The sequence below is a fragment of the Dehalococcoidia bacterium genome, assembly GCA_035310145.1.
Taxonomy (GTDB): Bacteria; Chloroflexota; Dehalococcoidia; order CAUJGQ01; family CAUJGQ01; genus CALFMN01.
In genome coordinates, this window is record DATGEL010000066.1 from 1 (window position 1) to 54,897 (window position 54,897).

At 68.9% G+C, this 54,897-nt stretch carries 56 protein-coding genes and 1 tRNA gene (1 of these 57 only partly in view); 28 read left to right on the forward strand and 29 right to left on the reverse strand.

Features of this window, described 5'->3' with window-relative positions; all coding sequences use genetic code 11:
* Nucleotides 1-119 (forward strand): IS5/IS1182 family transposase (locus VKV26_12815; protein ID HLZ70776.1); only part of this gene is annotated, 119 nt, incomplete at its 5' end.
* Between the two features lie 167 nt (nucleotides 120-286).
* Here VKV26_12815 and VKV26_12820 read toward each other — a convergent pair.
* Both VKV26_12820 and VKV26_12825 read right to left on the reverse strand, forming a co-directional pair.
* Nucleotides 287-1,156, reverse strand: coding sequence for an alpha/beta hydrolase (locus VKV26_12820; GenBank protein ID HLZ70777.1), 870 nt, complete (start codon nucleotides 1,154-1,156; stop codon nucleotides 287-289).
* Nucleotides 1,157-1,286: 130 nt separating this feature from the next.
* A complete protein-coding gene (locus VKV26_12825; GenBank protein HLZ70778.1) occupies nucleotides 1,287-2,120 on the reverse strand; it encodes an enoyl-CoA hydratase/isomerase family protein in 834 nt (277 codons plus the stop codon).
* Nucleotides 2,121-2,311: 191 nt separating this feature from the next.
* On the opposite strand from VKV26_12825, the gene VKV26_12830 reads away from it, so the two are divergent.
* The 6 genes from VKV26_12830 (at nucleotide 2,312) to VKV26_12855 (ending at nucleotide 9,875) form a co-directional block, all read left to right on the forward strand.
* Nucleotides 2,312-3,454 carry a cobalamin-independent methionine synthase II family protein gene (locus tag VKV26_12830; GenBank protein ID HLZ70779.1) on the forward strand — a complete coding sequence of 381 codons (1,143 nt, stop codon included), beginning with the start codon at nucleotides 2,312-2,314 and terminating at the stop codon, nucleotides 3,452-3,454.
* Between the two features lie 148 nt (nucleotides 3,455-3,602).
* Complete coding sequence (locus VKV26_12835; protein HLZ70780.1) at nucleotides 3,603-4,919, forward strand: MFS transporter; 1,317 nt, start codon at nucleotides 3,603-3,605, stop codon at nucleotides 4,917-4,919.
* A gap of 130 nt (nucleotides 4,920-5,049) precedes the next feature.
* Nucleotides 5,050-5,871 carry a ThuA domain-containing protein gene (locus VKV26_12840; protein ID HLZ70781.1) on the forward strand — a complete coding sequence of 274 codons (822 nt, stop codon included), beginning with the start codon at nucleotides 5,050-5,052 and terminating at the stop codon, nucleotides 5,869-5,871.
* 510 nt (nucleotides 5,872-6,381) lie between these two features.
* A complete protein-coding gene (locus VKV26_12845) occupies nucleotides 6,382-7,296 on the forward strand; it encodes a hypothetical protein (GenBank protein HLZ70782.1) in 915 nt (304 codons plus the stop codon).
* 129 nt (nucleotides 7,297-7,425) lie between these two features.
* The gene (locus VKV26_12850) at nucleotides 7,426-8,541 is read left to right on the forward strand and encodes a glycosyltransferase (GenBank protein ID HLZ70783.1); all 1,116 of its coding nucleotides are present in this window, start codon (nucleotides 7,426-7,428) and stop codon (nucleotides 8,539-8,541) included.
* Nucleotides 8,535-9,875, forward strand: a complete 1,341-nt coding sequence (locus tag VKV26_12855) for a hypothetical protein (protein ID HLZ70784.1) — start codon at nucleotides 8,535-8,537, stop codon at nucleotides 9,873-9,875. Before VKV26_12850 ends, VKV26_12855 begins: the two co-directional genes overlap by 7 nt.
* 69 nt (nucleotides 9,876-9,944) lie before the next feature.
* Here the strand turns inward: VKV26_12855 and VKV26_12860 are convergent, their stop codons facing one another.
* The 3 genes from VKV26_12860 to trxA all read right to left on the reverse strand — a co-directional run bounded on the left by VKV26_12860 (nucleotide 9,945) and on the right by trxA (nucleotide 12,296).
* A complete protein-coding gene (locus tag VKV26_12860; protein HLZ70785.1) occupies nucleotides 9,945-10,985 on the reverse strand; it encodes a glycosyltransferase family 1 protein in 1,041 nt (346 codons plus the stop codon).
* A gap of 456 nt (nucleotides 10,986-11,441) precedes the next feature.
* Nucleotides 11,442-11,538: transfer RNA gene (locus tag VKV26_12865), tRNA-Sec, on the reverse strand.
* 416 nt (nucleotides 11,539-11,954) lie between these two features.
* Entirely contained in the window at nucleotides 11,955-12,296 is a 342-nt protein-coding gene (trxA, locus tag VKV26_12870) for a thioredoxin (GenBank protein ID HLZ70786.1), read from the reverse strand.
* A gap of 127 nt (nucleotides 12,297-12,423) precedes the next feature.
* Here trxA and VKV26_12875 point away from each other — a divergent pair, with 127 nt between their 5' ends.
* Nucleotides 12,424-12,732, forward strand: coding sequence for a metal-sensitive transcriptional regulator (locus VKV26_12875; GenBank protein HLZ70787.1), 309 nt, complete (start codon nucleotides 12,424-12,426; stop codon nucleotides 12,730-12,732).
* Here the strand turns inward: VKV26_12875 and plsX are convergent.
* The 3 genes from plsX to VKV26_12890 form a co-directional block, all read right to left on the reverse strand.
* On the reverse strand, nucleotides 12,690-13,709 hold the full coding sequence (gene plsX / locus VKV26_12880) for a phosphate acyltransferase PlsX (GenBank protein ID HLZ70788.1): 1,020 nt from the start codon (nucleotides 13,707-13,709) through the stop codon (nucleotides 12,690-12,692). The genes VKV26_12875 and plsX overlap by 43 nt on opposite strands.
* A 94-nt stretch (nucleotides 13,710-13,803) precedes the next feature.
* Complete coding sequence (locus tag VKV26_12885) at nucleotides 13,804-14,616, reverse strand: class I SAM-dependent methyltransferase (GenBank protein HLZ70789.1); 813 nt, start codon at nucleotides 14,614-14,616, stop codon at nucleotides 13,804-13,806.
* The gene (locus tag VKV26_12890) at nucleotides 14,616-15,878 is read right to left on the reverse strand and encodes a prolyl oligopeptidase family serine peptidase (GenBank protein ID HLZ70790.1); all 1,263 of its coding nucleotides are present in this window, start codon (nucleotides 15,876-15,878) and stop codon (nucleotides 14,616-14,618) included. Before VKV26_12890 ends, VKV26_12885 begins: the two co-directional genes overlap by 1 nt.
* 257 nt (nucleotides 15,879-16,135) lie before the next feature.
* Between VKV26_12890 and VKV26_12895 the strand changes: the two genes are divergently transcribed.
* The 5 genes from VKV26_12895 (at nucleotide 16,136) to glpX (ending at nucleotide 21,078) form a co-directional block, all read left to right on the forward strand.
* Nucleotides 16,136-16,648, forward strand: a complete 513-nt coding sequence (locus VKV26_12895; protein HLZ70791.1) for an adenine phosphoribosyltransferase — start codon at nucleotides 16,136-16,138, stop codon at nucleotides 16,646-16,648.
* Nucleotides 16,649-16,953: 305 nt separating this feature from the next.
* On the forward strand, nucleotides 16,954-18,231 hold the full coding sequence (locus VKV26_12900; protein ID HLZ70792.1) for a DUF2723 domain-containing protein: 1,278 nt from the start codon (nucleotides 16,954-16,956) through the stop codon (nucleotides 18,229-18,231).
* 146 nt (nucleotides 18,232-18,377) lie between these two features.
* Nucleotides 18,378-18,623 carry a hypothetical protein gene (locus VKV26_12905; protein HLZ70793.1) on the forward strand — a complete coding sequence of 82 codons (246 nt, stop codon included), beginning with the start codon at nucleotides 18,378-18,380 and terminating at the stop codon, nucleotides 18,621-18,623.
* 245 nt (nucleotides 18,624-18,868) lie between these two features.
* Nucleotides 18,869-20,068, forward strand: coding sequence for an aminotransferase class I/II-fold pyridoxal phosphate-dependent enzyme (locus VKV26_12910; GenBank protein ID HLZ70794.1), 1,200 nt, complete (start codon nucleotides 18,869-18,871; stop codon nucleotides 20,066-20,068).
* Entirely contained in the window at nucleotides 20,065-21,078 is a 1,014-nt protein-coding gene (gene glpX, locus VKV26_12915; protein HLZ70795.1) for a class II fructose-bisphosphatase, read from the forward strand. Before VKV26_12910 ends, glpX begins: the two co-directional genes overlap by 4 nt.
* A 137-nt stretch (nucleotides 21,079-21,215) precedes the next feature.
* On the opposite strand, the gene VKV26_12920 is transcribed toward glpX, so the two are convergent.
* The 3 genes from VKV26_12920 to VKV26_12930 all read right to left on the reverse strand — a co-directional run bounded on the left by VKV26_12920 (nucleotide 21,216) and on the right by VKV26_12930 (nucleotide 24,380).
* The gene (locus VKV26_12920) at nucleotides 21,216-22,151 is read right to left on the reverse strand and encodes a fructose-bisphosphate aldolase (protein ID HLZ70796.1); all 936 of its coding nucleotides are present in this window, start codon (nucleotides 22,149-22,151) and stop codon (nucleotides 21,216-21,218) included.
* 109 nt (nucleotides 22,152-22,260) lie between these two features.
* Nucleotides 22,261-22,833: a hypothetical protein gene (locus tag VKV26_12925; protein ID HLZ70797.1), complete on the reverse strand. Its 573-nt coding sequence runs from the start codon at nucleotides 22,831-22,833 to the stop codon at nucleotides 22,261-22,263.
* A 281-nt stretch (nucleotides 22,834-23,114) separates the two neighbouring features.
* A complete protein-coding gene (locus tag VKV26_12930; protein ID HLZ70798.1) occupies nucleotides 23,115-24,380 on the reverse strand; it encodes a PLP-dependent aminotransferase family protein in 1,266 nt (421 codons plus the stop codon).
* Between the two features lie 223 nt (nucleotides 24,381-24,603).
* On the opposite strand from VKV26_12930, the gene VKV26_12935 reads away from it, so the two are divergent.
* Nucleotides 24,604-25,407, forward strand: coding sequence for an aldolase/citrate lyase family protein (locus VKV26_12935; protein ID HLZ70799.1), 804 nt, complete (start codon nucleotides 24,604-24,606; stop codon nucleotides 25,405-25,407).
* A gap of 97 nt (nucleotides 25,408-25,504) precedes the next feature.
* Here VKV26_12935 and VKV26_12940 read toward each other — a convergent pair whose 3' ends face one another.
* Together VKV26_12940 and VKV26_12945 are read right to left on the reverse strand one after the other, a co-directional pair.
* On the reverse strand, nucleotides 25,505-26,587 hold the full coding sequence (locus VKV26_12940) for a DEAD/DEAH box helicase (GenBank protein HLZ70800.1): 1,083 nt from the start codon (nucleotides 26,585-26,587) through the stop codon (nucleotides 25,505-25,507).
* A 325-nt stretch (nucleotides 26,588-26,912) separates the two neighbouring features.
* Nucleotides 26,913-27,530 (reverse strand): TetR/AcrR family transcriptional regulator, encoded by a 618-nt coding sequence (locus VKV26_12945; protein HLZ70801.1) that lies wholly within the window; start codon nucleotides 27,528-27,530, stop codon nucleotides 26,913-26,915.
* Between the two features lie 176 nt (nucleotides 27,531-27,706).
* Here VKV26_12945 and VKV26_12950 point away from each other — a divergent pair, with 176 nt between their 5' ends.
* The 3 genes from VKV26_12950 to VKV26_12960 all read left to right on the forward strand — a co-directional run bounded on the left by VKV26_12950 (nucleotide 27,707) and on the right by VKV26_12960 (nucleotide 31,769).
* A complete protein-coding gene (locus VKV26_12950; protein ID HLZ70802.1) occupies nucleotides 27,707-28,780 on the forward strand; it encodes a hypothetical protein in 1,074 nt (357 codons plus the stop codon).
* A gap of 125 nt (nucleotides 28,781-28,905) precedes the next feature.
* On the forward strand, nucleotides 28,906-30,036 hold the full coding sequence (locus VKV26_12955; protein HLZ70803.1) for a hypothetical protein: 1,131 nt from the start codon (nucleotides 28,906-28,908) through the stop codon (nucleotides 30,034-30,036).
* Nucleotides 30,037-30,209: 173 nt separating this feature from the next.
* On the forward strand, nucleotides 30,210-31,769 hold the full coding sequence (locus VKV26_12960) for an FAD-dependent oxidoreductase (GenBank protein HLZ70804.1): 1,560 nt from the start codon (nucleotides 30,210-30,212) through the stop codon (nucleotides 31,767-31,769).
* Between the two features lie 17 nt (nucleotides 31,770-31,786).
* Here the strand turns inward: VKV26_12960 and VKV26_12965 are convergent, their stop codons facing one another.
* Entirely contained in the window at nucleotides 31,787-32,044 is a 258-nt protein-coding gene (locus tag VKV26_12965; protein HLZ70805.1) for an Lrp/AsnC ligand binding domain-containing protein, read from the reverse strand.
* A 184-nt stretch (nucleotides 32,045-32,228) separates the two neighbouring features.
* Here VKV26_12965 and VKV26_12970 point away from each other — a divergent pair, with 184 nt between their 5' ends.
* From VKV26_12970 to VKV26_12985, 4 genes are all read left to right on the forward strand, one after another.
* Nucleotides 32,229-32,450, forward strand: coding sequence for a hypothetical protein (locus tag VKV26_12970; protein HLZ70806.1), 222 nt, complete (start codon nucleotides 32,229-32,231; stop codon nucleotides 32,448-32,450).
* Between the two features lie 45 nt (nucleotides 32,451-32,495).
* Nucleotides 32,496-34,127, forward strand: a complete 1,632-nt coding sequence (gene groL, locus VKV26_12975; GenBank protein HLZ70807.1) for a chaperonin GroEL — start codon at nucleotides 32,496-32,498, stop codon at nucleotides 34,125-34,127.
* A 155-nt stretch (nucleotides 34,128-34,282) separates the two neighbouring features.
* A complete protein-coding gene (locus VKV26_12980) occupies nucleotides 34,283-34,615 on the forward strand; it encodes a rhodanese-like domain-containing protein (GenBank protein HLZ70808.1) in 333 nt (110 codons plus the stop codon).
* A gap of 196 nt (nucleotides 34,616-34,811) precedes the next feature.
* Nucleotides 34,812-35,486, forward strand: a complete 675-nt coding sequence (locus tag VKV26_12985; protein HLZ70809.1) for an HAD family hydrolase — start codon at nucleotides 34,812-34,814, stop codon at nucleotides 35,484-35,486.
* Here VKV26_12985 and VKV26_12990 read toward each other — a convergent pair.
* The 10 genes from VKV26_12990 to VKV26_13035 all read right to left on the reverse strand — a co-directional run bounded on the left by VKV26_12990 (nucleotide 35,483) and on the right by VKV26_13035 (nucleotide 44,410).
* Nucleotides 35,483-35,725: a hypothetical protein gene (locus VKV26_12990; GenBank protein HLZ70810.1), complete on the reverse strand. Its 243-nt coding sequence runs from the start codon at nucleotides 35,723-35,725 to the stop codon at nucleotides 35,483-35,485. The two genes, VKV26_12985 and VKV26_12990, sit on opposite strands and share 4 nt — an antisense overlap.
* 179 nt (nucleotides 35,726-35,904) lie before the next feature.
* Nucleotides 35,905-36,231 carry a DUF2007 domain-containing protein gene (locus VKV26_12995; GenBank protein HLZ70811.1) on the reverse strand — a complete coding sequence of 109 codons (327 nt, stop codon included), beginning with the start codon at nucleotides 36,229-36,231 and terminating at the stop codon, nucleotides 35,905-35,907.
* Nucleotides 36,228-36,893: an LON peptidase substrate-binding domain-containing protein gene (locus VKV26_13000; protein HLZ70812.1), complete on the reverse strand. Its 666-nt coding sequence runs from the start codon at nucleotides 36,891-36,893 to the stop codon at nucleotides 36,228-36,230. The genes VKV26_12995 and VKV26_13000 overlap by 4 nt, the downstream gene beginning before the upstream one ends.
* Before the next feature lie 49 nt (nucleotides 36,894-36,942).
* Complete coding sequence (locus tag VKV26_13005) at nucleotides 36,943-38,391, reverse strand: 4-hydroxyphenylacetate 3-hydroxylase N-terminal domain-containing protein (GenBank protein HLZ70813.1); 1,449 nt, start codon at nucleotides 38,389-38,391, stop codon at nucleotides 36,943-36,945.
* A 141-nt stretch (nucleotides 38,392-38,532) separates the two neighbouring features.
* The gene (gene mnmE / locus VKV26_13010; protein HLZ70814.1) at nucleotides 38,533-39,879 is read right to left on the reverse strand and encodes a tRNA uridine-5-carboxymethylaminomethyl(34) synthesis GTPase MnmE; all 1,347 of its coding nucleotides are present in this window, start codon (nucleotides 39,877-39,879) and stop codon (nucleotides 38,533-38,535) included.
* Nucleotides 39,880-40,196: 317 nt separating this feature from the next.
* A complete protein-coding gene (locus VKV26_13015) occupies nucleotides 40,197-40,868 on the reverse strand; it encodes a DUF2182 domain-containing protein (GenBank protein ID HLZ70815.1) in 672 nt (223 codons plus the stop codon).
* A gap of 122 nt (nucleotides 40,869-40,990) precedes the next feature.
* Nucleotides 40,991-41,716 carry a DUF899 family protein gene (locus VKV26_13020; protein HLZ70816.1) on the reverse strand — a complete coding sequence of 242 codons (726 nt, stop codon included), beginning with the start codon at nucleotides 41,714-41,716 and terminating at the stop codon, nucleotides 40,991-40,993.
* 199 nt (nucleotides 41,717-41,915) lie between these two features.
* The gene (locus tag VKV26_13025) at nucleotides 41,916-42,335 is read right to left on the reverse strand and encodes an SRPBCC domain-containing protein (protein HLZ70817.1); all 420 of its coding nucleotides are present in this window, start codon (nucleotides 42,333-42,335) and stop codon (nucleotides 41,916-41,918) included.
* The gene (locus tag VKV26_13030; GenBank protein ID HLZ70818.1) at nucleotides 42,332-42,643 is read right to left on the reverse strand and encodes a metalloregulator ArsR/SmtB family transcription factor; all 312 of its coding nucleotides are present in this window, start codon (nucleotides 42,641-42,643) and stop codon (nucleotides 42,332-42,334) included. Before VKV26_13030 ends, VKV26_13025 begins: the two co-directional genes overlap by 4 nt.
* Nucleotides 42,644-42,859: 216 nt before the next feature.
* Nucleotides 42,860-44,410 carry a phosphoenolpyruvate carboxykinase gene (locus VKV26_13035; GenBank protein HLZ70819.1) on the reverse strand — a complete coding sequence of 517 codons (1,551 nt, stop codon included), beginning with the start codon at nucleotides 44,408-44,410 and terminating at the stop codon, nucleotides 42,860-42,862.
* A 142-nt stretch (nucleotides 44,411-44,552) separates the two neighbouring features.
* Between VKV26_13035 and VKV26_13040 the strand changes: the two genes are divergently transcribed.
* Entirely contained in the window at nucleotides 44,553-44,957 is a 405-nt protein-coding gene (locus tag VKV26_13040; protein HLZ70820.1) for a hypothetical protein, read from the forward strand.
* Nucleotides 44,958-44,966: 9 nt separating this feature from the next.
* Here VKV26_13040 and VKV26_13045 read toward each other — a convergent pair whose 3' ends face one another.
* Nucleotides 44,967-45,869, reverse strand: coding sequence for an LLM class flavin-dependent oxidoreductase (locus VKV26_13045; protein HLZ70821.1), 903 nt, complete (start codon nucleotides 45,867-45,869; stop codon nucleotides 44,967-44,969).
* Between the two features lie 140 nt (nucleotides 45,870-46,009).
* Here VKV26_13045 and VKV26_13050 point away from each other — a divergent pair, with 140 nt between their 5' ends.
* The 3 genes from VKV26_13050 to pdxA are packed head-to-tail and all read left to right on the forward strand — an operon-like array spanning nucleotide 46,010 to nucleotide 49,079.
* Nucleotides 46,010-46,744, forward strand: a complete 735-nt coding sequence (locus VKV26_13050) for an SCO1664 family protein (protein ID HLZ70822.1) — start codon at nucleotides 46,010-46,012, stop codon at nucleotides 46,742-46,744.
* 5 nt (nucleotides 46,745-46,749) lie between these two features.
* Entirely contained in the window at nucleotides 46,750-48,057 is a 1,308-nt protein-coding gene (locus VKV26_13055; GenBank protein HLZ70823.1) for a four-carbon acid sugar kinase family protein, read from the forward strand.
* Between the two features lie 2 nt (nucleotides 48,058-48,059).
* Nucleotides 48,060-49,079, forward strand: coding sequence for a 4-hydroxythreonine-4-phosphate dehydrogenase PdxA (gene pdxA, locus VKV26_13060; protein ID HLZ70824.1), 1,020 nt, complete (start codon nucleotides 48,060-48,062; stop codon nucleotides 49,077-49,079).
* A 21-nt stretch (nucleotides 49,080-49,100) separates the two neighbouring features.
* Here the strand turns inward: pdxA and VKV26_13065 are convergent, their stop codons facing one another.
* The 4 genes from VKV26_13065 to VKV26_13080 form a co-directional block, all read right to left on the reverse strand.
* Complete coding sequence (locus VKV26_13065) at nucleotides 49,101-50,120, reverse strand: inositol monophosphatase family protein (protein ID HLZ70825.1); 1,020 nt, start codon at nucleotides 50,118-50,120, stop codon at nucleotides 49,101-49,103.
* A gap of 8 nt (nucleotides 50,121-50,128) precedes the next feature.
* A complete protein-coding gene (locus VKV26_13070) occupies nucleotides 50,129-50,398 on the reverse strand; it encodes a hypothetical protein (protein HLZ70826.1) in 270 nt (89 codons plus the stop codon).
* Nucleotides 50,395-51,288 (reverse strand): hypothetical protein, encoded by an 894-nt coding sequence (locus VKV26_13075; protein HLZ70827.1) that lies wholly within the window; start codon nucleotides 51,286-51,288, stop codon nucleotides 50,395-50,397. Before VKV26_13075 ends, VKV26_13070 begins: the two co-directional genes overlap by 4 nt.
* Before the next feature lie 141 nt (nucleotides 51,289-51,429).
* Nucleotides 51,430-52,014, reverse strand: coding sequence for a metallophosphoesterase family protein (locus VKV26_13080; GenBank protein ID HLZ70828.1), 585 nt, complete (start codon nucleotides 52,012-52,014; stop codon nucleotides 51,430-51,432).
* A gap of 186 nt (nucleotides 52,015-52,200) precedes the next feature.
* Between VKV26_13080 and VKV26_13085 the strand changes: the two genes are divergently transcribed.
* The 3 genes from VKV26_13085 to VKV26_13095 form a co-directional block, all read left to right on the forward strand.
* Complete coding sequence (locus tag VKV26_13085; GenBank protein HLZ70829.1) at nucleotides 52,201-53,400, forward strand: thiolase domain-containing protein; 1,200 nt, start codon at nucleotides 52,201-52,203, stop codon at nucleotides 53,398-53,400.
* Nucleotides 53,401-53,479: 79 nt separating this feature from the next.
* Nucleotides 53,480-53,893, forward strand: coding sequence for a Zn-ribbon domain-containing OB-fold protein (locus tag VKV26_13090; protein HLZ70830.1), 414 nt, complete (start codon nucleotides 53,480-53,482; stop codon nucleotides 53,891-53,893).
* Between the two features lie 400 nt (nucleotides 53,894-54,293).
* Nucleotides 54,294-54,897, forward strand: the 5' portion of a protein-coding gene (locus VKV26_13095) for a LysR substrate-binding domain-containing protein (protein ID HLZ70831.1). It continues 311 nt past the right edge of the window; 604 of the gene's 915 nt are visible here — the first part of the coding sequence; the start codon lies at nucleotides 54,294-54,296; the stop codon falls past the right edge of the window.

Genomic DNA, 54,897 nt, shown 5'->3' on the forward strand with positions numbered 1-54,897 from the left:
AGTGCTGCCACAACCGGCTGAAGCAGTTCCGCGCCCTGGCCACCCGCTACGACAAGCGAGGCTGGAACTACCGCGCCATGGTGGTGATTGCCGCATTACTGCTGTGGCTCCCCAAGTGATTCACCAGACACGCCCTAGGCGCGTGGCCCCATTCCCGTGCCCCGCGGACGCCGGCAAGAAGCGATCAGGTACGGAGCGATCCGCGGGGCTTTCGGCTGAGCATCTGTCGCGCGGTTCGTTTCCGGTTGCACAACGGGTTGGCGCCAGGCGCCCCCACGGCGCCTGGCTACGCTGACGCGAGGATGAGGCCGAGCCGCCGGGCGATGAACCCCTTCATGCGGTCGACCATGGCGGCAACGTCCGCGGCGGGCCAGCCGGCGATGCCGTGCGGCATCCCTTCGAACAGGGCCAGCTCGGCCTCACCGCCGGCGGCGTTGTAGCGTGAAGCGACCTCTTCGATCATGCCGTACGGCACACCCGTATCCGCCGTGCCCTGGATCAGCAGCGCAGGCGGCAAGGAGGCTCGCTCGCCCCGCTGGAGGATCTCCAGCGGATTCGCTTCATGCATCGCGTCGACGCTGAGGAAGTAGCGGTCGTGGTTCGCCACCAGATCGCCGTTGCCGCGCTCCTGGGCCATGCGGTAGCGACCGTACGGGTCGAGCACCCCCCAGCAGGAGATGAAGTAGGCGAGCGTCGCGTCCGCGTCGGCGCCGTCGATTGGCAACGCCGCATAGCGTGCGTCTCCCGGCCGCATGGCGCTGAGCATGATCAGGTGGCCGCCGCTGGAGATGCCCAGTCCACCGACGCTCGCGGCCTCGGCATTGAATCCGGCCGCGTGCAGCTTCAGCCAGCGGGTCGCGTAGTTGATATCCGCGAGCGACGAGGGATAGGGATCGGCGCCGCCCATGCGGAAGTCGATCGAGGCGACGAACACGCCGCTCGCCGCGAGGCCCTCGGCCAGGGCGGGGTTAGCCGTGCGGTCGCCGCTGTTCCAGGCGCCGCCGTGGATCTCCAGCAGCGCCGGCAGCGGACCGGTGGCCTGCGGGCGGTAGAGCCGTGCCAGCCAGGCGCGGTCGCCGTCACGGCGGTACTCCACATCCTCCACCATGAACTGGACCTGCGCCGCCGGGTTGTACCTGACCGACGTCCGAGTCATGGCCCCACCTCCTGGGACTCTATCCGCCGAGCCACCGAGTCCCGCTGCCGCCGGCGCCTCGCCGCTCGCGCGGAACGGCATCATCCTCAGTCCGAACGAGCGCGCTGTCAACAGAGCGCGGCCGGTCCTTTCACGGGCGGGTCGCATGTTCGACTTGCACGGCGGCCAGCTTCGGCGTGCGCTCGCGGTCCGCCGGGTCGTCCCAGCCCTTGAAGCGCGGCGGGCGCTTCTCGGCGAAGGCGCGGCGAGACTCCATGAGGTCGTCTTTGGCGCCGTGATCGCGCAGGCGGCCGGCCAGGCGCTCCAGATCGTCGGGAACGCGCGGCCGCAGCGCCCGCATCATCGCCAGCGTGTTGACGCGGGACGCGGGCGGCAACGTCAGCAGGTGCGCGGCCATCTCGCGCGCGGCGGGCAGCAGCTCCTCGGCATCGGTCAAGCGGTTCAGCCAGCCCAGCTCATAGAGTCGATCGGCGCTGAAGCGGTAGGCGAAGGCCATCTCCGTGGCGACGGCGTGCGAGAGGCCGCCGATCATGCCGTGCTGATAGCCGCCGAGCAGCCAGCGCTTCGCCTCCGACATCTCGAACACCGCACCACGCACGGCCAGGCGCAGGTCGGCCCGCTCGGCCTGCAAGAAGCCGCCGCCCATAGCGAAGCCGTTGATCGCCGCGATCACGGGCTTGTCCAGCGTGCCCACCTCGTACGGATTATCCGCATCGCTGCGCGCCCCAGGTCCGCCGGCCGGGGCGCTGCCGCGCGCCACGGACTCCTTCATGTCTTCGCCGGCGCAGAAGGCGCGGCCCGTGCCGGTAAAGATCGCGACTTCGACGCCACGGCTGTCGCGAAAGCTTCGCCATGCCTCGGTCAGAGCCCCGCGCAGCTCGGTCCCGAGCGCGTTCAGGCGCTCCGGCCGGTTCATGCGGATCACCATAATACCGTCGCTCTGTTCCGTCTCGACGATCGCCATCGTGCCCTCCCGCCGGCTGTGCATCGCTATGCCGGCCCACGCCTCGCCATGCACCGCCAGCATAGCCTGCCATCGCGCGCCGATCAGTGCCGCGCGGCGCGATCTGCAACGCCCGTCGAAAGGGTATGCTTGCCTGCGAGGTCGCGAGCGGCGCGGTGCAGTGCCCGGCTTGCAGCAGGAGGCGGCGATCGATGAAGCGCAGCAGCCAGCACATCCTGACCACGCACACCGGCAGCCTGCCGCGGCCGCCCGACCTGGTGCAGCTCATCCGCGAGTCCGAGTCCGGCACCCTCGCCGACCGCGGCGCCTTCGAGGGCCGTGTGCGCGAGGCGGTGAACGAAGCGGTGCGCCGCCAGGCCGACGCCGGCATCGACGTCGTCAACGACGGCGAGATGGGCAAGCCCGGCTACGCGACCTACATCAAGGACCGCGCCACCGGTTTCGGCGGGCCGCACCGCGTTACCACCGTCCAGGCCGAAGCCCGCGACTTCCCCGAGTTCACCGAGCGGCGCGTGGTCGGCGGCGGGGCGGCGATCCTGCGGCCTTCGTGCAACGGGCCGATCGCCTGGAAGGACTTCGCCGCGGTGCAGCGCGACATCGACAACCTCAAGGCGGCGACGGCCGGAGCGTCGGTCGAAGAGGTCTTCATGAGCTCTGCTTCGCCGGGCGTGATCGCGATCTTCCTGGGCAACGAGTATTACCCGAGCCAGGAAGCGTACCTTGCCGCGCTGGCGAGCGTGATGCGCGACGAATACAACGCGATCCACCAGGCGGGCTTCCTCCTCCAGCTCGACTGCCCGGACCTGGCGATGAGCCGCCATCTGCGTTTCGGCGACCTGAACATCGCGGAGTTCTGCACGATCGTGGCCCAGCACGTTGCGGTCCTGAACGAGGCGACGAAGGATATTCCCCCCGATCGCATGCGCCTGCACCTGTGCTGGGGCAACTACGAAGGGCCGCACCACCTGGACGTACCCCTCGCCGAGATCATCGACATCGTGCTGACGGCGCGCCCGGCCGCAATCTCCTTCGAAGGCGCCAACCCGCGCCACGAGCACGAGTGGAAGGTGTGGAAGGACACGAAGTTGCCGCCCGGCAAGCTGATCATTCCCGGGGTGATCGACTCGACGACCAACTTCATCGAGCACCCCGAGCTGGTGGCCGAGCGCATCTACCGCTACGCCGAGCTGGTGGGCCGGGAGAACGTGATCGCCGGCAGCGACTGCGGTTTCGGCACGTTCGCCACCTCCAGCACGGTCGATCCGCGCATCACCTGGGCGAAGCTGCGGTCGCTTGCTGAGGGCGCCCGCATCGCCAGCGACGCGCTCTGGTAGAAGGCTCGGGTTGTTATGCGTCTCGTGGCGCGGCGGCGCCGGGAGCTCGGGGGCTGGTGAGCAGATCATCACTCGCTCGATCGGCAACGCGTGCCCGCTGGCCAGCGCCGGCGCGGCCGGACGATGCCGCCGTGCCGGCGCATCGCCGATGACCGTTCCGGAAGAGTCCCGTGTGCCGCTGGAGGCCGGAGATCCGTCGCGCGTGATAGTTGGCGCGGTGGCGGCGCCGGCCGCCGGACGGCGGCTGGCGCTGGCCGGGAGCGCGTCGCTGCTGGGCGTCGCCGGCGTGGCGCTGGTGGCCTTCAGCATGCGCACGGCGGTTTCCGGCGTGCCGCCGATCCTCAATCGCCTGGGCCTGAGCGGCGCCGGACAGTCGCTGCTGACCACGATCCCGGTGCTCTGCTTCGGCGCCGGCGCCCTCGCTGGCCCGCGTCTGCGCGGACGCTTCGGCGAGGAGCGCGCGATCTTCGGTCTGCTGCTGGCGCTGCTGGCAGGCATTGTGCTGCGGGCGATCTGGCCCGATCCGGCGCTCTTCCCTGGCACGGTGCTCGCCGGCCTTGCCGTGGCGCTGTTGAATGTGCTGCTGCCGAGCCTGGTCAAGCGGCGCTTTCCGCAGCGAGCGGGAGCGCTGATGGCGGCCTATCCCACGGTGATGACGCTGGGTTCGGCGCTGGCGGCCGCCGCCACCGTACCCGTGGTGGACGCGACGCCCCTGCGCCTGCATGGGGCGCTGGGAATCTGGGCCTTGCCGGTGCTGCTTGCGCTCGCCGGCTGGTTGCCGCAACTGCGCGTCCACGGCCGCGAACGGGGCAGCCACGCGCCGCGGAGCAGCTCGCCCCTCTGGCGCGTGCCGCTCGCCTGGCAGCTCACCTTCACGATGGGACTCGGCTCGCTGGTCTTCTACGGCGAGCTCTCCTGGCTGCCCGCCATCTACCGCGATCGCGGCCTGAGCGACGCCCAGGCCGGCCTGCTGCTCTCCGTACTCAGCCTGGTGGGCATCGTCGGCAACGTCGCCGCGCCGCTGCTGGCGGTGCGCCTCGCGACGCAGCGTCGAGTCGTGGCAGCGATCGTCGCTGTCTCGGCGATCGGCGTGCTCGGCGTTCTCTGGGCGCCCACCGCCAGCGCCTTCTTCTGGGTCGCCTTGCTGGGCGTGGGGCAGGGCGGATCGCTCAGTCTTTCGCTGCTGCTGATCGTGCTGCGCGCCGCGGACAGCGATGTCTCGGCGCGGCTCTCCAGCATGGCGCAGGCGGGCGGCTACCTGATCGCGGCTCTGGGGCCCCTGGTGATGGGACTGCTGCACACGGCGACCGGAAGCTGGACGCTGTCGCTGCTGACCTTGCTCGGCTTTACGCTGGCGATCGGCCCGGCCGGCTTCGCCGCCGCGCGCAACCTCGTGATCGAGCGCGACGGCCGCGTGCACGAGGGTCCGGCGTACGCCGCGGCGACCTCGCGGCGCGGCAACTGAGCTTCGCGAGCCGCCCACTGGCCGCAGGGCTGCTTGGAGTGCTACTTTGCACCCGCGGGCGCTGCCCGCGCGTCGGCCGGCACACCGCTGCCGGCGCGCGTTGCCGGCGTGCGTGGGAGGAGAATCTGAAATGTCGGCTGCAACTCCGGGCCGCGCGCACCTGATCGCCGGCGGCTTTCCCCCCGGCAAGGATGCCGGCCACGACCACGACTACGCCCGGCTGCGCTTGCTCGAACTGCTGGCCGAGCAAGCGATCCCTGCTTCGGCCGCCAGCGACTTCGTCGACGTCGAGCGGTGGCTGCCGATCAGCCGCCTGCTGATTACCTACGTCGCCGGACCATATCCGAACGCCGAGCAGTCGCTGGCAATCAGGCGCTGGTTGGAGTCCGGCGGGCGCTGGCTGGGGTTGCACGGCACGGCCGGCGGCAAGGCCGTGCGGGTGGAGGGCTCACGTCAGCGGCGCATGCTCAAGCTCGAACATCACGCGGTGTTGGGCGGCTACTTCCTCACCCACCCGCCGATCCGCCGCTTTCGCGTGGACGTCGGCGACGCCCCCGACCAACTGACGAAGGGACTGCCCGAATCCTTCGAGGTGGCCGACGAACCGTACTTCATCGAGGTGCAGGATCCCAGCTCGACGCGGGTGCTGCTGAGCGCCGAGTACGGTCCGGAGGCGGTTTCGCCGGCGATCGGCACGATCTACGACGAGGACACCTCGTTGCAGGCCGACGGCAAGACGCGTGTGCTCGGCTACACGCGGCCGATCGGCGACGGCGGCGTGACCTACATCGCGCTGGGCCATTGCCACAACCCGACGAACAACGTGCAGGGCTCGGTGGATCGCAGCGTGGATCCGAACAACGTCACGCCCCTCACCTTCCGCGACCCGTGGGAGCATGCGGCCTATCAAACGCTGCTGCGCAACGCCATCGCGTGGGGCATCGGCGCCTAATCGCGTGGACGCTCCGGCAGTGCGCGAGACCGCCGGCGGCTTACGCCGCCAGCAGCCCGGCGCGCCCTGTGAGCTATGTAACAGCCGTTGCATGGGTCCGCTGACAGCGCCGCGGCGCCGGTTTCGTCACACTGCAGGTGCGGGAGCCGTCGTGGCGGCGCCCGGCCCGGCAGACGGGCGAAGGCGCAGCAGGCTCGCGTCGAAAGAGCCTACTGCCGGCACGGTCTGTTTCGTCACGGGAGGAGACATCCGTGCGGCGGCGCGTTGCACTCGCCACGATCTCGAGCGCGCATACCATTCGCCATCTTCGCGACGTTGATGCCAGTGAGGGCGGCGCCGTAGTCACCGGCCCGACCCGAAGAGATCAGCGGCCTCGGCCGCTCGCCGGGGAGGGACGGGCGCGCTGATCGACACTGGAAGAAGCTGCCGGAGCGCGGTGTATCCGAGGATCTCAAGGCCGTCTGCCACCTGTGCAACGAGAGTGTTCTGTACCCCATAGGATCGACAAGCATGGACGCGTACGCCGATGCCCTGCTCGCGGCCTCTGCCGTGGCCGGAACCCGCCAGTCTGCGCAGGCTGGCCCGGAGAGCCAGGCGTTGCTGCCGCGCCTGGTGCAGTTTCAATGCCCGCGCTGCCTCTACCTGACGCCGGAAGAGTCGCTGATTGACTGCCGGCGCCGCTGCCCGCACTGCAAGCAGCCCGGCGAGCGCCGCCTCTTTCCGCCGCCGGCGTTGCTGGCGCTGTGCGATCTGCTTCGCGCCGTCTACGCCTCAGCGGCGCGGCAGGGCGATCATGGCCGCGGCTTCGCGCGCGCCTTCCGCCGGCGCTTCCGGTGCTCGCTGAGCGATGCCGAGTTGTTGACACTGGCCGGCCGCGTCCAGGCGTCTGCCGCCGGCGGCGAGGGTGCGCCGTCGCAGGCCGAACTGCTCGACGAGGTTCGGCACTGCCTCGGACTGGCAGACGAAGGCGAGGTGCGGGCGGCGTATGGACAGCTCCTGTTGTTCAGCGACACCTCGCCAACCGGCATTCTCGTCGTGCTGCTCGCCGACGCGGTGCTGCAAGGGATGGTGCGCGAGGTGCTGAGCGCCCGGCTGCTCGGGGGCGGCATGAGCCGGGAGCAGGCCACGCTCCGGCTGTCCGCGGTGAGCGACCTTTCTTCCCTGGAGCACGCGTTCGCGACGATCACGCGGCGCCCCCTGCGGCAGGAGCTGTCGCGCGTGGCGGAAACCTCGTTTGCGCAGGACTGGTGGGCGCTGCACGCGCGGGTGACGGCGGCGACAGCCGGGACGGGCACGCCGATCCGCGCCGCGGAGGCGGAGACTGCCTTCAGGCTGGTGAGCGAGAGTGCCGTGGTGATCTCCGCGCTCGCAAACGCCGTCGTCGTCGGAAAGAAGCCGTTCCACCGCCGCCGGCCGCGCGCTTGAACGTGCGTCGTCTCGGGCGCGCCGCCGGCGGTGGTGTAGGCTTGGTCTGTCCGCGGGATCGTGACAGACCCGGCGCCGCCGGACCGACGGACCAGGCGCGCTGAGCGCCGCGCGAGGGCATGACGAGCTATGGCAACGACGGCGCGGGCGCAGCGCCTCGGCATCGCGCAACGGCATGCCTTTCCGCATGGCACGCGTCTGCTGCTCGACTGCCGGTTGCTCGGACCGAGCGGCGCAGGCCGCACCACGGAATTACTGCTGCGCTCCCTCGCAGCCGACCCGCCGCCGGGGCGCTGGCTGCTCTGGGGGCCGGCCGCGGTTCGAGGCTACGCCTGGGACGGCGCCGAGTGGATCGCGAACGCCCATCCGTTGCTCGCCCTCAAGGGCCAGCGCGACGTCCTGGCGCTGCCGCCGCACGACATCGCGGTCTACCTGCACCAGATCCGGCCGCTTCGGCCCGGCCCCAGCCTCACGCTGATCTACGACACGATCCAGATTCGCTACAACGGCAGCAGCGCGGCGCGGGCGTTCAAGCGGCTGTTTCTCATGGCCGCTGCCCGGCTTTCGACCGCAGTGTTGACCGTCTCCGACTACTCACACCGCCGGCTTTGTGCCGACCTGCACGTCCCGGCCGAGAAGGTGCACGTCCTGCGACTGCCGGTCGACGCGGCGCAGGCTGAGCGCGTGCGGGCGCGGCGCGCGGTGTCGGGCATCCGGCCGGAGGCGCTGTTCGTCGGTCGCTTCAGCCCGCACAAGAACCTGCCGCGGTTGCTGCACGCCTTCGCGCGCTGCGCGTTCTGCCGGCGCGGCGGCCGGCTGCGCCTGCTGGGCGGCGGTGCGCAAGAGGCGGCGGCATTGGCGAGCTGGGCGGCTGCGCGCGGTCTCGCGGATGGTGTCTCCTTCGACGGTGCGGTTTCTCAGGCCGAGCTGGAGCGGGCCTACGCGCGGGCGCGGCTGCTGGTGCAGCCGTCGCTGGAGGAAGGCTTCGGTCTCCCCGTCTGGGAAGCGCTGGCGTGCGGGTTGCCGGTAGTGGTGAGCGACGGCGGCGCCCTGCCGGAGATCGTCGGCGCCGCGGCGCAGCCGGTCCCCGTGCGCTCCGTGGCGGCGCTCGCCGAAGCTATCGATGCGGCGGACGCGGGTCCGACGCCGGGCGGCCCGCCGCCGCCGCACGTCGCTGCCCGCTTCGAGAACGACCTTGGCGCGCAGCTCATCTCCGCGCTGGGCACGGCGTTCCAGCGATGGTGAAGGTGTTTGACGGTTGGCCGGAGCTGAGGCGCCGGGGCGTCCTGGCCAGTCCGTTGCTCTGGCTGTTCGCCGTGCTCGCCGTGGTCTCGCTATACGACGTCTACCGCTACCCGGCCAGGATCAACGCCGCCGCCACTTCGCCGACCTACGCCAACACCCCACTCTGGGTGTCGCTCGGCAAGTATGCGGCGATCCTCCTGCTGACCGGCGCCCTCGCCTATACTGTCCGCTCGCAAGTGCGGGGCCGGCTGCTGCGCTGCACCGAGCAGCGTGTCTGGCTGGCGTTGGCCGTGTGGTGCACGCTGGCCGGCGCCGGACACGCCCTCGTTGCACAGTCCACGGAGGTTCTGCGCCCGCTGGGCGCGATCCTCGGCGTGGCGCCGCTGCTCTGGCTACTGCCGGCCGCGTTCGCCGCTAGCCATCGCCTGTGGGCGGACTACAAGCGCGCGGTCGTGATGCTGGCATTTGGCCTGCTGCTCCTGCACGCGGTCGCGGACGTGGTGGAGATCGCGCTCTGGTTTGCGACCGGGCGGCTGCCGGCTCTCGGCTACTCGGGGGCGCTGGTGCGTTTCGGCGGCATCTGGGACGATCCCAACTCGGCCGGCGCCTATGCGGCCCTCTGTCTGATCGTCCTGGCCGGCCGCGAGCGGGATCTCCCCCGGAGTTACCCGCTTCTGCTCGCGGGCAGCGGGCTCTTCGTGCTGGCGGTCTCGTGGTCCTTCTCGGGCGCGCTCATGCTGGTCACCGGTCTGTTCGTGCTCGGCCTCTTGCAGTCGACCAGGCGCGTGCGCTTCCTGCTCATTTCCGCCTGCGTGGCGCTGTCGCTGATCGCGCTGGCGCCATTCGTGGCCCGTGACTACGGCCGCGTGCCGGTAATCGGCAACGTGCTCCAGCAGAAGGTCGAAGGCAGCGTCGGCAGCCGGCAGAGCGCCCTCACACACGGCGTCTACCTGGCCGATCTGCCGCGCGACCCCCTCTCCTGGCTCGTGGGTCGGGCGCATCCGCGGCAAAACGAGGCCGCGGTCGTCTGGTGGATCGATTCAGTCGGGCTGGTGGGCGCGCTGCTCCTTGCCTGGTGGCTCTACCTTATGTTGCGCGGCGCTGCGCGCACGAGGCAGCGCGATGCTGCGTTGACACTGAGTGCCGCCATCTTCGTCGGCTCGCTCTTCGTGCCCTATCTCACCACGCTGCCCATCGGCACGTATTACGTCGTCGGACTCGGCGCGCTGGTAGCCATGCGCGTCGACACAGCTGCGGCCGATCGCCGGCACGAGCGGTCGCCCGCGGCGGCGCAGTCTGCCGAATCGGCGGGCCTGGCGGCGGGACCGACGTAGCACGGGCGCCGCGGCCGTCAGCGGTCAGTGCTTGGTCTACTGGCCCGGGTTCGCACCGATGGTGGCAGATCAGGTTGAGCCGGTGAGCAATCGTTCGTAGACCCCTACCGTCTCAGCCACCGTTCGACGCCAACTAAACTGCGCGGCGCGTTGCCTGCTGCGCTGGCTGAGATCGCTGGCGAGGGCATCGTTTTCGAGCACGGCCCGCAGTGCGGCGACGAGCGCGGCCTCGTCGCGCGGGGCGACGCCCAGGGCCGCGTCGCCGGTCACCTCGGGTAACGCCGGCGCAGTGGAGCAAATGACCGGCGTGCCGCACTGCATTGCCTCCAACGGGGGCAAGCCGAAGCCTTCGCCGAGCGAGGGAAAGACGAAAGCCCGCGCTCCGCTGTACAGAGCGGCCAGGTCTGCGTCGGCTACCCGGCCGGTGAAGACGATCCGGGCCTCGCCTGCGCTGCTGGCCTGCACCTCGGCCAGGGGTCCTCGGTGGCGCTCCGTGTATTCGCCGGCAATGACGAGCGTGGCTGGCGGCGCGTCCCGTTCCGCCTGCAGCCTGCGGAAGCAGCGAACCAGGTGCGGCAGGTTTTTGCGCGAATCGATCGCGCCGAGGCTGAGCAGGTAGTGGCCGGCAGGAATGCCGTAGGTCCGGCGAACGTCGGCGATCCGCGCTGGATCTGCTACCGGCTGAAAGAGTGCCGCTGAGGCGGCGAGCGGGACCACATGCACGCGGGCCGGATCGATGCCGACCGCACTCACCAGGTCAGCCTTCGCCGCCGCGCTCGTGCAGATCGCGTGGCCCCGCGCCGGCACAAGCGAGCGGGCGGCCCTAGCGACGGCCCGCCGCCCGACCGCATCTGGAAAATGCTCAGGCATCGTGAGCGGCAGCAGGTCCCAGATGGTCAGAACCTGCGCGGCAGCCCCGCCGCCGCGCGTTTCGGGCAACGGCGAGAACAGCGAGTGGAAGATGTCGACCTCGGCCATCGCCGGCGCCGGCCGTCCTCGGCGGTTTACCAGCCGCTTCGGTCCGGCGGCGATGGCATGCCAGGCACGAGATTGGTCGCCGAACAGCGGCCGCAGCTGCCGGCCGGCGCCGAACAGCGCCCGCTCCAGCACGGCACTGAACTCGCCGGGCGGCTGGCCGATCGGCACAATGCGATCGGCTACCGCCGCATCGGCGGCCTGAGCGTAAAAGCGGAGGTTCAGCTCGGCCGTGCGGGACTCGCCGGCCAGCAGGCGGAAATCGAGCCGCGGCTCGTCCACGGCGTGGTGGAGAAACTCCTCGGTGGCGCGGTAGATGCCGCGACGGCCGCCTCGCACGCGCGCGGCATACCCCTGGTGCGACACGTCATAAAGAACGCGCAACCGTCGTGTCATTCACGCTCACCAGCCGTCACGCTCGACGAGACGCTGACTCAGGCGTCGTTGCCAGCCGTTCGGCAGCGGAGCGACCGCCGCGGATGGGGTGATTGGGCGCAGGCAACTCGGTGGTTCGACCGCTCCGTGAGGGGCGCCGCCGACACACGCGAGGACCAGCCGTCCACTGGGGCGTCGCGACCGCCGCGGATGGGGTGGCGGGAGTGCATGGGAGTCGAACCCACCCAGGACGGCGCAACCGCCCCGCAACGGTTTTGAAGACCGCGACGCTCACCGGAGCGCCCCCACTCCCAGAGATGGGCATCATGACCCGCCTGAGCGTAGCACAGCGCTCGCGGCGGCGGAATGCAACGAATCTGTGGCGGATGGCGGCAGTGATCGGGCGCCGGCGCGGCATATCGGGTAGCTGCCGCGTCAGCGGACCGACCTCGGCGCGGAGTTGGGGCGCAGCGGTTCGCTGCCCCGGCGCGAACTGCTCATCAGGGCGGCCCTGCGGCCGGGCGGGCCAGGGAGAAAGCGGTCGAGCTCGGGGTCATCGAGCATGACATCCGAGCGATCTACCCGCGCGTTGATCGCCCTCGTGCCCATGGCGGTGCCTTCGGTTGGCCGGCGAGCACCGGCCATTTCATTGACATCCTCTAAAGCAGGTATAGAAACGAGCCGCAGCGCCGATCGGCGCTGCGGCTCGTTTGCCGGTGAAGGAGCCGCCTAGGCCAGCGCGGCCTCGATGCGCTCCTTGATCTGCGCCTTCGGGCGGAAGCCTACGATCTGATCGACGCGCTGGCCGCCCTTGAACAGCATCAGCGTCGGAATGCTGCGGATGCCGTAGGTCGTGGCCACCTGCGGATTCTCGTCCGTGTTCAGCTTGCGAAACTCGACCTGGCCCTCGTACTCGCCGGCCAGTTCCTTCACGATCGGCGCCACCATGCGGCAGGGCCCGCACCACGGCGCCCAGAAGTCCACGAGCACCGGCTTGCCGGACTGAAGGACGTCCGCCTGGAAGCTGCCGTCGGTCACTTCCTCCACGTCCTTCACTTCATTGGTTGCCATTCCACTGATTCCTCTCTCCGGCGAAGACCGGATCACGGGGCATCTTGCCCCCGCTTCAGCATGATGATAGGATACCCCCAGGGGGTATGTCAAGACCCGTCGCACCAGATTATGGAGTGCCGCATCGATGACCGCGCAGCATGCCGAAACCCTTACGGCGATTCAGACACGGCTGCGGCGCGTGGAGGGCCAGGTGCGCGGCATTCTGCGCATGCTGGACGAGGGCCGCGAGTGCGAAGACGTGCTGACGCAGCTCACCGCCGTGCGCGCCGGACTGGACCAGGCGACCCTGGCGTTGCTCGATCGCCACGTCGAGTACTGCGTGCTCAGCGGCGACGCCGCCGAGCCGGAGCGGCTGAAGCAGATCCAGCGCGCCATGCGCCTGATCGCCCGCTACGACGCCTCACCGCTGCCCGCCGCGCGCGATGAGGCCTGAGCCGGCGCCGGCCAGTCCAGCGCCGCTGCCTCCTGCGCGGCGCGCACCGCCGAACGTATCGCCCGCGCGTTGCTGCGACCGTGGCTGATCAGGACGGCGCCGTTCAACCCCAGCAGCGGTGCGCCGCCGTACTCGGCGTAGTCGATGCGTCCGCGCAGTGCGAGCAAGGCGGGACGCAGCGCCAGCGCCGCGAGCTTGTAGCGCAGGCGCGAGGTGAGGGCGCCGCGCAGCTCGCGCATGATGAACTCGGCCACGCCCTCGGCGGTCTTGATGGCTACATTCCCCGTGAAGCCGTCGGTGACGACGACATCGGCCAACCCGCGCGTGAGGTCTTTGCCCTCAATGTTGCCGATGAAGTTGAGGCCGGGGCAGGCCGCGAGACGCTCGTGCACCTCTCGCGCGAACTCGCTGCCCTTGCCCGGCTCTTCGCCGATGTTGAGCAGGCCAACCCGAGGCCGGCCGACGCGCAGCACCCGTTCCGCGTAGCCGCGGCCCAGCTCCGCGAACTGCACCAGGTACGACGGCCTGGCGTCGGCGTTGGCGCCCACGTCGAGCAGCAGGAAGCGGCCGCGTTCGCTGGGGAAGACGGTGCCGAGCGCAGGCCGCTCGATGCCGGGCTGCCGCCCCAGCAGCATCGTGGCGACGGCCATCGTCGCACCGGAGTTGCCGGCGGAAACGAAGGCGCCGGCGCGGCCGTCTTTGACGAGGCCGACGCCGACCGCCAGCGAGGTGTCGCGACGGTGGCGCAGGCCGGCGGTCGCATGCTCGTCCATCGCCACCGCGGCGGGCGCGTGCTCGATCTTCAGGGCCGGCGGCGCGGCGCCGTGCCGGCCCAGCTCGCGGCGGATCACCGCCTCGTCGCCCACCAGCGTGACGGCGATGCCGAGTTCCCGCGCCGCCGCGACGCTGCCCTCGATCACGGCCGCGGGCGCATGATCGCCACCCATGGCATCGACCGCGACGCGGCGTTGGTTCATGCTGCTAAGTCTATACCGCCGGCCGCGGCGTGATCACGAGCCGGAAACGCGCGACTCAGCCGCGGCCGGCACGGCAGTTCACCATGCTTTATTGTCACACGCCGTCACACGCCGCAACGGCGATCATCCGCCCGCTGTACTGGTCGAACCCGTCCAGCTCGTAGCTGCCGTACAGCGCATCCAGGCGCAGAGCGGCGGCGACAATCAGCAGGCGCAGTTCGGCGGGAAAGACGAAGCGCAGGCGGTACTCCGCCACCACGCGCTTCACGCTGCCATCGGCCGCGATCTCCTCGTAGATGTCGGTCACATCGCGAGTCTGGGCGGCGGCGTCGGCGCGGAAGGTGGTGAAGCGGCTCACGCGGCCGCCCGGCCCCGCCTCGCTCCAATCCAGCACCAGCGGCCGTGCGCCCGGCGCCCAGTCGCCCCAATCGCCGGCGGGCCCGGGCAGATCCAGCACGAGCCGGCCGGCGGGATGCAGCAGTCGGCGGCAGGCACGCAGGGTCTCGAGCTGGGCCTCGGCGTTCGGCAGATGCAGGAAGCTGTCGCAGGCGCAGAGGATCAACCCGAAGCCGCCGCGTAAGGGCAGCGCCCGCAGATCGCCACGCACGAGATCGACACGGTCTGCCTGTCGCCGGCGCAGCGCCCGGACGGCCAGCGCCAGCATCGCGGCGGAACGGTCGATGCCGACTATCCGCCGTTGGCCGTGGGCAAGGGCCATCGCCACGCGGCCGGTGCCTACGCCGAGATCGAGCACCGGCGCGTCCAGCCGCCGCGCGAACGCTTCATAGAGGGGAACGTCCTCTTCGAAGCCGGCGAGCGTACGGTCGTAGAACGGCGCAATCGCGCGGTACGGGTCGGGATGCTCGTCCCGCCTCGGTGCCGGACGGTCGCGGTCGCCTGTCGGCATCATTCCCCGCCCGGATCGCCGGGAAGCAGCGGATCGGTGAAGTTCAGGCCCGCGTTGCGCAGATCGGGATTGCTCAGGTCGTCGCCCGCGGGCTTGACGCCGTGCTCCACCCAGTTCACCAGGTCGCCGAAGCCGCGTTCCAGCTCGTTGCTGCTGAACTGGCAGTGGTCTGGGCGGCGTACCGCGCGCTGCACGAGCAGGTTGCCGGCGCCGGCCGTATCGACGATGCGGCGGTAGTCCTGCTCCAGGCTGATCGGCACAAAGTGGTCGCCGGTGGTGTGCAGCGTCAGCAGCGGCGCCTTGAGCTTGCCGGTGCGCGGGGCGAAGTCCGGGTGGGCGGCGGCGTTGCGCACACTCGGATCGGCGGGCAGGCGCGGGATCAGCGCATTGAGCCGGGCGACGTCGATGCCGGATGCGGAATCGGCGGTGTACTGGACGCCGACGTTGGTCGCGGCCCGCGCGGCGAGGCTGAGGTGCTGCGGGTCTTCGCTGGCCGTGACCTCGAAGTTGCCGGCGCGGCGGTCGAGGAAGCCCTCATGCCGCCAGGGGCGCGGGCCGCCGGTGAGGCTCTCGACCAGCGCCTCGAACTGCTGCCCTGCCTGCGTCGGCCGCGCCGCCGGACCGAGCGCCGGCAGCAGCCGAGAGCGCACGGTCCTCAGAAACGCCGCGCGATCCGTGATCGGCAGCGGCGTGTTGGTGACGTAGGCCGCGAGGGCGCTGTAGCTCACCAGATAGTCCAGCTCCTCGACGCCCGCGACGACGCCGCACTCGGAGAAGCCGCCCGCGAACAGCTCGGGTCTTTGCTCCATGGCCGAGACGACGACGTGCCCGCCCATCGACGTGCCGTCGATATACGTTCGTTGCGGCGCGCCGACCTGCTGGATGAAGGCGTCGCGCAGCGCCAGCGTGTCGCGCAGCCCCTGCTCGGGATTGTAGCCGCTGGTGGCGTAGCTGCTGGCGGCCCAGGCGAAGCCGTGCGCAATGAAATAGTTGCGCAGCGGCGGCATCTGCACGAAGACGATTGGATCGTCGCCGGTGAAGCCGTGGGCGTAGAGCACTAGCTCGTCGTTCCAGTTCTGGGGCACTTCGATCTCGTAGGCCGCGCCCGCGATCACACCGTAGAGCGCCCGGGCGCCGGGCAGCGCGTCGAAGCGTGCGTTGGTGATGACGTAGGTTCGGCCGTCCGGCGCAACCGAGGCGACGCTGTCTGCCGCTGTCGCGGTGACGAGCGATTGGCCGGCGGCCGTAGGCGTCGCGGTCACAGAAACGCTTGGCTTGTTCGAATTAGTCCCGCCGCCGCAACCGGTCGCGAACAGTACGCTCGCGGCCAGCAACAGCCATACGCATCGCCCACCGATCGCCATCCCCGCCCCACCCCGCGACCTGCCGCAACCGCGACGCGCGCCCGCCAGCCACATTCTACCCGCTCGTGCGCCCAGCAATCGCGATTGACCGCTTCGCCGTGGCGCTCCTATGCTACGCTGGCGCGGCCGCCAACAGGGGGTCGCGGAGCGGTGGCGTGGACCTGAAGCAGTACATCCGCGACATCCCAGACTTCCCCCAGCCGGGCGTGCTCTTCCGCGACATCACGCCGCTGCTGCGCGATCCGGCGGCCTTCAAAGAAGTACTCGATCGGTTCACCGAGCGATACCGCAGCGAGCCGGTTGAGGCGGTGGTGGGCATTGAGTCGCGCGGCTTCCTCTTCGGGGCGCCGCTGGCGGACCGGCTGAGCGTGCCCTTCGTGCCGGTACGCAAGCCGGGAAAGCTGCCGGCGCCGCGCATGAGCATCGAGTACACGCTGGAGTACGGCAGCAGCCAGTTGGACATCGCCCGCGATGCGCTGGCGGCGGGTCAGCGCGCGGTGATCGTGGACGACGTGCTGGCCACGGGCGGCACGGCCAACGCGGCCGCCAAACTGGTGGAGCTGATCGGCGGCCAGGTGCACGCCCTGCAGTTTCTGATCGAGCTCAGCTTTTTGGCCGGGCGCAGCAAGCTCGACGGCTACCGGGTCGAGGCGCTGCTGGAGTACTAGGCGAGTCGCTCGCGAGCAACGGCGCATGCGCCGGGTTTCGTGCCGCCCCTTATCTTTGGAGGGCGTAGGGCGTAGGGCGTTGGGCGTTGGGCGCGGCCTCGCGAGACGGGAGCATGGCGAAACAGAGAATCCCTGCTGCCGGAGCACCGCGCGGCGGAGGTGCCAGCGTAAAGACCTCCACTGCCAGAGCGGCCCCTGCCGTAGGCGCCGGCGAGCACGCCGCTGCCATCGCGCTGCCGCGATGTGTCACCGTACTTCTGGGCGGCGGTACGGGCCTCCTCGCCTTCGCGCTGTACCTGGCGACGATGGCGCCCTCGGTCAACTGGCGCTTCCCGCCGCACGGCGACAGCGGCGACCTGGCGGCCGCCGTGGCCACCTGGGGCATTCCACATCCGACCGGCTACCCGCTCTACGTGCTCGTCGGCGGCGTGTTCGCGCACCTCGTGCCCGTCGGGCAGATCGCCTACCGGCTTGGTCTCTTCTCCGGCTTGTGCGCGGCAGGCGCGTCGGTGCTTGTCTTTTTGACCGTGCTGCGCCTTGCGGGGGCGTTGCCGCGCAGCAGCGCCGCCATGCGCTATGGCGCGGCGCTCACAGCGGCGCTGGCCCTTGCCACCTCCCGCACGCTCTGGTCGCAGTCCGTGCAGGCGGAGACCTATGCCCAGGTCGCGCTGTTCGCCGGCCTGATCGCCTGGATCGTCGCCGGGCCGCGCGATGCGCGGCGGCAGGTTTGGGGCGCGGCGCTGACCGGCGGCTTCGCGCTGGCGCATCACACCACGCTCGGATTCTCCCTGATCGGGGCGGCCCTCGCACTCGGCCTGAGCTACCGCAACCGCCTGCTGCAGCCGAAGCTGATGGCCGGGGCCGTGGTGTTGCTGCTGGCGCCGCTCAGCCTGTATCTGCTGCTGCCGCTGCGCGCGGCGCAGCATCCCGCCTCCAACTGGGGCGACCCGACGACTTTTGACCGCTTCATCGACGTGGTCACCGGCGCGCCGTATCACCACTACCTCGACCACAGCCTCACCGTCTTCGTGCAAGGGCTGCCAGTCGCGATCCGCTTGCTTTTCACGCAGTTCGCCTGGTGGATCCTGCCGTTCGCGGTGGGCGGCGCGGCCGTGCTGTGGGATCACGATCGGCCGTTCGCCGTGCATGGTCTTACCGTCATTGCGCTTTCCACAATCTTCTACACCGAATATAAGGCGGACGGCCGCGAGAATTACCTGATCCAGGCGGACGTGCTGATCGCCGTCTTTGCCGGCGTGGGCATGCTTGCAGTGCTCACCTGGGCCTGGAATACGGCGCGGGCGCGCTGGCGGCGCTGGCTGCCGGCCGCCGCCGTGGTTGTGGCGATCGTCACGGTTGCTCCCTGGGCGATCGTCGGCCTGCACGACTTCAACCTGCGCGGCGACTGGAAGGCGTGGAACTTCGCGACGACCACGCTCAATGCCGCGCCGCCGCATGGAACGGTGACCTCCGACCAGGACGGGCACACCTTCGCCCTCTGGTACGCCCAGCGCGCCGGTCATGTTCGGCCGGACGTGACCGTGATCGATCCGCGCTTCAAAGATCCGGCTCACCAGCGCTGAACGCTGCCGCTCGCTCGACTGTGTCGTCAGCTTCACGATTGGAGCGTGCCGGCGCTCATGCTTGCCCCGGCCGTCGGGACCGTAGACTCCCTTCAACGAGCTTTGATGAGCGGGCGCCGCGAGACGGCGCGAGGGGAGGAACCACGATGACGACGATGAGCGCGGCGCGATCGGGCGAGGCAGTGGTGCGCGGCGAGGTGCAGTGCCTGAACTGCGGCCGTACACTTGGCCGGGCCACGCGCAACGTGGGCGACGGCAAGATCACGATTCGGCCCTTCCGCTCCGGCCAGGAGATCGGCGTTGAGCGCCAGGCGGGCCGCGGGCTGCGCTGCAAGCGCTGCGGCGGACGCGCCTTCCTCGAATTCGACGCAGCGACCCTGCCGGCGGCGTAACTCTGCTGGCATTCAGCGAGCGCGGCGATCCTGTATGATAGCGGCTGCCCCGACCGGTCTCCGGTCCGGGCAGCCGTTTGTCGGTCCGGCGGCTTGTTGCCGATGTGTGAGCGCGGTTGCGCGTACACGCCGGCCGCGGGCGCGCCGGCTTCTCCGAAATGGTTTCATAACCGGCGCTACGCCCGTACAACGCGGGCGGCATCGAACCCGCGGGCAGGTTTTGAAGCCATCTGCAGGGAGCGCTCATGGTCGCGGCGCGTACCAGTGTCTTCACCGAATCCGTCATCCGCGAGATGTCGCGGCTGGCGGCGCTGCACGGCGCCGTCAACCTGGCGCAGGGTTACCCCGACTTTCCCGCCCCGCGCGCGATCAAGGACGCCGCCATCGCGGCGATCGAGGCCGACCACAACCAGTACGCCATCACCTGGGGAGCGAAGCCGCTGCGCGACGCGATCGCGAAGAAGGCGCTCGCCTTCAACGGCATCACGGCCGAGCCGGAGCGCGACATCACCGTCACCTGCGGAGCGACCGAGGCGATGATGGCGACGATGCTCGCCTTGATCGAGCCGGGCGACGAGGTGATCGTCTTCGAGCCGTTCTACGAGAACTACAACCCCGACGCCGCGTTGGCCGGCGCGAAGCTCGTGTTTGTGCCGCTGCGGCCGCCGGAATACCGCTTCGAATCAGCAGAGCTACGGGCGGCGTTCGGACCGCGCACGAAGGCGATCGTCGTCAACACGCCGCACAATCCGACCGGGCGTGTGCTCAGCCGCGCGGAGTTGGAGACGATCGCGGGCCTCTGCCGCGAGTTCAATGTGCTGGCGATCACCGACGAGATCTACGAGCACATCATCTATGACGGCCGTCAGCACATCAGCCTGGCGACGCTGCCGGAGATGGCCGAGCGCACGATCACGATCAGCGGCTTCTCGAAGACCTTCAGCGTCACGGGCTGGCGGCTCGGCTACGTGATCGCCCGCCCGCCCTGGAGCGACGCGATTCGCAAGTGCCACGATTTTCTTACCGTGGGCGCGCCCGCGCCGCTGCAGGAGGCGGGAGCGGTGGCGCTGGGCTTTCCGCCCAGCTTCTACGACGAGTTGCGCGCCAGCTACACACGCCGGCGCGCCATGCTGCTGGAAGCGCTGCAAACCGCGGGCTTCTCCTGCGCCGCCCCTGAGGGCGCCTACTACATCATGGCCGACATTCGGCCGCTGACCGATCTCGACGACGTCCAGTTCACGCGCTTCTTGATTCGGGAGATCGGCGTGGCGCCGGTGCCTGGCAGCAGCTTCTGCAAGGACGAGGCGCTGGGTCGTTCCACGATCCGCTTCACCTTCAGCAAGGGCGAGGACACGCTGGCCGAGGCGGCACGGCGGCTGCCGGCGCTAAGCACGGGCGGCAGGCAGGCTCAGCTTTCAGCAATCGTAACGGAGGGCGAGGCATGACTACCGTGAAGGCGCCGATCGAACGCAACCTGGCGATGGAGCTGGTACGAGTCACGGAGATCGCCGCGATGAACGCGGCGCGCTGGATGGGCCGCGGCGACAAGAACGCCGCGGACGACGCGGCCGTGCGCGGCATGCGCGCCGCCGTGCAATCGATCGACATGGACGGCATCGTCGTGATCGGAGAGGGCGAGAAGGACGAGGCGCCGATGCTGTACTTCGGCGAGAAGGTGGGCAACGGCAATCAGCCCGCCGTCGACATCGCCGTCGATCCGCTGGAAGGCACGCGCCTGACCTCGCTGGGCCTGCCGAACGCGCTTTCGGTAATCGCGTTGGCCGAACGCGGGGCGATGTTCGGCATCCGCGAGATCGTCTACATGAACAAGATCGCGGTTGGGCCGGAGGCGGCCGGTTCGATCGACATCCTCGCCTCGCCCAGCCAGAATCTGCGCTGGATCGCCAAGGCGAAGCGCTGCCTCGTCTCCGATCTCACGGTGTGTATCCTCGACCGCGACCGCCACGCAGAACTGATTGCCGAGTGCCGCCGGGCCGGGGCGCGCATCAAGCTGATCCCGGATGGCGATGTCTCCGGCGGCATCTCACCGGCCGTGGGCGAGACCGGCGTGGACGTGCTGATGGGGGTGGGCGGCGCCACGGAGGCGGTGCTGACGGCGGCGGCGATGCGCTGCCTCAAGGGCGAGATCCAGTGCCAGCTCTGGCCGCGCAACGACGACGAGCGACAGCAGGCCGAGGCCGCCGGCTACGTCATCTCGAAGGTCTATTCGACCGAGGACCTGGTCGGCACGGGCGACGTCTTTTTCGCCGCGACCGGCGTGACCGACGGGGAGATGTTGAAGGGCGTGCGCTACTTCGGCGGCGGCGCCACGACCAACTCGATCGTGATGCGCTCACATTCCGGCACCGTGCGCTGGGTCACCGCGCGGCACGACTTTGAGCAGATGCGCAAGGTCGGCGAGGGCAGCGGCATCATCGGCCCCGGCGAGCTGTGACCACGACGCAGGCCATAGGGCGGAGGGCGTCTACGCCGCCGGCCAAGTAGGCCGGGCCGGCGAGAAGCGCGCCGGCCCGGCCTCGATAGATGCGATTCCGCTTCTACGCCCTTCGCCCGATAGCCTCCCCCTGAGAGTCAGTACTTGCCGAGCAGCTCCCACAGGTGTTTGATCACCTGGTTCGCCTCGGCGTAGGGGCGCTGCCAAACGTTGCGGCCGAAAATGAAGCCCGTGGCGCCGGCCTGCAGCGCCGACTCCGCCTTGCTGAACAGCTCCTCGTCCGAGACCTTCTCGCCGCCGGAGAGCAGCACCGGCGTGCGGCCGGCAGCGCGGACGACCCGCTCGAAGCCCTCCACCATGTCGTAGGACATCGTGCTGTAGGGCTTGGGGCTGGCCTGCGCCTTCTCGCCTGGATCGGTCGGCATGTTCACCTTGACGATGTCGGCGCCCAGCTCGCAGGCCACGCGCGCCGCGTACTCGACGGCGTAGGGGCTCTCGCGGCCGCCCTTGGCGTCCATTGCCTCGCCGCGCGGATACGACCAGACGATCACGGGCATGCCGTAGCGCTCGCACTCGCGGCGGACTTCGCCGAACTGCTTAAAATCCTCGGACTGCAGCGTCGAGCCGACGTAGAGCGTGTAGCCGACCGCGTCCGCGCCCAGCCGCACGGCCTCTTCTACCGTCGTATGCAGCGGCGAGAGCGGCGCTTTGTCCGGGGGAATGTCAGTCTTGCCGTTGAGCTTCAGCACCACCGGCACCTTGCCGGCATGGTCGCGGATGTACTTGGAGGCGAGGCCGTACTGCAGGGCGATGCCCGAGTAGTTGCCCTCGACCGCCAGCCGCCACTCGTAGTCCGGATCCAGGCTTGCCGGGTTGGGGAAGAAGTCGCGCGGGCCGTGTTCCAGCCCCTGGTCGATCGGCAGGAAAAGGAGGGTGCCGTTGCCCTTGCCGCGGCCGTAGATCCGCTTCAGCCGCACCAGCTTGCCGGTGTCCAGCCCCATCTCTTCCAGCCGGGGGCGCTGCACCAGCGCCCGCGCCTGCTTGGATGCGCTGGGCTTCGTTTGCGTCGTCACGGTGTCGCCTCCATCGTCGCTGTCGCCAGCCGCTGAGAGTGCTTCGATGGTATGCGCGGCCAGATCGGGTGTCAAAGCGATTCTGACGGAGGAAGTAGTCCGCGCCAGCTCAGGGATGGGCGAGCGTGTAGCCCGCCGTCACGGCATCCTCGGCCGTCTGGAAGCAGGCGACCGGCCGGACCGTCTGGTACTCCAGGTCCGTCGGCCTGTACGCCTTCTGGTTCTCGTCGCCCTTGATCGGGTAGCCCAACGGGCACAGATCGCCCACAGGCAGCGTGGCGCCGGTGCTGTCGCGTCCGCCGCGGGCCGTGCCCGTGGGGATCGGCGGCGGTGGTGGCGGCGGCGAGGGCGGCGTCGCGGTGCTCGGCGCCGGCGGGCTCGAACTGGCAGGAGCGGACGCGCTTACGGTGGGGAACGCCGTGCCCGTCTGCGTCGCGGCGGCCGCGCCCGTCGCTGGTGCGGGTGCCCCTGGTGCGCCGGTTGATGGCGCGCTTGCGGCTTGCGCCGGCGTCGCGGTGGGCGTGGGGCTACGCGCGGGCGTGGAGGCGGGCGCGGCACTCGCGGTCGGCGCCGGTGAAGCGCTGGCGGCCGCCGTCGTGGCGCTGCTCTTGTTGTTGTTGCCGGAGCTGCAACCTGCAGCCAGCAGCAGAAAGGCGAACGCGATCATCAGGGTTCGAATCATGCCATGCTCCCGCGGGGCTTCAACATCCTTCGAAAGATCCGATGCGCGGATGTAAGCCCGAGTTGCAGGCGCGGCTCACAGGCAGGGCGGACGGAAAGAACGTGGCTTGCGACGGTCCTGGGTTGGCGGCTGAGCTCGCACCGGGCCAGGAGCTCGGCAAAGTCGCTCTCCCTGCTCGGTCGGCGAGACTCCCGATCGCATCGTTCGTGACGGGCACGCGAAAGGGGCGCAACACGGTGCGCCCCTCCCAATAGCGCGTTGGGCTCTTCGCGCGCCGCGGTTTACCCGGCGGCGCGGGCGAAAGCACGCGCCAGGCGACGTGCGCCCTCGCGCAAATCGCCCGGCGTCTCAGTACTGAGCGCTAGGCGCAGGTGCGAGCTGTCCTTTTGGTCCAGGAAGAAGTTGCGGCCGGGCACGACGAGCACGCCCTCTTCGGACGCGAGCTGCGCGACCTTGGCCGAATCGATGCCGTCGCGGCATTCGAGCCAGATGAAGAAGCCGCCCTTCGGCCGCACAAAGCGCGCGTACGGTTCGCACTCTTCCAGCAACGTTGTGGCCAGCGCGTCGCACTTCTCCGCGTAGATGGCGTGCAGCTTCTTGATGTGCCGCGCCCAGCCGCCGGAGACCACGAACTCCGCCAGCGCCCGGTGCAGCAGCGGGCTGGCGCCCATGTCGAAGCGCATGCGCACGCAGGCTTCGATGAAATCGCTGCGGCCCTGCAGCCAACCGACGCGCAACCCCGTGGCCACCGTCTTGCTGAAGGTGCAGGCGCGCAGCACACCCTGCCCGCCGGCGACGCTGTAGACGCTGGGAATCGGCTCTGCATCAAAGCCGAGGTCCGCGTAGGCATCGTCCTCGATCACGATCACGCGGTACTGATTCGACAGCTCGACCAGCCGGCGGCGGCGCGCCAGCGTCATGTAGACGCCCATGGGATTGTGGAAGTCGGGGATCGTGTAGATCGCCTTGACCGGCTCGCCCGCGCGCTGCTGCCGTTCCAGGGTCTCGGCCAGCGCGTCCGTGTTCATACCGTCGTTGTCCATGGGCACCGAGATCAGGCGCGCCTGGTGGCCGCGGAAGGTGCGCAGCGTGCCGGAGAAGGTCGGCGATTCGGTCAGTACGATGTCGCCCGGATTGATGAAGGCCGAACTGAGCAGGTCGATGCCGCCGGCGCTGCCATTGGTGAGCACGAAGTTCTCTGGCCCTTGCTCGACCCGGTCGTTTGTCGCGGAACGTTGCGCCAGCGCCTCGCGCAAAACCTCGAAGCCCTGCGTACCGCCGTAGCGCAGCGCCTCCGAGGGCACATCGTCCAGCACCCTCGCCAACGCCTCCAGCAGCTCCTGCTTCGGCAGGCTCGCCGCATCAGGAATGCCGCCGGTCATCATGATCGGCATCGTGCCCGCCTGCGGCGGTGGCGCCCAGCCCGCGTCCGTGGTGGTGCCCACGCCGATCGACCGTGCCGCGTCGGTGATGAAGTCGAGAATCGACGCCGCCTGCCAGCCACCGGCCGGGGACGAGGCTTCAGCGCGGGATTTCTGATCGAGCATGGCGTCTCCTGTCCTTCACGCACGAGTACGGCCGCCTGCGACGAGCCGCCTGTAACAAACATGGTAGCCCCTTTGCGGGCTCGCCGCATAGGCACGGAATGGTTCGCTCGCACGCCAAAATTGGCCCGGTTTGACCCTGCGCAGCCCCGCGGCCAGAATGCGGCTGAAGCCCGGCAAATCAGCGTGGCCGGAAGCGGGCAGCCGGCGGAAGGGACGATGCGCAATGCGTGAAAACCCGGTGCTGCGGGCCTGGCGGGAGGGCAAACCGACGGTCGGCGCCTGGCTGTCGTTGCCGAACACGTTCACGGCCGAGCTGATGTCGCACCAGGGCTTCGACTGGCTGACGATCGACATGCAGCACGGCCTGATCGACTACGGCGACGCCGTGCACATGCTGCAGGCGATCAGCACGACCGAAGTCACGCCCTTCGTGCGCGTGCCCTGGAACGACCCGGCGACGATCATGAAGGTACTCGATGCGGGCGCCTACGGCGTGGTGATCCCGCTTGTCAACACCCGCGAGGAGGCCGAGCGCGCCGTGGGCGCCGTGCGCTATCCGCCGCGCGGCTTCCGCAGCTCCGGCCCGATCCGCGCGGCGATCTACGGCGGCTCAGGCTACCAGGAGGGCGCTCACCAGAACATCGCCTGCATCCTGATGATCGAGACGGCCGACGGCATCGCCAACCTGGATGCGATCCTGAGCGTGGACGGGGTGGACGGCATCTACATCGGCCCTTCGGACCTGAGCTATGCGCTGGGCATGCCGCCGCGCATGGACAACGAAGACCCAACGCACCAGGAGACCGTGGGCAAGATCCTGGCGGCCTGCCGCCGGCATCACGTGGCGGCGGGCATCCACACGGGTGGCGTCGCCTTCAGCGCCAAGTGGCTGAAGATGGGCTTCCAGATGGTGACGCTGACCTCGGACGCCAACTGCCTGGTGCGGGCGGCGCAGCAGCAACTGCGGGATCTGCGCGACGAAACCGGCCTCGCCACGGCCGTGGGCGACCGGGCGACGGTGTATTAGTCTCCGCCGCCGGGCAAGTCTCGCCGAAACGCCGAAGCCCCCTCGTCGGCTCGCGGCGGAGCGGAGGGGGCTGTTCGTTGCGGCCTTGGCAGTGCGGCTACGCGCTGGCGCGGCCTGGGCCGCCGTAGAGGCGCAGCAGGCCGCGGCGCAGATCGCCGTTAAGGTAGCGCTTCAGGACCTCAAGGCCTTCGAGATCCCACTCGCTGATAAACGTGACCGCCGTGCCGGCGTTGCCGGCGCGGCCCGTGCGCCCGATGCGGTGCACGTACTCTTCGGTGGTTTGCGGCAGGTCGTAGTTGACGACGTGTGTCACGTCCTGGATGTCGAGACCGCGGGCCGCGACGTTGGTCGCGATCAGCACGCGGATCTCGCCGGCCTTAAACGCCCGCATCACGCGGTCGCGTTCGCCCTGGTTCATGCCGCCGTGAATGCCGCAGGCAGGGATACCGCGCCGGTGCAGGTCCGCCGCCAGACGGTCCACGCCGATCTGCGTGCGGCGGAAGCAGAGCACGCGCTGCGTCTGCGGCCCGTCGAGCAGTTCCAGCAGACCGGGCAGCTTGTCGCGCTCCGAAACCTCGTAGTAGACCTGGTCGATTGTGGCGACGGTGACCTCTTCGGGGTCGATGCTCACCCGCACTGGGTTGCCGAGATAGCGCTGCACCATCTTGCGGATGAAGGGCGGCATCGTGGCCGAAAAGAGGGCGGTTTGCCGTGTGCGCGGCGTGCGACGCAGAATTGTCTCGATCGCATCCGCGAAGCCGATGTCCAGCATCTCGTCCGCCTCGTCGAGGATGACGATGCGCACGGCGTCGAGCTTCAGCGTGCCGCGGCGCAGGTGATCGATCACGCGGCCGGGCGTGCCGACCACGATCTGGGCGCCGGCGGCCAGCCGCGTCAGATCGTCTTTGATGCGGCGCCCGCCGACGATCGGCACGACGCACAGATCACGGCCCGCGCAGGCACGCACGGTCTCTTCCGCGACCTGCGTCGCCAGCTCGCGCGTCGGCGTGAGCACGATGGCTTGCGTGCTGCGCGACGCGGGATCGATGCGCTCGGCGATGGGGAGGGCGAAGGCGAGCGTTTTGCCGGTGCCGGTCTGGGCCTTGCCGACGAGGTCACGCCCGGCGAGCATCGGCGGAATCGCCTGGGCCTGGATTGGGGTGGGCTCCTGGAACTGCATCTCGGCGACCGCCGCGAGCGAATCTTTGCCGAGGCCGAGCTTGCGGAAGCCGGAGGTTCTGCTGAGGGCGCGGCGGCGGGGCGGTGAGTCCGGTGGCGGGGCTGCGGCGATTGGCGCGTTGACTGCTGATTTCTCTTCCGCGACGGCGGGCCGCGTACGGCGCCGCGCGGGCCTGGTGTCGGTGGTAATCGTGAAAGCCTCCTGTGCACGGGTCTATCCGTGTATTCACTTGACATGATAGCACACTGCAACAGCCGGCGCGGGTCGGCGACGAGAGCGGTGGTTGACGCTGTTCGTTCGAATCGGTCGAGAGGCTAACGTGCGCTTAGCGCGCCAGTAGGCCGGCGGCGTAGTAGCTCACGATCTGGTCGGTGCCGGCGACGATCGCGGCGGTGTTGTCGAGTCCTGAGCCGCGAATGTAGTAGTGCATGATGCCGATGATCGCCCGGGCGCAGTTGTCCACATCGAGCGATCGCAACTCGCCGCTGCGCTCGCCGTCGCGCAGGATGCGCTTGAGGATAGCGACGACCATGCGGCCGTGCGCCGCGGCGATCTCGGTGAAGACCGGTGCGGGCAACGTGGGCAGCTCGCGCAGGCCGACGGCGAGGCCCGGGAAATCCTTGAGAAAGCAGGTGAGATAAAGACGGGCAAAGGTGCCGAGGCGGCCGACGGCGTCGCCCTGCTCCGCAATCCGCTCGTTCAAGCGCTCCTCCAGGCGGCCGAGCTGCTCCCCCACCACGGCGGCGAAGAGGCCGTCCTTGCCCTGGAAGTGGTAGTAAACCATCGGCTTCGTCGCGTGCGAGCGCTCGCTGATCCGCCGCAGGGAGCTGCCGTGATAGCCGAACTGTTGAAACTCCTCTGCCGCCGCTCCGAGGATGCGCTCCTTGACGCCCGGCGGCCTGGTTCTGGTCGTCGGTGCGCTTGCTGCCGCCGTGCTCGTCACTCCCGCCTCCTTGGCCTGCCCCGCCTGTCCCGCATGCTAGCACCGCCCTCCGCTGCCGCGCGAACCGCGCCTTCAACATGCCCCGTCTCAAGATCCTTGACAGGCGACGCCCCGAGGGGGTATGACCAAACTATACCATCGGTAAAAACCCGCGGGAAAACGCCGGAGGGAGAGCAATGCCGGTCAGCGCCGCCATGTTGGAGCAACTTCGCACCGAACCCAACGCGCCGGGCCTGGATCTGAGCTGGCTGAAGCCGGGCACGCCCTGGGGCTCCCGCGCGAACTTCGGCCGCAAGGGCTTCACGATCGAGCAGGCTGAGCAAGGCAGCTACGGCCAGGTTCCCGACCTCACCGCCAACTACACCGGCCGCCCGCGCGGCGCCGGCGTCCGGCCCGAGGCGCCGCGGCTCGGCCCGCGCTGGACCAACAAGTCGGAATCGTGGTCGGCGTCCGTGCAGATGCTTTACGAAGAGGCGCAGGCGCGGCAGTGGTCCAGCGCCGTGGACGTGCCCTGGCACGAGCTGTCCCAGTTGCCGGACGACATGGAACTGGCGATGTGCCAGCTCTGCACGTTTCTCACCCAGGTCGAGTTCATCGCCGCCGACCTGCCCGGCCGCTACCTGCCGCAGATCAGCGCCGACCACTACGAGGTCGCACTGTTCGTCGGCACGCAGATCATGGACGAGGCGCGGCACGAGGACGTCTTCCGCAAGCGGGCGCTGGCGAACGGCTGCGGCCTCCTGCAGGCCGGCCCCGGCGCCGTTGGCCTGCTGCAGGTCACGGACTTCACCGAGATGACCACCATTCTCCATCTGGTAGCCGAGGGTTTCGTCCAGAGCCTCTTCCGCATGGGCGAGCTGATCAGCAGCAACGAGGCGGAGAAGCGCATGTTCCGCCTCGCGGCGCAGGACGAGAGCCGCCACGTTGCCTTCGGCGTGACGCACATGAAGTACCTGATCGAGACGGAGCCGGAGCGGCGCGAGGAGATCCACCACTACCTCGACCGCCAGGAGGGCCTGCTCGGCACGACGCAGGCCGGCCTCACCAGCGGCGGGCAGTCGGCAGAGGCGCTTGCAATCTTGCTCGGCGGCGGCAAGCACCAGACCGACCTCGGCTATCAGAAGCTGATGGCGATCCGCCGGCGGCAAATCAACGAGTACATGCACCGGCTTGAAGTCGTCGGCCTGGGCGACCGGCGCGAGCGCATGAACCCGGACATGCAGAAGTTCCTCGATCCGCCGCGCAACTAGCTCGGCGCCGTTCGCGGTCTGGCTGGAGCCGGCCGCGGCGCATAGCCCGTCTTGACATCGCGCGCCGCTTCGGGTTGACCGGCATTTGCACGTCAATCGGTTCAAGGGCCCAGGGAGGCAAAGGCGTGACCACTCAGTCCACCAATGAGCAGGCGGCCGCAGAGCAGCAGCCGGAGCGCGACTTCGCCTGGATGCGCGTGCCGACGCAGCGCGGCATGAAGCCGGTGATCGGCCCGCAGGGCCTGCGCATCCGCGACATCGACCAGGGCAGTTACGCCTTCGTGCCGGACCGCTGGCCCTACAAGACCGACCTGCCGCGCGGCGCCTTCCCCGCCACGCAGACGTTCCTCGAAGCGAGCTACTCGCTCTACGACAAGTGCGACGTCTGGTCGGAAAACGCCGCCGACCTCTATGAGGACGCGATCCGCGACCGCTGGGCCTCGGCGACCGATGTGCCCTGGGAGGCGCTCAAGCCCTACGACGAGATCGCCGAGCGCGCCATCTGCCAGATCCTCACCGAGATCTCAGAAGCATCGCTGGTCGGTATGCAGATCTTCTCCGCCTGGCTGGAGCGGATCAGCTACGGCTTTTACGAGGTCAAGAGCTACCTGGCGACGGAGATCTACGACCTCGGCCGTCACCACGAGGCGCTGCGCAAGCGGGCGCTGGCCAACGGCGGCGGCCTGGGCCTGCAGTCTCCGGGCATGTACCACCGCGCGATCACTTCGGCCATGCGGCTGACCGAGTTAGTCATCGCGCAGAACCTGGTGCGCGGGCTGTACCACGTCGTGGTGCTGGAGGCGCTGCGCGAGGCGGCCAACAACGACGCCGACCGCACGCTCTATTCTCTCGTGATCCGCGACCTCTGGCGGCAGATCGACTTCGCGGTCGGCCACGTCGATTACTACCTGAAGTCGCAGCCGGAGAAGCACGACCAGCTCCACGTCTGGCTCGGCCGGGCGGAGCTGCTGCTGGTCGCCGAAGTGCAGCGCGACACGCCGTTCAACGAGGCGCTGATTCTGCTGCTGGGCGACTCCGTGGAGGAGGGCCGGCAGCGGCTCACGCAGCTGCGCCAGCGCTTTGTCGCGGCCTATCTGCACCGGCTCTACGCGGCCGGCGTCTACAACCGCCTGGAGAAGCTGGCGCCCGAGATCGCGCGCTACGCGCCCGAGGGCGCCGCCACGCCGAACACGGCGTTGATGACACCTCCGTTTCCCGATCCGCTCGCACGGCCGGCCCAGGCCGTGGCGGTCTAAGATGGGTCCAAACCCGGATGGAATAGCGGGCTGGCCGTGGGGCCGGCCCGCTTTCGATTGTGTGACAGGTCACAAACCGCGCGAAGTGCACCGCCTCCGGTGCTGGCGCAGGCTGTGCTCAACCGGTGACAATGGAGGCGTTGGGCGGGGTGGCACCGCCGCCGGGGAGCGGCATGGCAAACAGCATCTGGGCACGGCTGAGCATCTCGGCCCAGCCGAGCGACAAGCAGTCTCCCGAAGAGCGCGTCAACAACTGGGAAGAGGTCTACCGGGGACTCGACCTCCAGCGGGCGCGGCTGGAGGCGGCCCGCTGCATCCACTGCCCGACCACGCCCTGCATCGAAGCCTGCCCCGCGCACAACGATATCCCCGGGGCACTGCTGCTGCTAGAAGGCGGCGACCCGATCGGCGCGGCCAACAGGTTCCGCGAGACGTCAAACCTGCCGGAGATGTGCGGCCGGCTCTGCCCGCACGAGCGCCTGTGCGAGGGCGATTGCCCGGTTGGTTTCGCCATTCGCCCCGATGGTCGCAAGGAACCGCCGGTGGGGATCGGCGTGCTCGAGGCGTTCGTCGCGGACACGCAGCGGGCGCAGCTCGGCGGCTTTCCCCTGCCGGCCGATCTGCCTGAGCCGAGCGGCCGGCGCGTGGCCGTGGTCGGCTCGGGGCCGTCCGGTCTCACCGTGGCCGAGGAGCTGGTGAAGCGCGGCCACGAGGTCACCGTCTTCGACCAGTGGCCGTCGCCGGGCGGGGCGCTGGCGCACGGCATTCCCAACTTCAAGCTGGCGAAGCGCATTCTCAGCGAGAAGCTGCGCTTCCTCACCATGCTCGGCGCCGACTTCGTCAGCGGTGTGCGCGTGGGGCGAGACGTGAGCGTGGACGAGCTGCTCGACGAGGGCTTCGACGCCGTCTACCTGGCGACGGGAGCCGGGGTGGACCGCGAGCTGCGCATCCCCGGCGCCGCGGAGTACGAAGGAGTCTCGACGGCCACGGAATTCCTGCTGCGGGCCAACGCCGCCAGTGGTCGGTTGCTCGCCTCCGGCAACGGCGCGGCGCCCATGGCCCTGGTGCGCCAGGAGGAGGCGCCGGCTGTGGTGGTGATCGGCGGTACCGATGCCGCCATGGACAGTGTGCGCACGGCGTTGCGCATGGGCGCCTCGTCGGTGACGCTGGCCTGCAGCGGCACACGCGAAGAACTGGCAGCCCGCGCCGAAGAAGAGACCGACGCGCGCGCCGAGGGCGTGCTCTTCCGCTTCGAAACCGAGCCGGTGGCCTTCACCGGCGACGCCGAGGGCCGGCTGACGGGCGTGCGTCTGCGGCGGCTTGAGCGCGGGGAGGTGGATGACGGCGGCCGCCTGCGCCGTTTCGCGGTGCCTGGCTCGGACTTCGAGATCCCTGCCCGCCTTGCCGTGATTGCGATCGGCTACGAGCCCGACCCGCTGCTGCGCGAGGCCACCGAAGGATTGAACACGAACGGCAACGGCTACCTGCATACCGAAAGCGCGGACGGCCACACGAGCCGCCGCGGTGTTTTCGCCGGCGGCGATGTCGTGCACGGAGAGGGACTCGTGGTTACCGCGATGACCGCCGGCCGCCGCGCCGCAGCCGCGATCGACGCTTACCTGCGCGAGCTCGAGCTGCAGCCGTCGGCGCCGTCCTCGCTGCCGCCGGTGGCTGGTTCCGCGCCGCGCAACCGCTGGTTCCGACGTGCGCGGTCAAATGGCGGCTCCGCCTGACTCGCTCCCGCCGCCGCTCAGCCGCCGGCGCCGGGCGCTGGAAAGGCGTTGAAGGTGAGCAGGGTAAACGTCTCGCGCACGTGTGGTATGGCCTGGATTTCGTGCGTCACCAGCCTGCCGAGGTGGTCGATGTCCTCGATGTAGAACTTCAGCAGCAGGTCGTAGGCGCCCGAGATCGAGTAGCCCTCGGAGAAGGCTTCGAGGTTGCCGATGCGCTGGGCGACGGCCTCAACCTGTCCCGGTTCGACCTTGACCAACACAAACACGGCGCGCATCGCCGCCTCCTCCGCGTGCTCGCGCCCAGGATAGCAGACGCAGGTGCAGACCAAAGTGGTTCGTGTCAGAAGTTTAGCACTCTCACTGCCCGGTTGCTAATAGCCATGGCCGCACGATAAAATCCGCAGAGCGGGCGGTGTCTCGGCGCCGTCCGGCGAGGACTGCGGAGGCACGATTAGAGCGATGGCGGGCAAGATCGGCATTTACCTTAACCCGAAGCGCCTCAAGGCGTTCCGCGCGAGCACGGTGCACGCCGCGCCGGCAGAGCCGGAGTGGGTGCTGATCAGTGAAGACTCGATGATCGGCATGGTCACGGTCCGCGAGCTGGCGAAGGAGCGGAAGCTCGTGCCCGACCCGCAGCAGATCGAGTGGATCGGCCGCACCGACGAGCCGGCCGAGACGTAATGGCGCAATAGCGCAGCGCAACAGCCACGGAGGGACGAGCAGGCAATGCCCGCAAAACAGGTTTTATTTGACGAATACGCGCGTGAGTCGTTGAAAACCGGCGTGGATATCGTCGCCAACACGGTCAGGGTCACGCTGGGGCCGAAGGGCCGCAACGTCGCCCTCGGCAAGCGGTTCGGCGCGCCGACGATCACGCACGACGGTGTCACCGTTGCCAATGAGATCGAGATCAAGGACCGCTTCGTCAATCTCGGCGTGCAGATCACCAAAGAAGCCGCGAGCAAGACCGGCGACGTCGCCGGCGACGGCACCACGACGTCCACCGTGCTCGCGCAGGCGATGGTGCACGAAGGACTGAGGAACATCGCCGCCGGCGCCAACCCCATGGCGTTGAAGCGCGGTATCGAAGCCGCGACCGAGGCCGCCGTCGAGGCGCTGCAGGCGATGGCGATTCCCGTCTCCGGACAAGAAGGGCTGACGCAGATCGCCACGCTCGCCAGCGCCGACACGGAGATCGGCGAGCTGGTGGGCGAGGCGATGCACCGGCTCACGGCCAACGGTGTAATCACCGTCGACGAGGGCCAGGGCATGCGCTCCGAAATCGAGTACGTCGAAGGCATGAGCTTCGACCGCGGCTACGTTTCGCCGTACCTTGCGACGGAGACCGAGCGGCAGACGGCCACGCTGGACGAGCCCTACATCCTGATCACCGACAAGCGCATTTCGGCCGTGGCCGATGTCGTGCCGGTGTTGGAGCAGGTGCTGCGTTCCGGCAAGAAGGAGTTCCTGATCGTCGCCGACGATTTCGACGGCGATGCGCTCGCCACGCTGATCGTCAACAAGCAGCGCGGCAACCTCACGGCGGTGGCGGTGAAGGCGCCCGGCTTCGGCGACCGTCAGATGGATATGCTCGAAGACCTCGCCCTCCTCACCGGCGGCCAGGTGATCTCGGAGAAGACCGGCCGCAAGATGGAGAGCGTAACCCTGGCTGACCTCGGCGCCTGCCGGCGGGCCGTGATCACCAAAGAGGAGACGACGATCATCGAAGGCCGCGGCTCGCATGACGCCGTAGCCGGCCGCGTGAAGTCGCTCAAGATGCAGGCTGAGGACGCCGGCTCCGACTACGACCGCGAGAAGCTGCAGGAGCGCATCGCCAAGCTCGCGGGCGGCGCCGCCGTGATCCACGTCGGCGGCACGACCGAGACGGAGATGAAGGAGCGCAAGGCGCGCGTCGAGGACGCGCTGCACGCCGCTCGCGCCGCCTCCGAAGAGGGGATCATTCCCGGCGGGGGCGTTTCGCTGGTGCGTGCAGCCGCGAAGCTGGACGGGCTCGGCCTCTCGGGCGATGAGAAGACCGGCGCGGCGATCGTGAAAAAGGCGCTGGAAGCGCCGCTGATGCAGATCGCGGAGAACGCGGGGCGCGAGGGTGGCGTCGTGGTGAACGGCGTCCGCCGCGAGCAGGAGTCGCGCGGCGACCAGAACATCGGCTTCGAGGTGATCAGCGGCGAGTACGTCGATCTGCTCGACGCGGGCATCATCGATCCGCTGAAGGTGACACGGGCGGCGCTGCAGAACGGCGCCAGCGTCGCGGCGCTGCTGCTGACGACCGAGGCCCTGATCACGGAGATCCCGCAGCCCGAGACGCCGATGCCGATGCCGGAGATGGACGACTACTAAACCGCCGCGGTGACGGCTGCCGTAACGGGCCGGTGCTTGCCGCCGGCCCGTTGCTTGCGCCAGGATGGTGCGCATGCGGTGTGCCTGCAGGCGCCGCGCCTGCTATAATTGAGTTACTGAGTCAACAATCATCGAAGTCAGCCAGGAGGTCCGCCGTGGCGGTGAAGAACCCGCAGGAACCGTTTACCCGCGTCTCGGTGCAGGAGGCGAAGGCGATGCTCGACAAGGGCGACACCGCCTTCATCGACGTGCGCGAGCCGGGCGAGTTCGCCGAATACCATGCCGCCGGCACGACGCTGATTCCGCTCAACAGCGTCTACAACCGCCGCGACGAGCTGCCCGACGACAAGGATCTACTCTTCATCTGCAAGATGGGCCAGCGCAGCGCCCTCGCCTGCGAATACGCCGCAGCGGGAGGCAAGACACGCCTGTTCAACGTCGAGGGCGGCACCGATACCTGGCGCGACTCCGGCCTGCCGATGGGCTAAGCAGTCTTCCCGGCCGCGCGGCCCTCACACCCGGTTCATCCTCTGCTCTCAATCCTGGGCGAGGGGAGTTCGCCTGGGTGCTGGCTCGAAGCTGTGCCGGGTTAACCGTACCGACTCCGCAGCGCACTCTACCCAGGATCGCCCCTTCTCCCAATCCTGGGAGAAGGGGACGGGGGATGAGGGCCGGCCACACGCGATGATGACGATCTTCCTCTTCGACATCGACATGACGCTGATCCGCACAAACGGCGCCGGGCGGCGGGCGATGACGCGCACCTTCCGCGAGTTGTACGGCGTCGACGAAGCCTTCGCCGGCATGGAATTCGCCGGCCGGACCGATGGCGCCATCCTGCGTGACTGCTACGGCCGTCACGAACTGCACGAGCGCGACCTGGCGATGGAGTTTGGGCGCTTCCGCGCGATCTACTTCGATTTGCTCAAGGAAGAACTGGTGGCCGGCCCCGCGACCGACGTATTGCCCGGGGTGGCGATGCTGCTCGAAACACTGGCGGCGCGGCCCGACGTGCGGCTGGGACTGGGCACCGGCAACTATCGCAGCGCGGCCGAAATCAAGCTGCGGCACGCCGGCATCTGGGACCCGTTTCTTGATGGCGGATTCGCGGATGACTCCGAGGACCGGGCGGAGGTGATTGCGGAAGGGGCCCGGCGCCTCGGCCGAACCGCGGCCGACCGCGTCTGGATCGTCGGCGACAGCGAACACGACGTGAGCGCCGGGCGAGCGAACGGGATTCCGGTGATCGGCGTGGCCACGGGCCATTGCTCGGCGGCGACGCTCACCGCGGCCGGTGCGAACGCCGTGCTGTCCGACCTGGCGGACGTGCCGGGATTCCTGGCTCTTACGTTGTCCTAACGCCGCCGCGCCTCGAAGAACGGGCAGGCGGCGGTATCTTCATAGGGATACGAGAATCCGCTTGCCGGGTGGTCGCAACTGCCGCGCCCGCCCGGTTCGTTGTTCGGCAGCCAGTTGCGGCAGCCACCGCAGGTCAGCGTGATCGCCGCGGGCGCGAGCAGTGCGTCCCAGGCGCGCTCGGCCCACGGCGTGAGCGAGTCGTCGTCGCGCGAACGGCGCGGCTGGGCCGGCGCGGACAAGGCTGTTGGGCCACGTGGCGCCGCCGCGGCCGTGGCGGCGCGACCCCTGCGCCGATCGCGGAGATCGCGGCGATTTGCGTGGCGCTGCTCGCCGGCACTCCACCCGTCTTCGGCCAGCTCACGATCGAATCGCTCCCGACTCGCACGTTCCTCGGCGCGTTGGCGCCTGCGTTTCTTACTCATTGGGGCGGCTCGGATGCGCGGTGATCCCCGCGCCGCAAGACTCGACGCCAGCGGCGTGGGCGGTGGTGCCGCGGCTCTAAAATCGGCTCCGCCGGCTCTGCGTTGACGATCGCCCGCGCGGCTTCGAGATCGCCTTCAAGCACAAGCAGTTCCAGGGTGAGCGCCGCGCCGCCCGACCACGCCGCCAGCGTATCGACGTTGCGCACCAACGAGCGGATGCCGGCCTGCGCCAGCGCATCGCGCCAGACCTCGGCGCTCACGGGGTCTTCCGCCACCGCGAGGCGCACCAGGCGCTCACCACGGCGATCGTGCTGGCCGCTCAATTTGTCGCTCCGAAGCCGCCGTACTTTTGCTGCTGCTGCGCCTGCACCCGCGCGAGCAGCAGCCGGTTGGTCTGATCGAGGATGCGTTCCTCGCGCTCGAGGCAGCCACGCACCGTCCTGGTTTCGAGCAATTCCTGCTTCACGCTCACCTCGACCTCAAGGCGGCTGGCGATGAAGTCCGCCAGCATCTCCGGCCGCGACGGCAGCGAGACGTGGCGCGTCCACTGATCGCCGAGCTGCAGCGTCCAGCGGTAGTGGTCGGAGAACAGCGCCGACACGCGCGCCGCCGCGGCCGCCGTCGTCTCCTCGCTCGCGTCGGGCCGCTCCAAGAACTCCACCGTCGCCTGCAGGTACGGCTGTGAGCGGTCCGCATCGAGGATGCGAAACCGGTCCACGCCCACGGTAAGCAGGTTGAAGCGGCCCTGTGGCAGCCGCTCCACGCGGGCGATGCGGGCCGTCGTGCCGACGCCGTGTGGAACCGCGTCGCCGCCCACTTCGACGCCGGCCTTGATCAGCACAACGCCGAAGGCGCGCCGCTCGTCGATGCAGCGGTTGATCATCAGTTTATACCGCTCTTCGAAGATCTGGAGCGGCAGCGCGCCCCCCGGAAAGAGCACCGTGCCCAGGGGAAAAATCGGCAGCAGCGACCCGCCGTCGCTCACGGTCGCAGCGTCCTTTCTGCGAGAGCGTCGCGCCTGGTCGGGCCAGGGATCAGGCGATGCCCGCCATCGAGCGCACCAGGTCCAGGGTGCGCCGCGCGTCGTAGGCGCGGGCAATCATCAGCTTCTCTGCTTCGAGCGAGCCTTCGGCGTGGATCGCCAGCACCTCTTGATAGCCGCCGTATTCCGATGAGGTCAGATCCTTCACGAAGTTGATCGCCCGCAGGCGCTCGCGGCCGTCCACGCCGGCCCGACCGCCGAAGTAGTGGCGCAGATACGGCCCGATCTCCTCGCTCTCCACATCCTCCACACCCGGACCGGTCACCAGCAGCCCGCCGGTGATGTCCTGCACCATCGCCACGGCCTCGTGGTAGTGGTGCGCGAAATGATATTTGGCCATGTTGACAGTCAGCGCGTCGGGCGCCGCGATGCCGAGTTCGCCCACGCGGCAGCGCAGGGCGGCATGGTGCGTGAGGCCGCGCAATGTCTCCGCATAGCTGATCAGCTGAATCAGCTTGTCGCGCACGTGCGCCGCGCGGCTGATGCCGTTGTAGTCGGCCATCAGCTGCGCCGAGCCGACCAGCGCGTCCACCAGCGGCAGCTTGTACGAGATCGCGGTGAAGCGGTGAAACTCGACGAATCCGAGGGCAAGCGGGCCCGCGTACTGCCACTCGCCGGCCAGAAACACGCGCTCCCAGGGCACGAAGACGTCGTCGAAGACGGTCGTCGTCTCCATCATCTTGTGGCGCGCGCTGATCGGGAACTCGAACTCGGTGCGCTCCTCCTGGCCGGAGGAGCCGTACGGGCTTGCGAGCAGCTTCAAGCCGGGCGTGTTCAGGGGAAGGGCAAAGGAGACCGCGTACTGGGCGTCGGCCTCACCCATGGCCCGCGTCGGCAGCACGATCAACTCGTTAGCGTTGGTGGAGACCGAGGTGTGGCACTTGGCGCCGCGCACGACGATGCCGTCGTCCCGCCGCTCGACGATGCGCACGTAGTAATCCGGGTGCTCCTGGTCGGCCGGCCCCTTGGCGCGGTCGCCCTTGACGTCGGTCTGTGCCACGGCCAGTGCCAGGTCGCTGTCGCGGCAGTGCTCGTAGAACGCCTTGACGCGCGGCAGGTACTGCGTGCCCAGCTTCGCGTCCAGCTGCGCCGCGACCAGGTGCAAGCCGAAGAGGGCATCGGTGCCGATCTCCTTGATCAACACCACCAGCGTGTTGCCCAGCGCCGTCGCCTGCTCGATCAGGGCGCTGCGCTTGAGCAGGTCGTCCACGTTCTCGGGCAGTTTGTAGTAGCGGCTGTATGGCGCTCCGGGGCCGTCGCTGACCACCGCCAGCTCGTGGTATCCGGGGTTCTCGGCCATCTCGTAGTCGATCGCCGCGTGATCGACGGCTACTCTGATCACTGGATGGGTGGTGACGTCGTCCACGCGGGCGCCGCGAAAGTAGACCGTGCGGCCGTCCTTGAGGCTGTCTCGATACTGCTGGGGGGTGCGGAGTGCCACCGGCTCAGCTCCTCGCGATCGTCACCGTAATCGCGCTGCCCGCGCCGGGCCGAGCGCTGCGCCGGACCCTGCGCCGATGCGGCCATGATCGCCCACGCGATCGGGAGGGTCAAGCGAGCGCGAGCGGGACGGCCGGCGGCCTCACTTGCCGATGCAGAAGCGGGTAAAGATCGTGTCGAGCAGGTCTTCGGTGGCGTCCTCGCCCGTCAGCTCGCCCAGGGCGCGTACTGCCGCCGCCAGGTCCACGCTCAGGAGATCCTCGGGAGCGCCGGCGGCAAAGCCCTCGCACGCGGCCCGCACGCTGGTCAGCGCACGCCGGGCAGCGTCCCGCTGACGCAAGGTCGAGAGGGCAGCGCCACTCGCGGGTGGTCGCCGCTCGCCGATGATTGCGCGGTGTAGCTCGCGTTCCAGCGCGTCCAGCCCTTCGCCAGTGAGCGCCGAGACCGGTAGCGCGCAAATGCCGTCCAGTTCCGGCGCGCCGGGCGCGACCAGCGCGCCGAGGTCGAGCTTGTTCAGCGCCGCGATGCTCGGCGCGGAGGCCGCCAGCGCCAGCAGCGAGCGATCGTCGTCGTTCAGCGGCGTGCTGGCGTCGATCACGAGCAGGAGCAGGTCACTCGCGGCGGCGGCGGCGCGGGAGCGCTCCACACCAAGCCGTTCGACCGCATCCGTGGTCTCGCGGATGCCGGCCGTGTCGGTCAGCACCACACGCAGGCCGCCGAGGTTGGCGGTTTCTTCCAACGTATCCCGCGTGGTGCCTGGAACGGGTGTGACGATGGCGCGGTCCTGGCGCAGCAGGCGGTTGAGCAGGCTCGATTTGCCGGCATTCGGCCGGCCGACGATCGCGATGCTCGCTCCCTCGCGCTGGAGAAGGCCATATTCCGCCTCCGCCGCAAGGCGTTCGAGGCGATCGCCTAAGGCAGCGAGTTCCGGGCCGATATCGCGAAGCGGCACGTCCTCGTCGGGAAAGTCGGCGCGGGCGCTGAGATAGGCGAGCAGCTCCAGGGCGGCCGTGCGGGCGGCCCGCAGCGGTCCGGTGAGCTTTCCCTGTAGTCCGGCGAGGGCCAGGTCGGCGGCCACGTCGGTGCGGGCCTGCACCAGCGCCAGCACGGCCTCCGCCTGTGCCAGGTCGAGCCTGCCGTTGAGGAAGGCGCGCAGCGTGAACTCGCCGGGCTCGGCGGCTCGGGCGCCGGCGCACAGCGTCGCTTCGAACAGCCGCCGCAGGACCCGGCTTCCGCCGTGGCCCTGCAGCTCGACCACGTCCTCGCCGGTGTAGGAGCGCGGCCCGCGCATCAGCAGGGCGATGCCTTCGTCCAGCGCCGCACCGCTGGCGGGATCGCGGAAGTGGGCGAAGCGCGCCCGCCGATCGCGCAGGCTGCCGAGGCCGATGCGCTTGGCAATGCCGGTGGCGCCTGGACCGCTGATCCGCACGACACCGATTGCACCTTCGCCCGGCGCGGTGGCGATCGCGGCAATGGTGTCCTCACGCATCGATGGCCGCTCCCGAGCCGGGATCTTCCCATCTCAGTGTAGAGCGGGCGACGGCCACGATCCGCGGGCCGCCGTCTTCAGAGTGTAATGGCGCGGCTACGTCAGCGATCATTGGCGTACCGCCGAGGTGTGCAAGGCGATGCCGGCGCGACCCGAAGTCCATGTCTTCTGCTGCGGACAGCAACGGGAAACCGTCCTGCCATCGCCCGAAGCGGTCCGCATAGCTGGTCGCAGCGTGCTGGGTGAAGTCCGCATTCGGAGGAGGGGCTGCGGGCCGACTTCTTCTGGGCCAGCCTGCGGCACTAACGGGCGAGGTGTTACGCGCCGATCCAGTAGACGATGCCGAGCGCGACCAGCGCAACCGACAACGCGATTGTCCAGCGTGGCGTCGGGGCGGGGGCAAGCTTATACACCAGGATGACCGCGGTGAGCACGATCATCCAGGCGAGACTCGAAAGTCCGATCAGCAGCATCGCCAGCATCAGACCCGCGGAGCAGCCGAGGCAGCTCAGCCCATAGCGGCCTCCGGCCACGAGTGCGCTGCGCATCAGGTTGAACGGCAGCGGGCCATGGAGCGCGCACAGCTCGCGGCACCACGCTTCACTCGCGCGCTTGATCGGCGTCAATGCGTAGAGGCCGGCGAGGACGAGGACGCCTCCTCCGATGAGCGCCTGGTGCGGCCAAGGCATTCCCAGAACGTTGTAGAGCGCATAGCAGGCGACGCCGAACGCTGACCATATCCCAAGGTATGTCGCGCCGAGCAAGGCGGTTGCAGCCCGCCAGCCGCGCCGGCCCTCGGCAGTTCGCGCGAACTCGAACACCAGCGGTGTCGCCGAGGGAAGCATCATCGCGGCCATCATCACCGTCCAGGTCACGACGAACGGGCCAAAGGCGCCAAACCCCGTCGTCATGGCGTCCATCGAACGCATCCGCGCGACGGTCAGGCCCCAGGCAAGGACCGCGACGACGAGAAAAGCGAGTGCGATCACGGCCGGCGCGGCGATCTCCTGTGGCGCACCACCGCCTTGGAAGAGGCGGCATGCCGGGCAGAACCCGCCCCGCCGCGATGTTCTGATCAGCCCAACCGTGGATAGCATCCGAGCGTACGACATCAGTCGGCATACTCGTCGTGGCGTCGCAGCCAGCTACCTGCCCCACCCTCGCCCTCGTCGCGCCCCCTGGGAACCAGGTCCATGTAGTGGTACGCGACGTTCAGCATATCGAGGCCGCGCGCGTACGTTGAGTAAGTGTGATAGATCGCGTCGGCGTCCTTCAGAAACACGCTGATCCCCGGCGCCTCCGTCATCCCCCACTGACTGGGCAGGTAGTTGTATTCGACCTTGCCCGCCTTCAGTTCGTCCGGCCCGAACGACACGTGATAGTCGAGGTTGAAATCGCTGCCCACCGATGAGAACCACGGGAAAGACCAGCCCATGCGCTGCTTGTACGCGGCCAGTTTCTCGTACGGCGCGTACGATATCGCCGCCATCGTGATGTCGCGATGGTTCAGGTGGACCGTGATGCCGTTGAAGTTGTCCATCCACCAGGAACACGTGAAGCACGCCGCGTCCGTGGTATAGGGCGTGTTTGGCCCAGCGGTATCCGGATTGAACATGGCGTGGTAGACGACGAGCTGGCTGCGGCCCGCGAACATGTCGCTCAACGACACCTGCCCATGCTCGCCCTGGAAGGTGTAGTCCTTTTCTACCAGCTCCCACGGAAGCTCGCGGCGCTCGCGACTCAACTGGTCGCGCATGCGCGTGAACTCCTTCTCTTTCGCCAGGTGCTTCTTGCGAGCCTCGACCCATTCATTGTGTGAAAGAACCTTGTGAGCCATCGTCCCAATTCCTCCTTAGGTTCCGCTCGTGTTTCGCTCTGAATCCCCGGAGTCTCATCGTGCCGGCTGCAGCCCGGCTCCCGCCGGCGTGACCAGCTCGCCAGTAGAGGCTCGTTGTGGCCGCTGTTCGGCGGGTGTCCTGAAGCGACGACATTCATCGATGGGGGCGGCCGTATGAGCGGCCGTCATGGCGATAGTGTTAGTAGATGGCGAACTCCCGCAGCACGGGCTCCATGCGGTGCAACACGATCGGCCACCCCTGGTTCATGCGTTCGTAGACGTCCCTGGCCAGCGGCGAGTCAAAGTCGAAGCCCTCCTGCATGAGCAGCAGCCTGGTCCCACGGCCCTCCGGCACCAGGCGCCAGGTCAGGATCGTGTCGATCGAACCGCCACCCAGGCGGTAGCGAATCATCCGTTCCGGCTCCACGGCCAGCACCTCGCACGCCATCTCGCCCAGTCCGCCCAGGTCGAGAGTGAAGCAGTGGCCGACCACCGGTCGCACATCGCCCGGCGCCCACCACCGCGCCTGCAAGCCAGGATCGGTGATCGCGCGCCACACCACCGACGGCGGATGGGCGAGGAACTCGTCGCATTCGATCCTGCCCCGACCCTCGCTCATCTCTGCTCCTCGTCCAGCAGTTGGCGAAGCGCCCGCATCCGGCCCCGCCAGTAGCGCTCGAACGGATGCAGCCACTCGTCCACCTCGGCCAGGGGAAGGGCCTCCAGGTGGTAGTAGCGCTGCTGACCACGTGGCTCTTCCCGCACGAGGTGCACACGCCTGAGTACCTGCAGGTGCTCGGAGATCGCGGGGCGACCCAGCGCGAACTGGCCCGCCAGATCGTTGACGGCCCGAGGACCGCCCCGCAACAACTCCAGAATCTGCCGGCGCACCGGATTAGCCAACGCGCTATACACGTCTTGTGCCATGACTTAGATTACGTCGGAATCATCCGACGTGTCAAGAAATTCCGACGCATTACGTAGCGTTCGACTCGGGCGAGCCATAACCGAGCAGCGGTTACGCCGCATGGCGCTGCACGCTTGCCGCTAGATGGCCGTGAAAATGAACGCCAGGCACGGCAAAGCGCCCCCGCTTGGTTTGGGCCAGCAGGGGCGCTCGCAAGGCAGTCGAGAACCGGCGGGCTAGCTGATGGCCGCCACGATCTCGGCGCCGAGGCCGGGATATTCGGCGAAGGCCGCCGCCCGCTCGCGCTTCAGCTTCGCCACGATCTGGTTGTATTCTTCGAGCCGGCCTTCGCGCTCGTACTTCAGGCGCGGCTGCAGCAGATCGCTGTCGTCGGGCGCAATGCTCGGCAGCGTAGCGGCGATCTGGTAGCCGAAGTCGGGATCCTGCTGCCAGCGAATCGTGCCCTCGGCGATCGCCTTCACCACGGCGGAGGAGTGCGGAATCTTGACCTTCTTGGCGTGTGGGTCGCCGTCGCCGCCGCCGACCCAGCCGGTGTTCAGCAGGAAGACCTCGATCGGGTGCGACTGCAGCAGCTCCAGGAAGCGGTTGCCTTGCATGGCGTGCAGCAAGGGGAAGAACGGATTGGTGCCGGGCACGCGGAGCGCCTTGCCCATCTCGTCCTTGCCGCCGGCGCTCGTGCCTTGCGTCTCACCGAGCATGAAGTACGCCGCGGCCTGCGCCTGCGAAAGCTTGGCCACGGCTGGGATAATGTTGTCGTTGCGGTTGAGAATCAGGAAGAAGTCCACCGGGCCGAGCTTCGCAGGGTCATAGGCGTCGATGCTGGACATCGGGAAGACGGCGCGGCCGTTCTGGGTGTACGACGTATCGAAGAAGTCGACCTTGCCCGCCGCGTTCACGGAGACGTTTTCCAGATAGGCGTTGTCGCGCACCACCGCGCCGTGGATGGCGGGCTCGAACTGCGGGTCGAGGGCGAAGGTCTTGGCGAAGCAGCCGTCCTCGGTGGTGTAGACGCGGCCGCCGGGCATCAGCGCGACGAAATCGTCCTGCACCGGCCGCGAGCCGTTCTGGCGGGTGAAGGTCGTGGTCGTCTTGCCCGTGCCGGAGAGGCCGACGATCAGCATCACCTTCTCGCGGTCGCCCACGGGGATCACCTTGCAGCCGGCGTGCAGCGCCAGGCCGCCGCGGTCCTGCACGATCTTGTTCCACATGCGCAGGCCGCCCTTCTTCGACTCACCGAAGTAGTCGGAGTTGAGCACGCGCGTCACGCCCGCATCGAGGTCAACGGCGATCAGGCGGTCATTGGGATAGCCGGGCGCCTGCAGATTCGGCGTGTAGATAATGGTGAGCTTCGGTTCGGAAGGCAGATCGTTGCTGTAATAGAGGTACTGCTGCATGCCGGCGATATTGGCGTTGGCCTTTTCGATGACAAGTCGCGCCGCGACGCGAAACTGCGGATCGCTGCCGATCCAGCCGTCGATCACCAGCATGTCCTGATCGGCGATGTAGGCGTCCTGATACTCGGCGATGCGCCGCCCCTCGGCCCGCGAAATCGTCTGGTCTGAATGCTGCTCCGGTTGGTCCGTCACAATGTAGGTGCTGGCCTTCGAGCGCGCATCGACGCGCGCCTTCACGTTCAGATTGCCGAACTCCGTGGGCCGCGCATTGGGCATCTCGGCGGTGAAGCGATGCAGATCGGCCTGCGATGGATTGCGGATGATCGTTTTCGCGCGTATCTCGTATGCTGGCGCTACCAACCTGGCGACCATCGTCTGTGAACTCCTTCACGGATTTCCCTTATCGTACACCCGAAAGGGGATAGCCATGATTGGAAGAGTCACCCCATTGTATAGAATCGGCTTATGCGGCCAGAAGGAGTAGCCGCCGCACGATCCGGCGCCGGAGGACGTCATGACCTACCTGCTCTGGGCGAAGCTCGTTCCGGCCGCCCATGCCGCGGCGCGGTTTGCCGACCGCGGCACCGGCAGCCTCGGCTGGTGGGCCGATCTATGGACGGTGATCGCCGGCGTCATGTTCATCGTGCTCGGCCTCGTCGTGTTCGCCATCGCGCTCGCCATCCTCTTCTTTGGGCGCAAGGGGATGAAGGCGGTGCATCGACTAACGAACGAGAAGGCGGTGCCCGCGCTCGACCGCGTGCGCGCGATCAACGCGCGCGTGCAGGAGCGCACGGCGGCGCTGCCCGGCGCGCCGCACGCGAGCGGCAGCGTGGCGCAGATCGCCGGCGCGGTGCAAAAGGTCCGTGAGACGAAGCCGCCCTTCCGCAGCCGCAAGCGCGGCTGGATTCCCTTCAAGTGAGCCGAGGCATCAGGCGAAGGCCGGCAGAGTCGTCTCCGCAATCTGAACAAGTTGCCCTGCGACATCACCGCCCGCCGGGATGAGGTTGATGTGCCGCACGCCGGCGTCGACGTACGCCTGCAGACCGCTGCGCCAGTCCGCCGCGTTGCCGGCGATGCAGTAGCGTGCGAAGCGCTCGTACGGCACGCTGTAGAACGCCTCGATTGCCGGCGCAATCACCTTGCGGGCAGTCTTCGAGTCATCGGCGTAGGAGCACCAGAGCTGCAGGGCCGGCGTGAGAACATCCGGGTCGCGCCCGGCCAGCTCGGCCTCCTTGCGCACCCTTCGCCAGCCGGCGGCAAAGCGCTCCGGGGTGACGGCGAAGGCGAGCCAGCCGTCGCCCAGCCGCCCGGTGCGGCGCAGAGCCGCGGCCGATCGCCCGCCGACCCAAATCGGCGGCCCGCCGGCGGTCGCGGGCTGAAGATCGAAGCGCGCGGCGCGTAGCCGGTAGAAGCGGCCGTCGAAGTTCACTTCGGGCCGCGTCCAGAGCGCCCGGCAGATCGCCAGCGTCTCGTCGAGGCGGCCGCCGCGCTCGTGTACACCGATGCCGACGTTGTCGAACTCGAGCGGGTTCTCCCCGCCGGCGCCGACGCCGAGGATAAAGCGCCCGCCGCTGAGCAGGTCCAGCGTTGCGGCCTGCTTGGCGATCACCAGCGGCGGCCGCAGCGCCGCCAGCATCACCCCGCTGCCGATGCGTACGCGCCTGGTGCGGGCGGCGAGCGCGCCCAGCACGACGGCCGGATCGGGCGAGGGCGCGTGCCAGAGCACGTGGTCGCCCACCCAAACCGAGTCGAAGCCGAGCGCCTCGGCGATCTCGGCATCGCCAAGCCAGTCGCCGCCATGCCCCGCCAACACACCGAACGTAATCGCCATCTGCTAGGTCCCTGGCGCGGCCGTCCTGCGGCTTGGCCGCGTGGCCGCGGCTCCGGGCCGCAGTATACTGGCGGTGCGGGGCAGCCGCACCGCCGCGCGCAGAGATGGACGGCATGGCAACTGGCGATTCAGGCGCCTGGATGGGCAAGAATTGGTGCCCCGATCGGCCGGACATTCTCGAAATTCTGCGCGAAGCCGAGATCCAGGGTTTCGATCTGATCCCCAGCGGCTCGAACTACGCCTTCGTCCTGCAGCTCGACGCCGGCGAGGCGGGCAAGGGCCTTGCCGTCTACAAGCCGAAGCGCGGCGAGGCGCCGCTTTGGGACTATCCCGGCGGCTCACTCTACAAGCGTGAGGCGGCGGCATACGTGCTCAGTGAGTTGCTCGGCTGGCAGCTCGTGCCGCCGACGATCGTGCGCGACGGTCCGCACGGCGTCGGCAGCGCCCAGCTCTTCATCGAGCATAATCCGCGGGTCACGTTCTTCAACCTGCGGGAATCACGCCAGTTCGAGCTGCAGCGGATGGCGCTGTTCGACGTGGTGGCCAACAACGGCGACCGCAAGGGCGGTCACTGCCTGCTGGGCGTAGACGGGCGCGTTTGGGGCATCGACCACGGATTGACCTTCCACCACGAGCTGAAGCTGCGCACGGTGATCTGGGACTACGCCGGCGAGCCCGCGCCGCCGGCGCTGCTGCGCGATCTGGAGGCGCTGCGGGCTTTGCTTGAGCGCGACCACGCGACAGCGGCGCAATTGCGCGAGTTGTTGAGCCGGCAAGAGCTAAGTGCCCTGCGCCAGCGACTCGAGCGGCTGCTGCGCGACCGGCGCTTCCCTGAATCGGGCTACCGTCGCCCGGTGCCCTGGCCGCCGGTCTGAACGCCGTGACGATCGACATCGTCGTTGCCGACGATCTGACCGGCGCGGCCGACACGGTTGTGCAGTTCCTGCCCGTTGTCGATCACGTGCTGGTCTTCCCTACGTTGCGCCGCTTCGAGCAGGCAGTGGCAGACCGGGCATTGCCCGCGGGCGAGTTGGCGATCGGCGTGTCGACCGTGTCGCGCCACGTAGGTAGCGTCCAAGCGGCGAGGCATGTGCGGCTCGCGCATCTCACGGCGCTGCTGCTGTGGCCCAGGCTGCTCTTCCATAAGGTCGATTCCGCGCTGCGGGGTAACCCCGAATCTGAGCTGGCCGCTTACCTCGCGGCCACCGGCGAACCGGGTGTGCTCATGTCGCCTGCCTTCCCACCCTCGCGGCGCAGCGTCCGCGATGGTGTCCTGTATGTGGGCGGCGTGCCGCTCGCCGAGAGTGAGGTTGGCCGCGATCCGCGCACGCCGGCTACAGAATCGTCCGTGCCGGCGCTGCTCGGCAGGCATTCGTTCCTGCCGATTAGCACGATCCCGTTGGGCTCCGTGCGCGGGAGCCAGGAGGAGCTGACCGCGCGCGTGCGTGCGCTGGCCGCGGGCATCACCGTGGCGGACGCCGAGACTCCCGACGACCTGGCCCGCATCGCGCGTGCGGTGGTCGACGCCGGGCTATTGCATGCGATTTCAGGCTCCGCGGGACTAGCCCGCCAGCTAAGCGTGTTGCTTCCGCGTTCCGCAAGGCGCGGCATCGAAGAAACTCACCTCAGAGCAAGGCGTATTCTGGTCGTGATCGGTAGTCCGCATCCCCGCGCCCGCGCTCAGATCGCGCATGCCGTGCGCGAACGAGCAGGCGTTTTGTCGCCTGTGTATTACGGATGGGCAGTGGACCCGGCGAAATGGGAATTCATGCGCCTGCTTGAGACCGTGCTGCGGCGCGAAGAGTGTGCCATTGTACTGCCGCCCTTCCTCGACAACATGAGCCGCTGGAACTCCGACGCGATCTTGCAATCGCTGGCGACGATGGCGCAGCGGCTGATCGAGCGGACTACGCCGAACGGCGAACCACTGGTTGACGCGCTCGTGGTGTCGGGCGGCGACACTGCGGCGGCTCTCTGCAGTCGGTTCGGGACCGAGCACATCGAGTTGGTCGACGAGGTGTTTCCAGGCGCGCCGCTCGGTGTCATGCGTGGTGGTCTCACCAATGGAATCCCGATTGTGACGAAGAGTGGCGCTCACGGGCCGGACGATGGGCTGGTACGAATCATCGAACGGCTACGGGGCGCGGCAGGTAGCCTTCCGTCGGTCGAGCCGGGCGCCGCGGTGTAATCATGGGAAGTTCACGGCCGCTCATCGCGATCACCCTGGGCGATCCCGCGGGAATCGGCGCCGAGGTCGTTGTGAAAGCCCTGGCGATTCCCGCCGTGCGGGCCGCCTGTCGCCCACTGCTAGTCGGCGACGCGGCAACGCTTTGCCGGGCGCTGGAACTCTGCGGCTTTGATTGGCCGCTCGACATAATCGAAGCGGCGGCACTGGACGCTGACCCATCCCCAGGACGGATTGCCCTCCTCGATGTGCCCATCCGAAGCGGTGAACCGCCGCCCTTCGGCGTCCTGTCCGCCGAAGCGGGCGACGTGGCCGTGCGGGCCGTCGAGACGGCATGCGATCTCGCCCTGGCCGGCCGCGTCGCCGGGATCGTGACGGCGCCGCTGAACAAGGAGGCGATGCGCCTGGCCGGCTACGCGTACGACGGTCACACGGAGCTGCTGGCGGTGCGCACCGGCGCGGGGGGCGTCTGCATGTTGCTCGCGGGAGAGCGTCTGCGCGTCAGCCACGTCACCGGCCATCGCGCGCTTCGCGAAGCCGCGCTGCCGCCCAGCGCGGAGCGGCTGCGGCAGGTCTTCACGCTCACGGCCGCGGCGCTGCGCCGGCTGGGCTTTCCGAAGCCGCGCATCGCCGTCGCCGGTCTGAATCCGCACGCGGGCGAGGGCGGGCTGTTCGGATCAGAGGAGATCGAGGTGCTTGCCCCGGCAATTGCGGCGGCGCAGGCGGCGACGGCGGATTGCGCCATCTCCGGACCATATCCAGCCGACACGATCTTCCGGCGGGCCGCGGCCGGCGAGTTCGACGGCGTGGTGGCGATGTACCACGACCAGGGCCACATCCCGGTCAAGATGATCGAGTTCGATTCCGCGGTGAACGTGACGCTGGGCCTTCCGATCATCCGCACCTCGCCCGACCACGGCACGGCCTTCGACATCGCCGGCAAGGGCGTGGCGAACCCCGCGAACATGATCGCGGCGATCAGGCTGGCGGCGCGTATGGCATCCCATGCGGACGCGGAGGGTTGACGTCCAGGCGTGGAAGGCGCCTCAACTCTCGCGGCCAACTCGGCGGGCGACCGCTGAGCGCAACCGCAGCAATCGCCGGACGGCCGGAGCGCCGCGCCGATCCCAGCCGGAGACGGCGCGATCGACACACTCCGGGCCGAACAGCCGTTCCGCCCGTTCGCGCGGCGAGCGGCGTACGCGCACCTTTCCGGTCAGCTGGCCCAGTAACGCCGCGTCGCCCGCGATCACGGCCTGCTTCCATTCGCTGAGCGGCTTGCCGCGCGGCGGCGCAATCCGCTCCAGCGGCTGCCAGCGACCGCGCCGGTCGCCATAGACCGCCCCGCCCGACTCGCGAACCAGCAGGATGCCCGCGGCCACGTCCCACAGCCGCGGCGAACTGAAGACCGCGTACTGCCAGCGACCGGTGGCGACGAGACCCAGCTCAGCCGCCGTGCTGCCGAAGGAGCGGGTCTCGCCCGGAAGCTGGCCGCGCAGCCGCCAGAGGGCGAAGGCGCGGTGAATGCCTGCCGGCACGCCGGAGAGACGGGCGCGCTTGGAGAGCGCGGCAGCAGGCTGGACGAACAGCTCGCCGTCGCAGAGCAGGCCGCCGCCGAGGCGGGCGCTGAGCACGCAGGGGCGTCCCTCCGGCCCGAAGGTCGTGTAGAGCGCGGCGGCCACGGGGCGCAGGCGGTGCAGCACGCCGATCGAAACGGCGAAGACCGCGAGCCCGTTGGCGAAATTCGCCGTGCCGTCCAGCGGGTCCACTACCCAGAGCCACTCACCAGGATGCGTCGAGCCGCCGCCCTCTTCGCCGAGCACGTCGTGCGCCGGAAAGCGCTCGGCGACGCGCTGCCGTACGAAGCGCTCGACCGCCTCGTCCGCCTCGGTGACGGGATCGGCGTCCTTCCTGGACTTGAAGCGCACCTGTCCTGGCGCAGCGAAGCGGTGTTGCAACTCGGCGCCGGCAGCGGCGGCAATTTCTGCAGCCGCGGCGCGCACTGGCTCGAACTCGCCGGCGGTATCGTCTTCTGGCAGCCGGGTGGACAACGGCGGCATGCTCATCGGAGGCTTCACAGCGTCTCGAAGGGGTCAGGCTTGATGAGGGCGATGAAGCTGTAGCGCTTGCTGCCGACCTGGTCCGTGATCACGATACGCAGCCGCTCCTCGCGCAGCACGAGCTGGCAGACATCGCCGCGCTCGATGCGCCGATCCGTCTCACCCAGATTCACCACGCCCATCCAGCGGCCCTGGCGGAAACCGGCATCGCAAGTCGCCGGCACCGGCGTGCCGTCCGGGATCAGGAATTCCACCGCACCGTTGTAGTAGCCGCTGCCGCTCACGCGCGGGGATGCACCTTGAAGATGGCCGTGTGCCTCACGTGCATCACGGGCGCGCTCGTATCGTCCTCACAGAAGAGATCGAGCACCGCGTAGTGATGTTGTCGCTTCTCAAAGGCCTCCACCAGGCGGCCGTGCAGCGTCAGCGTGCGCCCGGCGAGGGCTGGACCGAGATACTCGATCTCCGAGCGGGTGTGAATCCATGGGCCGAAGGCGAAGCTCCTGGAGAAGATCGTATTGCAGTTGCTCAGCAGCCAGCCGGGGTGCAGCAGCGGCGGCCCCCAGGGCGAGCCCTCGCGGAAGAGCGGATTCGTCTCGAACACCCCGTCGGCGTACTCGCGGGCGCCGGCGGCCGAGGTCGGCAAGACGAGTCGGGCGAGCGGCTGACCGACGGGCGCGGTTTCCAGTGCGAGGTCGGGGCGAGGGGCGGGCGGCGGGCCGGGATCGTGCGCGACATAATCGGGGAGCGGGACGGGCTCGGTGCGCTCCGTCAGGCCGATCCAGGCGCTGCCCGTGCCGCAGCGCTGGCCGGCACCGTTTTCGGCCCAGAGATCGAAGCCAATGCGGCCTTGCTCGTGCGCGTCCGACGGCAAGACCTCGGCGTTCGCCGTCGTCGCGTCGCCCTCGTAGAGCGGATGCACCAAGGAGACCGTGGCGCCGCCGTGGCTCAGCCAGCGGGCGCCGGCGACCGCGGCCAGCGGCTGCGCCATGTAGGCGTAGACGGTGATTCCGGGCACGAGGCCGCCGGCGAAGCCGTAGCGCTTCGCGACTTCATCATCGTGGATCTTGTTGTCCGAGTGCAGCGAGGCATTGTGCGCGGTCACATGGATGGCGGGAACACGCTGGCCCGGCGAAAGATTGCCGAGAGCGGGCAGTTGCACGCTGCTGGTCATACGGCACGCTCCTCGTGAGACCTTTGCGAGACGTTCCGAAATGAGAAGGGGTAATGGAGGCCGCGGTGTTCCGCCGCCGTTCTCCATGCTAGCCGCCCGCGGCGCTGAGCGCAGCCCTCGCGTCAGCCGGCCTGCTGGCGGCTACGGCTGATGCGCCGCATGAAAGCTGTCGCGCTCAAGCTCGATCAGTGCGGACTGGCCCGGGTTTGGGCGCCCGGGCGTTTCACCGAGCACGACGATCTCGGCGCGGACGCGATCGGGCGTAATCTCGAGCAGCGCGGCGGTGCCCAGCCGGGTCTCCTTTTGGTGCGGCAGAATCGGGCTGCCGGAGTTCACCAGCAACATGCCGTGCTCGTGGCGCAGCCGCTCGAGGTGCGTGTGGCCGCCGATCATGATGTCGAGCGGGCGATCGAAGCAGCGGTAGTGGACGGCGTGCAGCGGCTGCGTCTCCGGCGCCAGGTTATGCGCCATGCCGATGCGCCAGCCTTCCAGCTCAAGGTACTGCACCTTGCGCAGCCGCGGGTCGTGGAAGTCGTCATTGTTGCCCTGCGCGGCGACGACCGGCGCGAACTGCGCCAGCCAGTCGAGCACCGAGGGCGCCGTGACATCGCCGCCGTGCAGGATCAGGTCGACGCCGGTCAGAAAGGCGCCGCACTCCGGCCCCAGGCCGTCGAGCTGGCGGAAGAGCGCCGGCAGATGGGTGTCCGTGATGAGGCCGATGCGCATGGTTGCGGCGTCGCTCGCTGCCAAATGCGGCGGCGGGCGCGGCGCAGCGATTGACCGCGTGCCCCGCCCGTGCTACTGACAGTAGCATAGGCTCCGGCCAGCCGTAGTGGCCGCCGCGGCCTTGCACCCCGCGCCCGGCCATCGAGCGAAATGACGGCGCGGGCGGCGCCGCACGAGGAGCGAAGCATGGCAACAGCAGGCGGCCAGCGGCGAGACGCCGCGATTGTGGGGATCTACGAGTATCCCCTGCGCAAGGTCGAAGGGATCACCCCGCTGGAAATCAAGGCAGAGAGCGCCAAGCAGGCGCTCGATGACGCCGGCCTGAAGTGGTCGGACGTGGACGCGGTCTACGACGCGGGCGACGGCGGCGGCATGGCCGGACTTGGCATCGCAGAGTACTTCGGCTGGCAGCCGAGCGTGATCGACACGACCGCGGTCGGCGGCAGCTCCTACGAGTTCCAGGCCGCGCACGCGCTGCGCGACATCGCGGCCGGCAAGGCGCGGGTCGCACTGCTCACCTACGGCTCGACCGCGCGCATGAACTCCGTGGCAATCGGCACCGGCGGCAGGCCCAGCGCCGGTCCACCCAGCCCCGTGGGCAACATGGAAGACCCGTGGGGCATGACCCTGATCTCCAACTACGCGCTGGTGGCGCAGCGCCACATGTACCAGTACGGCACAACATCGGAGCAACTCGCCGAGATCTCGGTGGCCACGCGCCACCACGCCATGCGCAACCCCCAGGCCGTGAGGGCGATGGACGACCTGGGCTTTGTCGATACCGGCGAGCTCACCGTGCAGCACGTGGTCGAGTCCCGCATGGTGGCCGACCCGCTGCATCTGCTCGACTCCTGCATGATCTCGGACGGCGGCGGCGCGGTGGTGATCGCCTCGGCCGATGTGGCGCGCGGCACGAAGAAGAAGCCGGTCTGGCTGATCGGCTCCGGCGAGGCGACGCGCTACCCAACCAACGACCGCGACATCACGCGCAGCGCCGCCGAGCAGTCCGGCCCGATCGCCTTCGGCGAGGCCGGCGTACGGCCGGACGAGATCGACATCGCCATGATTTACGACTCGTTCACGATCACGGTGCTGACGATCCTCGAAGATCTCGGATTCTGCAAGAAGGGCGAGGGCGGGCAGTTCGTGCAGGGCGGGCGGCTGCGCTACGACACCGGCTCGCTGCCGCTGAACACGGACGGCGGCGGGCTCTCTTCGAACCATCCCGGCATGCGCGGCATCTTCCTGCTGCTGGAGTCGGCGCGGCAGTTGCGCGGCGAATCGACCTCGCAGGTGAAGGACGCGAAGCTGGCGCTGGCGCACGGCAACGGCGGCATGCTCGGCTCGCGTCACAGCGGCGGCACGATCATCCTCGCCCGCGACTGAGCCGGGATGAGCCGAGGCAAAGCACAAAAAAACAGTCCGGGCGAGCGCGTTCCGTGCAGCCCGGCGAGACGGAGTCGAGATGGCAATGCGACCGCTGCCCCGCTTCCCCGAACCAGACACGGAGCCTTTCTGGCAGGCGACCAAAGAGCACCGGCTCACCTACGCAACCTGCGACGAGTGCGGCAAGGTGGTCTTCTTCCCCCGGCGCCACTGCCCGAACTGCGGCAGCAGCAAGCAGACCGTGCACGACTCGAAGGGCGAGGGCACGATCTACAGCTACAGCGTGATCCGCCAGAACCGGAACCCCGCCTTCAAGGATCTGGGCGCCTACGCTGTCGCTTACGTCGACCTGGACGAAGGCTTCCGCATGTTCTCGAACGTCGTGGGCGTCGCCGACCCGACGAAGGAGATAAAAATCGGCCAGCGGGTGAAGGTGCGCTGGGAAGACCAGGGCGAGGGCGAAGTGTCGCTGCCGATGTTCGCGCCAGCCTGAGCGTCTACGGCGAGCCGCGGCCGCGGGCCAGATTTCCTCGCACGGATCGGCGGCGATCCAGTGGCAGATTCGCCGCCCAAGGGCGGGCAGCGCTCAGCGCGGGCATGGGCGACAGCACAGCCCGGTGACTGGCCGACTGGACCAGCCCGCCGAGTCCGGGCCGACCAGGGACGGCACACCCGATTTCGCCTGGGCGTCGCTCTGCATAAGCGGGCTCGCAAACGCGTAAAGGTGACCCTCCTTTGTGAATCGTTTTGAGCGGGTGTCACCAACCCTCGCGTGGCCGTGCGGCGGATGAGTTTCGTGGCAGTGGAACCCAAACGGTCCGTGTGGCCACTACCGGCAGCGTCCACCTCGAAACAGTGCTTGTGGTGTGATACGCGGCGCCTATCCTTGTCCTATGGAGCTGCGGCATCTTCGGTATTTCGTGACGGTCGCCTCCGAACTGCACTTCGGGCGCGCGGCCAAGCGCCTGTTCATCTCCCAGCCGGCGCTGAGCCAGCGGATTCGCAGCCTGGAAGGTGAACTCGGGTTGAAACTGCTGGAACGTACCCGGCGCGGCGTTCGCTTGACCCCCGAGGGCGCGGTGTTCCTGCCCGAGGCACTGGCCATCGTCCGCCAAGTTGACCGCGCTACCGAGGTCGCCCGCGCCCTTGCAGACGGCGCCCGCGGCCACCTGCACCTGAGCTACCTCCGCACGATGGCTGGCGGCCTGCCCGCACGCATCGTCAGCGCGTACCAGCGGCGGTTTTCGCGGGTGGAGCTGACCGCCGACTCGGGAACGACCGCGGCCAACGTGGCGCGCCTACGTACGGGTGAGCTGGACGTCGCTTTTGTGCATACGCCGCTTGAGCGCACGACGGAAGTCGGGTGGGTAGACATCGCCAGCGAAGCCCTGATGGTCGCGCTGCCTGGCACGCATCCACTCAGCCGACGTCGGCGCATCCGCCGCGACCAGCTTGCCGGTGAGCCGCTGGTGTATTTTCCGCGCGCCAACACCCCCG

Excerpts from the sequence above, each read along its gene's own strand:
- VKV26_12820 (HLZ70777.1), bottom strand. The coding sequence starts at position 1,156 with ATGACTCGGACGTCGGTCAGGTACAACCCGGCGGCGCAGGTCCAGTTC.
- VKV26_12825 (HLZ70778.1), bottom strand. The coding sequence starts at position 2,120 with ATGGCGATCGTCGAGACGGAACAGAGCGACGGTATTATGGTGATCCGC.
- VKV26_12830 (HLZ70779.1), top strand. The coding sequence starts at position 2,312 with ATGAAGCGCAGCAGCCAGCACATCCTGACCACGCACACCGGCAGCCTG.
- VKV26_12835 (HLZ70780.1), top strand. The coding sequence starts at position 3,603 with ATGACCGTTCCGGAAGAGTCCCGTGTGCCGCTGGAGGCCGGAGATCCG.
- VKV26_12840 (HLZ70781.1), top strand. The coding sequence starts at position 5,050 with ATGTCGGCTGCAACTCCGGGCCGCGCGCACCTGATCGCCGGCGGCTTT.
- VKV26_12845 (HLZ70782.1), top strand. The coding sequence starts at position 6,382 with ATGGACGCGTACGCCGATGCCCTGCTCGCGGCCTCTGCCGTGGCCGGA.
- VKV26_12850 (HLZ70783.1), top strand. The coding sequence starts at position 7,426 with ATGGCAACGACGGCGCGGGCGCAGCGCCTCGGCATCGCGCAACGGCAT.
- VKV26_12855 (HLZ70784.1), top strand. The coding sequence starts at position 8,535 with ATGGTGAAGGTGTTTGACGGTTGGCCGGAGCTGAGGCGCCGGGGCGTC.
- trxA (HLZ70786.1), bottom strand. The coding sequence starts at position 12,296 with ATGGCAACCAATGAAGTGAAGGACGTGGAGGAAGTGACCGACGGCAGC.
- VKV26_12875 (HLZ70787.1), top strand. The coding sequence starts at position 12,424 with ATGACCGCGCAGCATGCCGAAACCCTTACGGCGATTCAGACACGGCTG.
- plsX (HLZ70788.1), bottom strand. The coding sequence starts at position 13,709 with ATGAACCAACGCCGCGTCGCGGTCGATGCCATGGGTGGCGATCATGCG.
- VKV26_12885 (HLZ70789.1), bottom strand. The coding sequence starts at position 14,616 with ATGCCGACAGGCGACCGCGACCGTCCGGCACCGAGGCGGGACGAGCAT.
- VKV26_12900 (HLZ70792.1), top strand. The coding sequence starts at position 16,954 with ATGGCGCCCTCGGTCAACTGGCGCTTCCCGCCGCACGGCGACAGCGGC.
- VKV26_12905 (HLZ70793.1), top strand. The coding sequence starts at position 18,378 with ATGACGACGATGAGCGCGGCGCGATCGGGCGAGGCAGTGGTGCGCGGC.
- VKV26_12910 (HLZ70794.1), top strand. The coding sequence starts at position 18,869 with ATGGTCGCGGCGCGTACCAGTGTCTTCACCGAATCCGTCATCCGCGAG.
- glpX (HLZ70795.1), top strand. The coding sequence starts at position 20,065 with ATGACTACCGTGAAGGCGCCGATCGAACGCAACCTGGCGATGGAGCTG.
- VKV26_12925 (HLZ70797.1), bottom strand. The coding sequence starts at position 22,833 with ATGATTCGAACCCTGATGATCGCGTTCGCCTTTCTGCTGCTGGCTGCA.
- VKV26_12930 (HLZ70798.1), bottom strand. The coding sequence starts at position 24,380 with ATGCTCGATCAGAAATCCCGCGCTGAAGCCTCGTCCCCGGCCGGTGGC.
- VKV26_12935 (HLZ70799.1), top strand. The coding sequence starts at position 24,604 with ATGCGTGAAAACCCGGTGCTGCGGGCCTGGCGGGAGGGCAAACCGACG.
- VKV26_12940 (HLZ70800.1), bottom strand. The coding sequence starts at position 26,587 with ATGCAGTTCCAGGAGCCCACCCCAATCCAGGCCCAGGCGATTCCGCCG.
- VKV26_12950 (HLZ70802.1), top strand. The coding sequence starts at position 27,707 with ATGCCGGTCAGCGCCGCCATGTTGGAGCAACTTCGCACCGAACCCAAC.
- VKV26_12960 (HLZ70804.1), top strand. The coding sequence starts at position 30,210 with ATGGCAAACAGCATCTGGGCACGGCTGAGCATCTCGGCCCAGCCGAGC.
- VKV26_12965 (HLZ70805.1), bottom strand. The coding sequence starts at position 32,044 with ATGCGCGCCGTGTTTGTGTTGGTCAAGGTCGAACCGGGACAGGTTGAG.
- VKV26_12970 (HLZ70806.1), top strand. The coding sequence starts at position 32,229 with ATGGCGGGCAAGATCGGCATTTACCTTAACCCGAAGCGCCTCAAGGCG.
- groL (HLZ70807.1), top strand. The coding sequence starts at position 32,496 with ATGCCCGCAAAACAGGTTTTATTTGACGAATACGCGCGTGAGTCGTTG.
- VKV26_12985 (HLZ70809.1), top strand. The coding sequence starts at position 34,812 with ATGATGACGATCTTCCTCTTCGACATCGACATGACGCTGATCCGCACA.
- mnmE (HLZ70814.1), bottom strand. The coding sequence starts at position 39,879 with ATGCGTGAGGACACCATTGCCGCGATCGCCACCGCGCCGGGCGAAGGT.
- VKV26_13020 (HLZ70816.1), bottom strand. The coding sequence starts at position 41,716 with ATGGCTCACAAGGTTCTTTCACACAATGAATGGGTCGAGGCTCGCAAG.
- VKV26_13025 (HLZ70817.1), bottom strand. The coding sequence starts at position 42,335 with ATGAGCGAGGGTCGGGGCAGGATCGAATGCGACGAGTTCCTCGCCCAT.
- VKV26_13030 (HLZ70818.1), bottom strand. The coding sequence starts at position 42,643 with ATGGCACAAGACGTGTATAGCGCGTTGGCTAATCCGGTGCGCCGGCAG.
- VKV26_13035 (HLZ70819.1), bottom strand. The coding sequence starts at position 44,410 with ATGGTCGCCAGGTTGGTAGCGCCAGCATACGAGATACGCGCGAAAACG.
- VKV26_13040 (HLZ70820.1), top strand. The coding sequence starts at position 44,553 with ATGACCTACCTGCTCTGGGCGAAGCTCGTTCCGGCCGCCCATGCCGCG.
- VKV26_13045 (HLZ70821.1), bottom strand. The coding sequence starts at position 45,869 with ATGGCGATTACGTTCGGTGTGTTGGCGGGGCATGGCGGCGACTGGCTT.
- VKV26_13050 (HLZ70822.1), top strand. The coding sequence starts at position 46,010 with ATGGGCAAGAATTGGTGCCCCGATCGGCCGGACATTCTCGAAATTCTG.
- pdxA (HLZ70824.1), top strand. The coding sequence starts at position 48,060 with ATGGGAAGTTCACGGCCGCTCATCGCGATCACCCTGGGCGATCCCGCG.
- VKV26_13065 (HLZ70825.1), bottom strand. The coding sequence starts at position 50,120 with ATGAGCATGCCGCCGTTGTCCACCCGGCTGCCAGAAGACGATACCGCC.
- VKV26_13075 (HLZ70827.1), bottom strand. The coding sequence starts at position 51,288 with ATGACCAGCAGCGTGCAACTGCCCGCTCTCGGCAATCTTTCGCCGGGC.
- VKV26_13080 (HLZ70828.1), bottom strand. The coding sequence starts at position 52,014 with ATGCGCATCGGCCTCATCACGGACACCCATCTGCCGGCGCTCTTCCGC.
- VKV26_13085 (HLZ70829.1), top strand. The coding sequence starts at position 52,201 with ATGGCAACAGCAGGCGGCCAGCGGCGAGACGCCGCGATTGTGGGGATC.
- VKV26_13090 (HLZ70830.1), top strand. The coding sequence starts at position 53,480 with ATGGCAATGCGACCGCTGCCCCGCTTCCCCGAACCAGACACGGAGCCT.